Origin of the sequence: Mycolicibacterium novocastrense (assembly GCF_001499835.1) — a bacterium.
Lineage (GTDB): Bacteria > Actinomycetota > Actinomycetes > Mycobacteriales > Mycobacteriaceae > Mycobacterium > Mycobacterium novocastrense.
Genome location: NZ_LQIH01000024.1, coordinates 1 through 55934 on the forward strand (window position 1 = coordinate 1; position 55934 = coordinate 55934).

57 protein-coding genes and 1 tRNA gene (1 of these 58 running past the window's edge) are annotated in these 55934 nt (G+C 66.8%); 25 read left to right on the top strand and 33 right to left on the bottom strand.

Features of this window, described 5'->3' with window-relative positions:
- On the top strand, window positions 1–1179 hold a 1179-nt coding region (locus AU072_RS17905; RefSeq protein WP_064415047.1), incomplete at its 5' end, for an HNH endonuclease signature motif containing protein.
- Between the two features lie 239 nt (window positions 1180–1418).
- A complete protein-coding gene (locus tag AU072_RS17910; protein WP_064415048.1) occupies window positions 1419–2618 on the top strand; it encodes an IS481 family transposase in 1200 nt (399 codons plus the stop codon).
- A gap of 24 nt (window positions 2619–2642) precedes the next feature.
- On the opposite strand, the gene AU072_RS17915 is transcribed toward AU072_RS17910, so the two are convergent.
- The 3 genes from AU072_RS17915 to pgm form a co-directional block, all read right to left on the bottom strand.
- A tRNA-Ala gene (locus AU072_RS17915) sits at window positions 2643–2715 on the bottom strand.
- Between the two features lie 55 nt (window positions 2716–2770).
- The gene (locus tag AU072_RS17920) at window positions 2771–4063 is read right to left on the bottom strand and encodes an MFS transporter (protein ID WP_064415049.1); all 1293 of its coding nucleotides are present in this window, start codon (window positions 4061–4063) and stop codon (window positions 2771–2773) included.
- Window positions 4060–5706: a phosphoglucomutase (alpha-D-glucose-1,6-bisphosphate-dependent) gene (gene pgm / locus AU072_RS17925; RefSeq protein ID WP_064415050.1), complete on the bottom strand. Its 1647-nt coding sequence runs from the start codon at window positions 5704–5706 to the stop codon at window positions 4060–4062. Before pgm ends, AU072_RS17920 begins: the two co-directional genes overlap by 4 nt.
- Before the next feature lie 65 nt (window positions 5707–5771).
- Between pgm and crcB (AU072_RS17930) the strand changes: the two genes are divergently transcribed.
- From crcB (AU072_RS17930) to mbtN, 5 genes are all read left to right on the top strand, one after another.
- Complete coding sequence (gene crcB, locus AU072_RS17930) at window positions 5772–6143, top strand: fluoride efflux transporter CrcB (RefSeq protein ID WP_064348955.1); 372 nt, start codon at window positions 5772–5774, stop codon at window positions 6141–6143.
- Complete coding sequence (gene crcB / locus AU072_RS17935) at window positions 6128–6505, top strand: fluoride efflux transporter CrcB (RefSeq protein ID WP_064415051.1); 378 nt, start codon at window positions 6128–6130, stop codon at window positions 6503–6505. The genes crcB (AU072_RS17930) and crcB (AU072_RS17935) overlap by 16 nt, the downstream gene beginning before the upstream one ends.
- Window positions 6506–6569: 64 nt before the next feature.
- Complete coding sequence (locus AU072_RS17940) at window positions 6570–6839, top strand: mycobactin biosynthesis acyl carrier protein MbtL (RefSeq protein ID WP_082680925.1); 270 nt, start codon at window positions 6570–6572, stop codon at window positions 6837–6839.
- Window positions 6840–6844: 5 nt separating this feature from the next.
- Window positions 6845–8416, top strand: coding sequence for a long-chain-fatty acid--ACP ligase MbtM (gene mbtM, locus AU072_RS17945; RefSeq protein ID WP_082680932.1), 1572 nt, complete (start codon window positions 6845–6847; stop codon window positions 8414–8416).
- Complete coding sequence (gene mbtN, locus AU072_RS17950) at window positions 8413–9588, top strand: mycobactin biosynthesis acyl-ACP dehydrogenase MbtN (protein ID WP_064415052.1); 1176 nt, start codon at window positions 8413–8415, stop codon at window positions 9586–9588. The genes mbtM and mbtN overlap by 4 nt, the downstream gene beginning before the upstream one ends.
- Before the next feature lie 10 nt (window positions 9589–9598).
- Here the strand turns inward: mbtN and AU072_RS17955 are convergent, their stop codons facing one another.
- The 3 genes from AU072_RS17955 to AU072_RS17965 are packed head-to-tail and all read right to left on the bottom strand — an operon-like array spanning window position 9599 to window position 11378.
- Entirely contained in the window at window positions 9599–10222 is a 624-nt protein-coding gene (locus AU072_RS17955) for a GNAT family N-acetyltransferase (RefSeq protein ID WP_064415053.1), read from the bottom strand.
- 59 nt (window positions 10223–10281) lie between these two features.
- A complete protein-coding gene (locus AU072_RS17960) occupies window positions 10282–10977 on the bottom strand; it encodes a proteasome protein (protein WP_064415054.1) in 696 nt (231 codons plus the stop codon).
- A 32-nt stretch (window positions 10978–11009) separates the two neighbouring features.
- Window positions 11010–11378: a DUF488 domain-containing protein gene (locus tag AU072_RS17965; protein ID WP_064415055.1), complete on the bottom strand. Its 369-nt coding sequence runs from the start codon at window positions 11376–11378 to the stop codon at window positions 11010–11012.
- 19 nt (window positions 11379–11397) lie between these two features.
- Between AU072_RS17965 and AU072_RS17970 the strand changes: the two genes are divergently transcribed.
- Complete coding sequence (locus AU072_RS17970; protein ID WP_064348961.1) at window positions 11398–11592, top strand: hypothetical protein; 195 nt, start codon at window positions 11398–11400, stop codon at window positions 11590–11592.
- Between the two features lie 3 nt (window positions 11593–11595).
- Here AU072_RS17970 and AU072_RS17975 read toward each other — a convergent pair whose 3' ends face one another.
- Complete coding sequence (locus tag AU072_RS17975; RefSeq protein WP_064415056.1) at window positions 11596–12129, bottom strand: TetR/AcrR family transcriptional regulator; 534 nt, start codon at window positions 12127–12129, stop codon at window positions 11596–11598.
- Complete coding sequence (locus AU072_RS17980; RefSeq protein ID WP_064415057.1) at window positions 12113–12565, bottom strand: SRPBCC family protein; 453 nt, start codon at window positions 12563–12565, stop codon at window positions 12113–12115. The genes AU072_RS17975 and AU072_RS17980 overlap by 17 nt, the downstream gene beginning before the upstream one ends.
- A 71-nt stretch (window positions 12566–12636) precedes the next feature.
- Between AU072_RS17980 and AU072_RS17985 the strand changes: the two genes are divergently transcribed.
- On the top strand, window positions 12637–13353 hold the full coding sequence (locus AU072_RS17985; RefSeq protein WP_064415058.1) for a TVP38/TMEM64 family protein: 717 nt from the start codon (window positions 12637–12639) through the stop codon (window positions 13351–13353).
- Here the strand turns inward: AU072_RS17985 and AU072_RS17990 are convergent.
- Genes AU072_RS17990 through AU072_RS18010 form a run of 5 tightly spaced genes read right to left on the bottom strand, consistent with a single transcriptional unit; the run spans window position 13350 to window position 17266 of the window.
- Window positions 13350–13952: a carboxymuconolactone decarboxylase family protein gene (locus AU072_RS17990; RefSeq protein ID WP_064415059.1), complete on the bottom strand. Its 603-nt coding sequence runs from the start codon at window positions 13950–13952 to the stop codon at window positions 13350–13352. The genes AU072_RS17985 and AU072_RS17990 overlap by 4 nt on opposite strands.
- 1 nt (window position 13953) lies before the next feature.
- Window positions 13954–14817: a TIGR03619 family F420-dependent LLM class oxidoreductase gene (locus AU072_RS17995; protein ID WP_064415060.1), complete on the bottom strand. Its 864-nt coding sequence runs from the start codon at window positions 14815–14817 to the stop codon at window positions 13954–13956.
- Window positions 14814–15644, bottom strand: coding sequence for a TauD/TfdA dioxygenase family protein (locus AU072_RS18000; protein WP_064415061.1), 831 nt, complete (start codon window positions 15642–15644; stop codon window positions 14814–14816). Before AU072_RS18000 ends, AU072_RS17995 begins: the two co-directional genes overlap by 4 nt.
- Before the next feature lie 6 nt (window positions 15645–15650).
- Window positions 15651–15974, bottom strand: a complete 324-nt coding sequence (locus AU072_RS18005; protein ID WP_064348968.1) for a hypothetical protein — start codon at window positions 15972–15974, stop codon at window positions 15651–15653.
- Window positions 15971–17266: an aromatic ring-hydroxylating oxygenase subunit alpha gene (locus tag AU072_RS18010; RefSeq protein ID WP_064415062.1), complete on the bottom strand. Its 1296-nt coding sequence runs from the start codon at window positions 17264–17266 to the stop codon at window positions 15971–15973. Before AU072_RS18010 ends, AU072_RS18005 begins: the two co-directional genes overlap by 4 nt.
- A gap of 136 nt (window positions 17267–17402) precedes the next feature.
- Here AU072_RS18010 and AU072_RS18015 point away from each other — a divergent pair, with 136 nt between their 5' ends.
- The 4 genes from AU072_RS18015 to AU072_RS18030 all read left to right on the top strand — a co-directional run bounded on the left by AU072_RS18015 (window position 17403) and on the right by AU072_RS18030 (window position 20449).
- The gene (locus AU072_RS18015; RefSeq protein ID WP_064415063.1) at window positions 17403–18320 is read left to right on the top strand and encodes a LysR family transcriptional regulator; all 918 of its coding nucleotides are present in this window, start codon (window positions 17403–17405) and stop codon (window positions 18318–18320) included.
- Window positions 18321–18463: 143 nt separating this feature from the next.
- Window positions 18464–19180: a Crp/Fnr family transcriptional regulator gene (locus AU072_RS18020; protein WP_064415093.1), complete on the top strand. Its 717-nt coding sequence runs from the start codon at window positions 18464–18466 to the stop codon at window positions 19178–19180.
- A gap of 48 nt (window positions 19181–19228) precedes the next feature.
- Window positions 19229–19432, top strand: coding sequence for a hypothetical protein (locus AU072_RS18025; protein ID WP_133147297.1), 204 nt, complete (start codon window positions 19229–19231; stop codon window positions 19430–19432).
- Between the two features lie 153 nt (window positions 19433–19585).
- Entirely contained in the window at window positions 19586–20449 is an 864-nt protein-coding gene (locus AU072_RS18030; protein ID WP_082680933.1) for a SigB/SigF/SigG family RNA polymerase sigma factor, read from the top strand.
- A gap of 6 nt (window positions 20450–20455) precedes the next feature.
- Here the strand turns inward: AU072_RS18030 and AU072_RS18035 are convergent, their stop codons facing one another.
- On the bottom strand, window positions 20456–20851 hold the full coding sequence (locus AU072_RS18035; RefSeq protein WP_064415065.1) for a Zn-ribbon domain-containing OB-fold protein: 396 nt from the start codon (window positions 20849–20851) through the stop codon (window positions 20456–20458).
- 128 nt (window positions 20852–20979) lie between these two features.
- On the opposite strand from AU072_RS18035, the gene AU072_RS18040 reads away from it, so the two are divergent.
- Window positions 20980–22173 (top strand): thiolase family protein, encoded by a 1194-nt coding sequence (locus tag AU072_RS18040; protein WP_064415066.1) that lies wholly within the window; start codon window positions 20980–20982, stop codon window positions 22171–22173.
- A 2-nt stretch (window positions 22174–22175) separates the two neighbouring features.
- Here the strand turns inward: AU072_RS18040 and AU072_RS18045 are convergent, their stop codons facing one another.
- From AU072_RS18045 to AU072_RS18060, 4 genes are all read right to left on the bottom strand, one after another.
- Window positions 22176–22559 carry a DUF4267 domain-containing protein gene (locus AU072_RS18045; protein ID WP_064415067.1) on the bottom strand — a complete coding sequence of 128 codons (384 nt, stop codon included), beginning with the start codon at window positions 22557–22559 and terminating at the stop codon, window positions 22176–22178.
- A gap of 70 nt (window positions 22560–22629) precedes the next feature.
- Window positions 22630–23058, bottom strand: coding sequence for a VOC family protein (locus AU072_RS18050; protein ID WP_064415068.1), 429 nt, complete (start codon window positions 23056–23058; stop codon window positions 22630–22632).
- Window positions 23059–23127: 69 nt separating this feature from the next.
- The gene (locus tag AU072_RS18055; protein ID WP_082680927.1) at window positions 23128–23985 is read right to left on the bottom strand and encodes an extracellular catalytic domain type 1 short-chain-length polyhydroxyalkanoate depolymerase; all 858 of its coding nucleotides are present in this window, start codon (window positions 23983–23985) and stop codon (window positions 23128–23130) included.
- Between the two features lie 354 nt (window positions 23986–24339).
- Entirely contained in the window at window positions 24340–25671 is a 1332-nt protein-coding gene (locus AU072_RS18060; RefSeq protein WP_064415070.1) for an APC family permease, read from the bottom strand.
- Window positions 25672–25899: 228 nt separating this feature from the next.
- Between AU072_RS18060 and AU072_RS18065 the strand changes: the two genes are divergently transcribed.
- The gene (locus tag AU072_RS18065) at window positions 25900–27333 is read left to right on the top strand and encodes a glycoside hydrolase family 183 protein (RefSeq protein ID WP_082680928.1); all 1434 of its coding nucleotides are present in this window, start codon (window positions 25900–25902) and stop codon (window positions 27331–27333) included.
- 15 nt (window positions 27334–27348) lie between these two features.
- Here the strand turns inward: AU072_RS18065 and AU072_RS18070 are convergent, their stop codons facing one another.
- The 6 genes from AU072_RS18070 to AU072_RS28340 all read right to left on the bottom strand — a co-directional run bounded on the left by AU072_RS18070 (window position 27349) and on the right by AU072_RS28340 (window position 36180).
- Window positions 27349–27669 (bottom strand): STAS domain-containing protein, encoded by a 321-nt coding sequence (locus AU072_RS18070; protein ID WP_064415071.1) that lies wholly within the window; start codon window positions 27667–27669, stop codon window positions 27349–27351.
- Entirely contained in the window at window positions 27669–31835 is a 4167-nt protein-coding gene (locus AU072_RS18075) for a SpoIIE family protein phosphatase (protein ID WP_064415072.1), read from the bottom strand. The genes AU072_RS18070 and AU072_RS18075 overlap by 1 nt, the downstream gene beginning before the upstream one ends.
- Window positions 31832–32182: an STAS domain-containing protein gene (locus AU072_RS18080; RefSeq protein WP_064415073.1), complete on the bottom strand. Its 351-nt coding sequence runs from the start codon at window positions 32180–32182 to the stop codon at window positions 31832–31834. Before AU072_RS18080 ends, AU072_RS18075 begins: the two co-directional genes overlap by 4 nt.
- A 112-nt stretch (window positions 32183–32294) precedes the next feature.
- Window positions 32295–32963 carry a PAS and ANTAR domain-containing protein gene (locus AU072_RS18085; protein ID WP_082680929.1) on the bottom strand — a complete coding sequence of 223 codons (669 nt, stop codon included), beginning with the start codon at window positions 32961–32963 and terminating at the stop codon, window positions 32295–32297.
- Window positions 32964–33033: 70 nt separating this feature from the next.
- Window positions 33034–35919: an MMPL/RND family transporter gene (locus tag AU072_RS18090; RefSeq protein ID WP_064415096.1), complete on the bottom strand. Its 2886-nt coding sequence runs from the start codon at window positions 35917–35919 to the stop codon at window positions 33034–33036.
- 108 nt (window positions 35920–36027) lie between these two features.
- Window positions 36028–36180, bottom strand: a complete 153-nt coding sequence (locus tag AU072_RS28340) for a hypothetical protein (RefSeq protein ID WP_165595614.1) — start codon at window positions 36178–36180, stop codon at window positions 36028–36030.
- 380 nt (window positions 36181–36560) lie between these two features.
- Between AU072_RS28340 and AU072_RS18095 the strand changes: the two genes are divergently transcribed.
- On the top strand, window positions 36561–38273 hold the full coding sequence (locus AU072_RS18095; RefSeq protein WP_133147298.1) for a hypothetical protein: 1713 nt from the start codon (window positions 36561–36563) through the stop codon (window positions 38271–38273).
- A gap of 67 nt (window positions 38274–38340) precedes the next feature.
- On the opposite strand, the gene AU072_RS18100 is transcribed toward AU072_RS18095, so the two are convergent.
- Window positions 38341–40101 (bottom strand): N-acyl-D-amino-acid deacylase family protein, encoded by a 1761-nt coding sequence (locus tag AU072_RS18100; RefSeq protein ID WP_064415075.1) that lies wholly within the window; start codon window positions 40099–40101, stop codon window positions 38341–38343.
- A gap of 92 nt (window positions 40102–40193) precedes the next feature.
- Between AU072_RS18100 and AU072_RS18105 the strand changes: the two genes are divergently transcribed.
- Window positions 40194–41534: an aromatic ring-hydroxylating oxygenase subunit alpha gene (locus AU072_RS18105; protein ID WP_064415076.1), complete on the top strand. Its 1341-nt coding sequence runs from the start codon at window positions 40194–40196 to the stop codon at window positions 41532–41534.
- Window positions 41512–42144, top strand: coding sequence for a TetR/AcrR family transcriptional regulator (locus AU072_RS18110; RefSeq protein ID WP_064415097.1), 633 nt, complete (start codon window positions 41512–41514; stop codon window positions 42142–42144). Before AU072_RS18105 ends, AU072_RS18110 begins: the two co-directional genes overlap by 23 nt.
- Window positions 42145–42157: 13 nt before the next feature.
- On the opposite strand, the gene AU072_RS18115 is transcribed toward AU072_RS18110, so the two are convergent.
- The 4 genes from AU072_RS18115 to AU072_RS18130 are packed head-to-tail and all read right to left on the bottom strand — an operon-like array spanning window position 42158 to window position 47023.
- Window positions 42158–42568 (bottom strand): Zn-ribbon domain-containing OB-fold protein, encoded by a 411-nt coding sequence (locus AU072_RS18115; protein ID WP_064415077.1) that lies wholly within the window; start codon window positions 42566–42568, stop codon window positions 42158–42160.
- A gap of 3 nt (window positions 42569–42571) precedes the next feature.
- On the bottom strand, window positions 42572–43780 hold the full coding sequence (locus AU072_RS18120; RefSeq protein ID WP_064415078.1) for a thiolase family protein: 1209 nt from the start codon (window positions 43778–43780) through the stop codon (window positions 42572–42574).
- Window positions 43781–43799: 19 nt separating this feature from the next.
- A complete protein-coding gene (locus tag AU072_RS18125; RefSeq protein ID WP_064415079.1) occupies window positions 43800–46019 on the bottom strand; it encodes an acyl-CoA dehydrogenase family protein in 2220 nt (739 codons plus the stop codon).
- The gene (locus AU072_RS18130; protein WP_064415080.1) at window positions 46016–47023 is read right to left on the bottom strand and encodes an NAD-dependent epimerase/dehydratase family protein; all 1008 of its coding nucleotides are present in this window, start codon (window positions 47021–47023) and stop codon (window positions 46016–46018) included. Before AU072_RS18130 ends, AU072_RS18125 begins: the two co-directional genes overlap by 4 nt.
- 120 nt (window positions 47024–47143) lie before the next feature.
- Here AU072_RS18130 and AU072_RS18135 point away from each other — a divergent pair, with 120 nt between their 5' ends.
- From AU072_RS18135 to AU072_RS18150, 4 genes are all read left to right on the top strand, one after another.
- Window positions 47144–47716 (top strand): TetR/AcrR family transcriptional regulator, encoded by a 573-nt coding sequence (locus AU072_RS18135; protein WP_064415081.1) that lies wholly within the window; start codon window positions 47144–47146, stop codon window positions 47714–47716.
- Between the two features lie 2 nt (window positions 47717–47718).
- Window positions 47719–48579, top strand: coding sequence for an alpha/beta fold hydrolase (locus AU072_RS18140; RefSeq protein WP_064415098.1), 861 nt, complete (start codon window positions 47719–47721; stop codon window positions 48577–48579).
- 61 nt (window positions 48580–48640) lie between these two features.
- Entirely contained in the window at window positions 48641–48856 is a 216-nt protein-coding gene (locus AU072_RS18145) for a three-helix bundle dimerization domain-containing protein (protein WP_064415082.1), read from the top strand.
- 67 nt (window positions 48857–48923) lie between these two features.
- Window positions 48924–49769 carry a mycofactocin-coupled SDR family oxidoreductase gene (locus AU072_RS18150; protein WP_064415083.1) on the top strand — a complete coding sequence of 282 codons (846 nt, stop codon included), beginning with the start codon at window positions 48924–48926 and terminating at the stop codon, window positions 49767–49769.
- Window positions 49770–49781: 12 nt separating this feature from the next.
- Here AU072_RS18150 and AU072_RS18155 read toward each other — a convergent pair whose 3' ends face one another.
- Window positions 49782–50633: an SDR family oxidoreductase gene (locus tag AU072_RS18155; protein ID WP_064415084.1), complete on the bottom strand. Its 852-nt coding sequence runs from the start codon at window positions 50631–50633 to the stop codon at window positions 49782–49784.
- Between the two features lie 350 nt (window positions 50634–50983).
- On the opposite strand from AU072_RS18155, the gene AU072_RS18160 reads away from it, so the two are divergent.
- Window positions 50984–51247: a hypothetical protein gene (locus AU072_RS18160; protein ID WP_064415085.1), complete on the top strand. Its 264-nt coding sequence runs from the start codon at window positions 50984–50986 to the stop codon at window positions 51245–51247.
- Between the two features lie 72 nt (window positions 51248–51319).
- Here the strand turns inward: AU072_RS18160 and AU072_RS18165 are convergent, their stop codons facing one another.
- A complete protein-coding gene (locus tag AU072_RS18165; protein WP_064415086.1) occupies window positions 51320–52549 on the bottom strand; it encodes a TerC family protein in 1230 nt (409 codons plus the stop codon).
- A 164-nt stretch (window positions 52550–52713) separates the two neighbouring features.
- On the opposite strand from AU072_RS18165, the gene AU072_RS18170 reads away from it, so the two are divergent.
- Together AU072_RS18170 and AU072_RS18175 are read left to right on the top strand one after the other, a co-directional pair.
- On the top strand, window positions 52714–53478 hold the full coding sequence (locus tag AU072_RS18170; protein ID WP_064415087.1) for an SDR family NAD(P)-dependent oxidoreductase: 765 nt from the start codon (window positions 52714–52716) through the stop codon (window positions 53476–53478).
- A gap of 120 nt (window positions 53479–53598) precedes the next feature.
- Window positions 53599–53889 (top strand): hypothetical protein, encoded by a 291-nt coding sequence (locus AU072_RS18175; protein WP_064415088.1) that lies wholly within the window; start codon window positions 53599–53601, stop codon window positions 53887–53889.
- Window positions 53890–53913: 24 nt separating this feature from the next.
- Here AU072_RS18175 and AU072_RS18180 read toward each other — a convergent pair whose 3' ends face one another.
- Both AU072_RS18180 and AU072_RS18185 read right to left on the bottom strand, forming a co-directional pair.
- Window positions 53914–54639: a YwaF family protein gene (locus AU072_RS18180; RefSeq protein ID WP_064415089.1), complete on the bottom strand. Its 726-nt coding sequence runs from the start codon at window positions 54637–54639 to the stop codon at window positions 53914–53916.
- An 11-nt stretch (window positions 54640–54650) separates the two neighbouring features.
- On the bottom strand, window positions 54651–55934 hold the 3' portion of the coding sequence (locus tag AU072_RS18185; RefSeq protein WP_064415099.1) for a serine hydrolase domain-containing protein. The gene runs 285 nt beyond the window's last position; only the last 1284 of its 1569 coding nucleotides appear in the window; its start codon lies off the right edge, out of view — the gene reads right to left on this strand; its stop codon occupies window positions 54651–54653.

A 55934-nucleotide genomic window follows, 5' to 3' on the forward strand; every position in this document is an offset into this window, starting at 1 on the left:
GTCGGCCCCAAGGAACTCAAGGACAGCGCCGATCTGACGCTGTTCTTGCTCGATCAGGACGGGCCCGAGCCCGATGAGGTCGAGCGCGCCCGCAAACGCGGGCTCACCAAGGCAAAACAGCGCTCCGATGCGATGATTGGGATTTCTGGGACGCTGACACCCGAAGCGTGGGCGGTGTGGGAGGTGATTTTCGCCAAGTACGCCGCACCGGGGATGTGCAATCTCGACGATCCCCAACCCTGCACATCGGGGACTCCGACGCAGGCCCAGATCGACAACGATCACCGCAGCCTGGCCCAGCGCCAACACGACGCGATGATCGCCGTCGGGCGCATCGCCTTGATGAGCGGTGAGCTCGGTCAGCTCAACGGGCTGCCGGTGTCGCTCATCATTCGCACCACCCTGCGGGAATTGGAATCACGGGCCGGGGTCGGCACCACCGGCGGCGGCACACTCATGCCCATCGCCGATGTGATCCGGCTGGCCGGCCACGCCAACCACTACCTGGCGGTCTTCGACGACGCGACCGGATCAGCCCTGGATCTGTTCCGCGCCAAACGAATCGCCACCCCGGCGCAGCGGATCATGCTCATCGCGCGCGATGGCGGCTGCACCAAACCGTGCTGCACCGTTGGCGCCTACGGCTGCCAAGTGCATCACGTGGAAGCCGACTGGTCCAAAGGCGGAAACACCAACGTCGACGAACTCGGCCTGGCCTGCGGAACCGACAACCGCAGCGTCGACGAAGACGGCGGCTGGACCACCCGGATGAACGAGCGCTGCGAGGTCGAATGGCTGCCCCCACCCGGACTCGACACCGGCCAGGCACGGCTGAACTACTACCACCGACCCGAACGGCTCCTGCGCCCACCCGAAGAACACGAAACCCACAGCCAGACAATCGACGACGACAACGCCGCGTCACGCGAACCCGATGATGGTGGCCGGACAGACGACACCGCCACGTCACCCGATGCTGCTGACGGCAGCCGGATAGTCGACAACGACACCGCTGCGTCGTCCGAACCCGATGACGGTGGCCGGATAGACGACACCGCTGCACCGTCCGAATCTGCTGACGACAGCCAGCCCGGCGAGACCCAATCGAGCGCCGCGCCACCCATCGACGGCGCAAGTGAACCCGGCGGGCCAGCGCCCCCCGGAGATCGGGCGGCCTGACGGCCGGCGCGAGAAAGTGCGGCATGCTCCGCCCATGTTCAGCGGGGTGCGTAAACAGCGTGCCTGCATTGAGCGCCAAGAAACGACGAAACCCGCCCCAACCGATGGTCGACGCGGGCTTTCGATCGAGTGGAGCTAAGGGTGTGTGAAACCACGACATAGGTGACGCATGAGTTGCGTCATGGGTTACACCTGGAACGACGGGTGATGAGTCGCGTCATAGGTGACAGTCGTGGTTCATGTCCAAGGCCCGTGTTGTGGTGTTAGAAGTTGTTTCTGGAAACCTCACGGTCAGCGCCGCTGCCCGTGCGTATGGCCTGTCTCGGCAACACATTCACCGGCTGCTCAGGCGCTATCGAGAAGGCGGTCTGGAAGCCGTGGACCCGCGGTCACGCCGACCGGTCAGCAACCCCCGCGCGGTCGCAGACGAGGTGATCATCGCCATCGTGAGGCTGCGTGAACAGCTCACCGACGACGGTCTGGACGCCGGACCCCTGACCCTGCAGTGGCATCTGGGCCAGCAGGGGCTGCACGTGCCGTCAACCTCGACGATCCGGCGCATCCTGCACCACCACGGACTGATCACCCCACAACCACGCAAGCGCCCCAAAAGTTCCTACCGCCGCTTTGCCGCCTCACAGCCCAACGAATGCTGGCAATCAGACTTCACCCACTGGCAGCTAGCCGACGGCACCGACAGCGAGATCTTGTCCTGGCTCGATGACCACTCCCGCTACCTGTTGACCTGCACCGCCTACCGGCGCATCGCCGGCGGTGATGTCGTGTCCAGCTTCACCTCCACCGCCGCCACCTACGGACTGCCCGCCTCCACATTGACTGACAACGGATCGGTCTACACATCGCGATTCACGCACGGCCACAACGACTTCGAACGACTCCTGGCCAGCCTGGGGGTCACCCAAAAGAACGGCCGCCCGGGCCATCCCCAAACCCAAGGCAAGATCGAACGCTTCCACCGAACCCTCAAACTCTGGCTCCGCGGGCGCCACCGACCCCCGAGCATCGCCGAGCTGCAATCACTGCTCGACACCTTCGCTGCGATCTACAACACCGAACGCCCCCACCGCGCCCACCATCCGCGCGCCACACCACAAACCGCCTACCACGCCCTGCCGAAAGCCACCCCCGACGGCGCCACCGAACACTTCCGCATTCGCCACGACACCGTCGACCAATTCGGCAAGCTCACCTTGCGCCACGGCAGCCGCCTACACCACCTGGGCATCGGCCGCGAACACGCCGCCACCCCCGTGCTGATCCTCGTGGCCACCCAAACTGTCACCGTCATCAGCAAAACCGGCCACCAGCTCATCGCCAGCCACACCATCGACCCCGACCGCAACTACTGGCGCAACCAACAGAAAAACCCCGGCCGATGGCCGGGGCAATCTGTAACCGATGACTCGACTCAGGTGTAACCCATGACGCGACTCATCACAGAGTGGAGCTAAGGGGACTCGAACCCCTGACCCCCACACTGCCAGTGTGGTGCGCTACCAGCTGCGCCATAGCCCCTGAAGTCGTGCCCATCGAAGTTACACCACCTGCCGGAAGCGCTCAAAATCGCTGGTTACGGGACTTCGCCACCGGCTTCCGGCCCGATCGCGCGCGCCGGCGTGTGCGCGGCGGGCCGGCCCCTTGTCTCCGGCGCGAACACCCATCCGAGCGCCGCCACCCCCAGGATCGCCCCACTGACCACGAACGCCCAGGCGTAGGACGTGCGCTCGGCGATCTGGCCCACCACCAGCGACCCGATGATCGAACCCAGGTCGGCCATCATCTGGAAGATCGCGACCGCGGTGCCGCCGCGCGCCTTGTTCCCGACGACGTCGGCCACCGCGGCCTGCTGCGGCGAGACGAAGATGCCCGTCGCCGCACCGGTGACGTACGCGGCGACCAGGAAGATCGGCAGCGACGTCGTGAAGCCGACGAGAATTGTCGCTACCGCGGACACCGTCAGCCCGACGATCAGCAGCGTGCGCCGCCCGATCCGATCGGACAGATAGCCGCTGGGGATCACCACCGAGACGTTGCCGATCGCGAATGTCGCCAGCGCCAGGCCCGCGGCACCCGCCCCGTAGCCGAGCCCCTCGACCACGAACAGCGGCACCAGCGCGATCCGCAACCCGAACGCCGCCCAGCCCGTGCTGAAGTTCGAGAACAACGCCGCCCGGTAGGCCCGGTGGCGCAGCACCTGACGCACCGAAACCGCCGCGCCCTCCGTCTCTTCGGGAGCCGCGAGCGTGCTGCCGCGCAGGCTGACGAACACCACGCCGGCCGCGACCAGCAGCGCCGCCCCGTAGATCACGAACGGCGCCGCCAACCCGAAACCCGCGGTGAGGCTTCCCAACACCGGGCCCCCCACTGAACCGACCAGGAACCCGGTCGAGAACAGGCCCGCCACCCGGCCGCGCGCGTTCTCCGGGGAGATCCGGATCATCAGGCCCAGCGACGACACCGTGAACATCGCCGAGCCCAGCCCGCCGAGCGAGCGGAACGCCAGCAGCTGCCAGTACGTCTGCGCGAACGCGCACGCCGCCGTCGACAGCGCGACGATGATCAGCCCGCTGATGTAGACGCGACGCTCCCCCAGCCGCTGTACCAGCAGCCCGGCGGGCGGCGCGGCGATCAACCGCATCAACGCGAACGCCGTGATGACGAACGTCGCCGCGCTGATGCTCACCCCGAAGTGACGCGCGTACTGCGGCAAAACGGGCGCCACCACGCCGTAGCCGAGCGCCACCACGACGTTGGCACCGACGAGCAGCCAGACCTCGCGCGGGAGCTTCGGCTTGGCTTCCGCCTGGTCGGCCGCCGCCGCGTCGGGCCCCGTCGAGCTGTCGCCCTCCGGTTCAGAACTCACCCGATGACCCTATTGACCACCTCGCGCGCCGCTTCCTGCACCTCGGCCAGGTGCTCGGGCCCCTTGAACGACTCGGCATAGATCTTGTACACGTCCTCGGTGCCCGACGGCCGCGCCGCGAACCACGCGTTCTCCGTCGTCACCTTCAGCCCGCCCAGCGGTGCGCCGTTGCCCGGTGCGGTCGTCAGCTTCGCCGTGATCGGCTCGCCCGCCAGCTCGGTCGCCGAGACCTCCTCCGCCGACAGCTTGGCCAGCCGCGCCTTCTGCTCGCGGCCTGCGGGCGCATCGACGCGGGCATACGTTGGGGCGCCGTACTTCTCGGCCAACTTGGCATAGCGCTGCGACGGCGTCTCACCCGTCACCGCCAAGATCTCCGAGGCCAGCAGCGCGAGGATTATGCCGTCCTTGTCGGTCGTCCACACCGACCCGTCTTGGCGCAGGAACGACGCACCCGCGCTTTCCTCACCGCCGAAACCGATTGTTCCGCTGAGTAATCCGTCAACGAACCACTTGAACCCGACCGGCACCTCAACCAGCTCGCGGCCCAGCCCGGCGACCACCCGGTCGATGATCGACGAACTGACCACCGTCTTGCCGACCGCGGTCGACGCCGGCCACGACGGCCGGTGCGAGAACAGGTAGTCGATCGCAACGGCCAAGTAGTGGTTGGGGTTGAGCAGCCCGCCGTCGGGGGTGACGATCCCATGCCGGTCGGAGTCCGCGTCGTTTCCGGTGGCGATCTGATAAGCGTCGGGGTTGGCACTCATCGTCCGAAGCAGGCCGGCCATTGCGTTCGGCGAGCTGCAGTCCATCCGGATCTTGCCGTCGGTGTCCAACGTCATGAACCGCCACGTCGCGTCGACGAGCGGGTTGACCACCGTGAGATCGAGGTTATGGCGTTCGGCGATCGCGCCCCAGTAGTCGACGCTGGCGCCGCCGAGCGGGTCGGCGCCGATGCGGATCTTCTCGGCGCTGATCGCGTGCAGGTCGACGACGTTGGGTAGATCGGCGACATAGGCGTCGAGGTAGTCGTGGCGGTGCGCGGTCTGGCGCGCCCGGGCCAGCGGCACCCGCTTGACCCCTTTGAGCCCGTCGCGCAACAGTTCGTTGGCCCGTTTGGCGATCGCACCCGTGGCGTCGGTGTCCGCGGGCCCCCCGTTGGGCGGGTTGTACTTGAACCCGCCGTCTCGTGGCGGGTTGTGCGACGGCGTGACGACGATCCCGTCGGCCAGATCGCCCTCCCGACCCCGGTTGAACGTCAGGATCGCGTGACTGATCGCAGGCGTCGGCGTATACCGATCGGCCGAATCAATCATCGCGACAACGTCATTGGCGGCCAGCACCTCCAACGCCGACACCCAGGCCGGCTCGGAGAGCGCATGGGTGTCGCGACCGATGAACAGCGGACCGGTGATGCCCTGAGCGGCGCGGTACTCGACGATCGCCTGCGTGGTGGCCACGATGTGCGCCTCGTTGAACGCCGCGTCGAGGCTGGAACCGCGATGCCCCGAGGTGCCGAACACCACCTGCTGATCGACGTTGTCGGGGTCGGGCTCGCGGGTGTAGTACGCCGTCACCACCGAAGCGATGTCGATGAGATCCTCGGGCTGCGCCGGCTGACCGGCTCGGGGGTTGGGCGCCATGAACCCGATTCTGCTCCTTGCCGTCATGCGGCGTCTCATGAGCCACCCGGGCCATACTGACCCTCGTGCTTGGTTACGACGGCCGCGAGCTGCTTGCCGTGTTCGTCGGCGGCGCGCTGGGCACCCTCGCGCGCGCCGCGATCGAGACACTGGTCGCGCCCGAACCCGGGCACTGGCCGTGGCCGACATTCGCCGTGAACATCGTCGGCGCGTTCGTCTTGGGATACGTCGCCACCCGACTCCCCGACGACAGCTACCGTCGGCCCCTGCTCGGAACGGGGTTCTGCGGCGGGCTGACGACCTTCTCGACGATGCAGGTCGAGATCCTCAGGATGATCGAACGCGAGCATTTCGCGCTGGCGGCCGGATACGCGTCGGCCAGCATCGTCGTCGGCCTCGCGGCCGCCTGGCTGGCATCGGAATGGGCACGGAGATGACGGTCGCGGTGTGGCTGGGTGTCGCGGTCCTCGGCGGAGTCGGGGCGGTGCTGCGCTTCCTCGTCGACCGCACTGTGTCACACCGGCTGAGCGGGGCGTTCCCTTCGGGCATCTTCGTCGTCAACATCTCCGGCGCGCTGGTGCTCGGCCTGCTCGCAGGCCTCGAACTGGGCCCCACCACCGCGCTGCTTGCCGGTGTCGCGCTCCTCGGCGCGTACACGACATTCTCGACGTGGATGCTGCAGACGCTCGAACTCGGCACAGACCGCCGGGTCGGACTCGCGATCGCGAACATCGTCGTCAGCCTGGCCCTCGGCATCGCCGCCGCCGCGTTGGGATGGTGGATCGGAATGCGGCTGTGAGATTGTCCGCGAGCAGCGGGGTAAGCCTAGCCTTACCTGATCCGACGTAGTACCGTCGCGTGCCGTGAACCCGTCTACTCCAGAAGCCGTCAGCCTCGCGCTGGCCGAGATCCTGCGCGACGACATGAACGTCGATGTCCGACGAGTCACCCGCGACTCCCGCTTGATCGACGACGTCGGCCTCGACTCGGTCGCGTTCGCGGTGGGGATGGTGGCCATCGAGGATCGGCTGGGCGTGGCGCTGAGCGAAGAGGACCTGCTCAGCTGCGACACGGTCGGCGACCTGGAAGCGGCCATCCTGGCCAAATCGGCTGCCACATCCACGAACTCGTGACCGAACTGGCCGCAGCCCTGTCGGCGGCGATGTCGGGGGCGCCGACCGAGTTGGCCGTCCTCGACACGGAAACCGGCCAGTGGGCACATCATCCGTGGCCCGAGGTCCACGCGCGGGCCGAAAACGTTGCCGAGCGGATCACCGACGACGAGGCCAACGCCGTCGGCCTGATCGGCGATCCGACCGTTGAGTTCATCGCCGCCATTCCGGGTGCGTTCTTCGCCGGCGCCGGGTTGTCGATCCTGCCCGGACCGATCCGGCGCGCCGATCCCGACCAGTGGGCGCAGACGACGCTGGACCGGCTCGCCTCCATCGGCGTGACGACGGTATTCAGCCACGGCACCGAACTGGCGTTGTTGCGCAAGCACTCCGACGCGATCGCCGTTCACGACCTCCTCGAAGTCGGCCACTCGCGCCGCTCCACAACCTTCCGCGGACCCGACACCGCGGACGTCGCGATTCTGCAGGGCACGGCGGGGTCGACGGGAACGCCTCGTACGGCGCAGATCTCGCCGGCCGCGTCGCTGGCGAATCTGCGGGGGCTCATCGAGCGGGTCAACGTCAACGGCCGCTCCCGACTGCACAGTTGGCTGCCGATCTACCACGACATGGGATTGGCCTTCCTCCTGACCGCCACGCTGGGCCAGGCCGACCTGTGGCAGGCCCCGACTTCGGCATTCGCCGCGTCCCCGTTCAACTGGCTTCAGTGGCTGATGGACAGCAAAGCCACCATGACCGCCGCGCCGAACATGGCCTTCAACCTGATCGGCAAGTACGCGGGCCACCTCGAGGACCTCGACCTCAGCCACCTCGGTTTCACGCTCAACGGCGGAGAACCGGTGGACTGCGCCGGCTATCAGCGCTTCGCCGACGGGATGGCCCGGTTCGGGTTCAACCCGAACTCGCTGGCCCCGTCCTACGGGTTGGCCGAATCCACTTGTGCGGTGAGCGTTCCCGTGCCCTTCACCGGGCTTCGCGTCGACGATGTCCAGGTGATCACCGACGGTAGCGAGACCAACCGCCGCTTTGCCGTGCTCGGCCATGCGATCCCCGGTATGGAGATCCGCATCAACACCGACGCCGAGCACACCACCGAGGTGACCGGTCGCGAGGTCGGTGAGGTCGAGGTCCGCGGCACGTCGCTGATGACCGGATACGTCGGCGAGGCCCCGATCGACCGGAACGCATGGCTGCCCACCGGCGATCTGGGCTATCTCACCGACGACGGACTGGTCGTCTGCGGCCGGGCCAAGGAACTCATCACGGTGGCGGGTCGCAACGTGTTCCCCAATGAGATCGAGCGCATCGCAGGCGAGATCGACGGTGTCCGTGACGGTTGTGTGGTGGCCGTCGGAACCGGCGAGTCCTCGGCGCGGCCCGGGTTGGTGATCGCCGCGGAGTTCAAGGGCGAGGACGAACCCAGCGCCCGGAGCCAGATCGTGGCCCGTGTCGCATCGCACTGCGGCGTGGTGCCCGCCGACGTGGTGTTCCTCAAACCCGGTGCGCTGCCCCGCACCTCGTCGGGCAAGCTGCGCCGGCTCGAAGTCAAGCGCACATTGGAGGGAGCAAGCCGATGACGGCCACTGCCGAAGCGCCGGACGCACCGCCGATCGAGGACTACCGCGACCTGCTCGAGCGGGTGTTCGACGACCGCGTCACCGCCTGGACGGCCGAAGCCGAAGAGACGGAACGATTCCCGCGGAAACTCATCGAGTACCTCGGCGAGTCCGGGGTGTTCGCCGGCAAGTGGCCACCCGGACAACAGCACCCCGACGTCGCGAAGGTCATCGAGCTCGCTCGCAAGCTGGGTGGGCTGGGCTCGGCCGGTATCGGGGTTGGTGTGGGTCTGCACGACTCGGCGATCGCGATCCTGCGCCGCTTCGGCAAGTCGGATTACCTGAAGGAGATCGCGGAGCAGGCGATCCGCGGTGAGACCGTGCTGTGCATCGGCGCCTCCGAGCAGTCCGGCGGATCCGACCTGCAGATCGTGGGCACCGAAGTGCGTTCTGTGCGTGATGGTTTCGCAGTCAAGGGCGTCAAGAAGTTCGTCTCGCTGTCCCCCATCGCCGACCACGTCATGTGCGTGGCCCGCAGCGTCGACCACGATCCGGACAGCAAGCACGGCAGTGTCGTGGTGATCGCCGTCCCGCTCGCGCAGTGTGAGATCCAGACGCCGTACCGCAAGGTCGGCGCAGGCCCCCTCGACACCGCCGCCGTGCACATCGACACCTGGGTGCCCGCCGAGGCTCTGGTCGCGCGCGCGGGCATCGGGCTGGCCGCCATCTCCTGGGGGTTGGCTCAGGAGCGGATGTCGGTGGCCGGCCTGGTGTCGACGTCGGCGCAGCGGGTCATCGGAATCACCCAGGCGCGCATGATGGTTCGCAAGCAGTTCGGTAACAGCCTGTGGGAGCATCAGGCGCTGCGGCTGCGGATGGCCGATTTGCAGGCACGCGTGGACATGCTGCGCTTCGCGCTCGACGGGATCGCCGCGACCGGAAGGCTCGACCTCCGTACCGCCGCCGCGATGAAGGTCAACGCCGCGCGCCTCGGCGAAGAGGTGATGAACGAGTGCATGCACCTCTTCGGCGGGTCCGGCTATCTCGTCGAGGAGACTCCGCTCGGAAGATGGTGGCGCGACATGAAACTGGCCCGGGTCGGCGGGGGCACCGACGAGGTGCTGTGGGAGCTGGTCGCGGCCGGGATGAAGCCCGACCACGACGGTTACGCGGAGTTCAACCAGCTGCCCTGATGGCGCTGGGCTACGGCGCGTCGGCGGGTGTGCGCGGCAGTGCGTACAGCGCCATACGCCGGTTCGACATGTCGTGCTCCCCCAGGAACTCGCAGCCGGCGTGTTCGCAGACGTCGCGCGCGCCCTTGTTCCGGTGGTCCGGGTCGAACATGATGCGGCGGCACTGCGGGTCGAGCTCGAAGATGTTGGCGGTCAACCGCGGCAACAGGATCGGCGCGATACCGCGGTTGACGAAGCGCAACTCCGCGATCGCCGCGTGCATCCCGATGTCATGGGGGTCGGCGTCGTAGCGCGGTGCGATCGAATCCTTGGCGGCCCGGTACAACTCGATGTAGACGAACGGTTGCCCCCGGAAAAAGCCGACGAACGGCCTGGAGTATTCGCCCGCCAACTGCGCGGTCAGGTACCGGTGCCACCGCTGCGGCGGCCAGTCGTATTCCCACGCCTCCACCAGATGCGGGCGGTTCATCCACTCCGAGATCATCTCCGCGTCCGCGTCCGGGTCGGCCAGCCGAATGAGGTATGGCTCGGCGAGCACCGGCGTGGGCGGCGCCGCGACCTCACGTACCGCGTCGGAGATGTCGGTCAGCTCCCGCGGAAGTACGGGCGAGGGTGCATCGTCGATCTCGGTCATCGCCCGCCGAGCCTACCGGACCGACTAAGGCAAGACTTACCTTCCTCTACCTGCGGCACTCAGCGGAACAGGTCGTCGAGGGCCCGCCCTTCGAGTTCGGTCCACCGGTGCACAGTGCGTCGTACCTCGGCGACCGCTTCTTCGTCGAGATGATGGGCGCCGTCGGGGGTGATTCGGCAGATGTCCATGGGCCCACCGACGCTGGGCGACGACGCATCCAGCGCGTCGAGCACCCGCAGCGCGGCCACCACGCCGTAGTCGACGCTGCGTTCACCCATCTCGAAGTGCGCCAGAAGCGCATGGGCCTGTTGGGCCATCGGAGACCCGCTGCCCACCGCGTGGAAGCCGATCTCCTCGTAGTGCCCGATCAGCCCGTGCGGATCGATGTCGACGATGAACGGCTCGCCGTTCGCGTAGCCCGCCGCCAGTACGTAGGTCGCCGGAGTGGCGCCCGGCTTACCCTCCGGCACGTCTTCGATGAAGTTCTCGTAGTGGTGTTTGAGCACGGGCAGCACGCGGCCCTGAAGGGCGTGGCCGATGTCGGGGGCTTCGACGATCGCGTCCGGTTCGTTGGTGAAGATCTGCTCGAGGTCGTAGAGCACCGCGCGCGACCCGCTACCGCCCCACGCGGCGTACTTGCCGAGAGGGTGGAGCTTTTGGGCCGGGTAGCTCAGGCCGCGCTCGGGATCGGTGATCTGCGAATCGGAGGCCATCGCGACGCCGTCGGCGCAGCGGATGGCGAGAACGACGGTCATCGCGACTGTTTCGACGGCATGCGCCGATCGTCTCACGCCGCTCGGGTCAGCAGGTCTCGAAGGACCGCGGCGTGGCTGGCCTCCACGTCGCGGGTGGCGGTCACCAACACCACCGGCCCTTGGGCGAGCAGGCTGCGGAGTTCATCGAGCGCCTGGAGGCCGTCCCCGGTTTCCAGTTCGGCCGTGTAGCGGGCGACGAACTCGTCGAACCGTTCCGGCCGGTGCGAATACCAGCGCCGCAGTTCGGTCGACGGCGCCACCGCCCGCAGCCACCGACCGGCCCGCGGATCGTCCTTGCGGAATCCTCGCGGCCACAGCCGATCCACCAGAACCCGGGTGCCGTCGTCGTCACCGGGCGGGTCATAGACGCGTGCCACCTCGACGCTTGGCCGGCCACCCATGCGGTGAGATGGTAGGGGCATGGCGGAGGACCGGGTGGCGGATCTGCAGCGATGGCAGGATTCGGGCGCCGTCTGGGAGGTCCGGATGCGACGCGAAGGCAGCGTGACCGTCGCGCTGCTGAGCTGCGACGGCGGCGAAGAGGTCGACGTGTTCACCTCCGAGGACCCCCGGCTGCTCGCGTTCATCGGCGAGCGCCGAAGCAGTCAAGACTGAACTTCACCGACGGCGGATCAGGTCGGCGAACGCCGCGGCGGCGGTGTCGACACCGTCAAGGTCCTCCGTGGCGACCAGGTCCAGCAGCAGGCCGCGCGCCACCGCGAGGCCGAGGCGCATCATCGCCGGGTCGGCCGTGCCACTCGGATCGTGCGCCAGCCAGTCCTCGACCGCGGTGGGCAGCATCCGGGCGAACGGTTGCTCACCCTGCACTCCGCGGGCGTAGCACTCGAAGAACAGCCGCTCGAACGGTCGCAGCTCCGGGCGCCGCAGGTTCGCCCACATCGCAGCGACGGCCTCGGCCGGATCCGCGGGCAACTCACTTGCCATCGCCATCTGGCGTTGCTCGACCTCGCCGACGATCGCCAGCAGCAGCTCGTCGCGAGATCCGAAGTGGTGTAGCAGCATGCGATGGCTGGTGCCGACCGCCGCCGCGAGATCGCGCAACGACCGGTCGCCGATGCCGTTGCGCGAGACCTCCGCGACGACCCCGTCCAGCAGTTCCTGGCGACGCTGAAGATCAGGAGGCCGGGCCATCGAGCCGATGCAACTGCTCGCAGCGCGCCTTCAGACCCTCGGCCTCGAGCTCCAGATAGCGCTGGGTCATCGAGCGCATCAGGAGTCCGACCACCGCCCCGACCGGGCCGCGCTGTTCGAGCCGTTGGTGGATCCGAGTCCGCGGCGGCGAAGCGCGCACGGGGGTGACGTCGTGGCGAGCCACCGTGAGCCCGCCGGGTGAGCGCTGCACCCACGTCCACGACGTGGGTGGCGTCACCTCGGTGACCTCCCACACCAACTTCGGCATGCGGGGTTGCTTGATCTCGAACCGGTTGCCCACGACCAGATCTCGATCGTCGAGCGCCACGAGCCGAGTTACCGAGGCGGTCCACTCCGGCCAGCGCTCGACATCGCTGAACACCTCCCACACGGCGGCGGCGGGTGCGTCGATCTCGGCACCACACTCGGTAATCATGTACCAAATGGTACATCCACGTCGCCGGTCGGGGAAGGGGCGTCCAGCGAGTACGGCAAGATTGCCTGGACATGACCCTCAGCGACCGCCCCGTCACCCGCCGGTGGCACATCCTCCGACTCGTGCTGTTCGCGGCGTTCCTGCTCGGGTTGTTCTACCTGGTCGCCGTCACCGGTGTGATCGACGTCGACCACGTCCGCCGCACCGTGGCCTCCACCGGCCCCGTCGCACCGCTGGTCTATGTCGTGGTGTCGGGACTGCTCGGCGCGGTGTTCGTGCCCGGACCGATCCTCGCCGCCGCCAGCGGGGTGCTGTTCGGTCCGGTCGTCGGCACGTTCGCCACCCTCGGCGCGACGGTCACCACCGCGTGCGTCACCAGCCTGCTCGGCAGGCGGGCCGGACGCGACAGCGCGCGGGCACTCCTGGGTGAGGAGCGTGCGACGCGTCTCGACGCTCTCATCGCGCGGGGCGGGCTGTGGGCCGTCGTCGGCCAGCGTTTCGTTCCCGGCATCTCCGATGCGCTCGCGTCCTACGCCTTCGGTGCGTTCGGAGTCCCGTTGTGGCAGATGGCCGTCGGCGCATTCATCGGGTCTGTTCCCCGCGCGTTCGTGTACACGGCGCTGGGGGCCTCGATTTCGGATCTGAATTCGCCGCTGACCTATGTCGCGATCGCAGTGTGGTGTGCCACCGGGATCGTGGGTGCGTTCGCCGCGCACCGGGGTGTGCGCAGCTGGCGCCGGGCCCGGCGCGCTGACAGCGAACCGGCACCCGAAGCCGAGGAGTTCTAGTCCGGAAGCGTCGCGCTGCCGGGCGGCGGGGCGAGCTGCCAGGTGTCGCAGGCCATCGCGAGCATCGCGTAGGTGCCGACGACGAAGATCAGCTCCATCGCCTGGTGGGTGCCGAGTTCGTCGACGAGACGGCGCCACGCGTCGGGTGTGGCCCGGCCGCGGGCGAGCAACTCGTCGGTCGTCTCGAGCACCAGGCGGTCCACTCCGTCGAACTCGGCGTTACCGCGGGCGATCCGGGCTATCTCGTCATCCGAGAGGCCGCCACTCTTGGCGATCTTGACGTGCTCACCCCAGAAGAACGACGAGCGCCGCGCATGCGCGAGCCGCAACACCGCCAGCTCGCGCAGCCGCAGCGGCAGCTCGCCCCGCTGTAGCAGAAACGCGTTGTAGCCGAGGAACTTCTGTGCCATCTTCGGGTGCCGAGCCAGCACCCCGATGATGTCGAAGTTGAGCGGATCCCTGGGCTCCCCCGAGCCGGCCCGTGGAACGTCGTCGCCTGGAACCCCCATCAGCGCGCCGACGGCGCCGTACTCGTCCTCGCCCCATTCGTCGGCGGTCAGCGGCATCAGCAGCGGATGGCCCGCGGTGTCTTGCGTCATGTCACCTCCCGTTGTCTTCGCTGTGCAGTTCCGCGAGTGCGTGGATCTGCTCGAGGTAGTGCTCGAGCGAGCGGTGGACGAATCGCGCGGACACGGTCGTCGTGCCCGCGGCTGCCATCGCGCGCAAGGCTTCCCGCGTCGCCTCGGGGTTGTCGACAGGGTCGAGCGGACGGTCGGCGGCCAGCACGACCTCGAAGCCGGGCGGCACCTCGCGCGCCTTGAGCCAGTCCCCCGCGGTCGCGACCGAGATACCGAACGGCGCCCAACCTTCGGCGAGTGTGAGTGCGCGCCGCAGCGACCGCTTGGTCCGGCCGCCCACCCAGATCGGCATATGGGGCTGCAGTGCGCACGGGTCGACGATCAGGCCGCCGAACGAGTAGTACTCGCCGTCGTAGGAGGGTTCATTGCTGGTCAGCGCGGCACGCAGGGCGCGCAGCGCGTCGTCGGCGCGCGGACCGCGATCTTCGAACGGCGCGCCGAGGAGGTCGAACTCCTCCTTGAGCGAGCCGACGCCAACCCCGAGGATGAGACGGCCGCGACTGACGTGATCCAGTGTCCCGTAACGCTTCACAATGGCCAGCGGATGGTGATATCCGAGCACCAGCGTCATGGTGGCGAGCCGGATCCGTTCGGTGCGGGCCGCCACGTATCCCAACGTGGCAAGCGGATCCCAGTACCTGGCGCCGCGCCGCCCGGCCTCCGATGCCGGGATGCCGATGTGCTCGCTGCAGGTCAGGTGGTGATAGCCGAGCCTGTCGGCGGCTTCGGCGACGCGCCCGATGTCCTCGACTCCCGCGTCGCGCTCCCACGTCAATGCCGCCCCGGCGACGTTGGTGACGACCGGTGTCGCGATGCCCAGCTTCAATTCAGTGGCTCTTCACCCGCCAGGATGGTGCGGTGCATGAGCCGACCACTGTCGGCGGCGTAGGGCAGGGCGCGGTGCATGGTGCCCGTGTTGTCCCAGATCAGCAGGTCGCCGACCGCCCACTCGTGCCGATAGACGTATTGCGGCTGGGTGGCCCAATCACGAAGCCGCGCAAGCAGAGCGCGGCTCTGTTCGACGGGCATGCCGACGACGTAGTCGGCGGTCGCGCCGAGCAGCAGCGACTTGCGGCCGGACTGGTGCGTCCACACGATGGGGCACGCCTTGGTCGGCGACTTCTGCCAGAACGCGATCTCGTCGTAACTCATCTCGGGTGTCACATAGTACTGAGACCGCTCGGCGCTGTGCACGACTCGAAGATCGGCGATGAGGTCCTTGTCGGACTGCGGCAGATCGTCGTACGCGGCGTAGGTGTTGCAGAACTCCGTATCGCCCCCGGTGTCAGAGAGTTTCACCGCTCGCAGCAGCGTGGCCAGGTTCGGATACGGCTGCAGGGAGCCGTCGAAGTGCCAGAACAACGAGCCCTTCAGGTATTTAGCACGCTGGTTGACGTTCTCGTCGAGGGAGATCTTGTAGATCCCGTCCTCGCCCTCATTGGCGACGACGGTACCCAGCGTTGCGGCGATCGCGACCTGCTGCTCGTCGCTGATCTGCAACCCGCGGAAGAACACCACGCCGCGCTGTTCGAGTGTGTCCCTGATCTTCTCGGCGGCGCGCCCGCTCAGCAGAGTCTCGAGGTCGGTTCTGATCTCGCTGCCGATCCGGGGAGTCCGGTCGACGATGTCGAGTTGTGCGGAGGTCAGGCTCACGGTGGCTCAGCTCACCCTCGTCAGAATCGTGTTGGCCGAATGTTTTACTCGCGGTTGGTTCCACAGTTCGACCGCGAGCGAGACGGTGATCAGTGAGTAGAGCAGGTTGCGCAGGTTGGCGACGTCCTCGGGCAGCGGCTCGGCGTAGTCGAACTTGTCGACGTAGGCAAGAGCCTCCTCGGCGTACGGGAAGATTTCGTCGTAGAAGGCCCGAATCTGTTCCATGGAACTGTTGACCCGCTTCACGTAGCGCGCGTGGCCGTCCTCGATGGCCCATTCGGGCACGAGGTGTTCGAGGTGGGAGAATTCCGGTGGCAGAACTGGATTCATCGCGTTGCCTTCCGTTCCTCGCCGGTCTTTACCCCATTCTCTACGTAGTCACCGACGACCTTGTGGAAGTGGCGCAGCAGGATCTCCTCGTCGTTGAACGTGAAGTGGGTGAGTGCGCCGCTGTTCAGCATGGCCTGCAGACCCTCCGACGGGCTGGCGTCCTCGAGGATGATGTCGTTGAGGAACGTGACCGTGAGCTCCTGACCCAGGCGCTCCTTGTGGGTCGTCGGCGGCTGGTAGTACGCCTCCGTCTCGAAGATGTGCGAGTGCGGTCCGGTGGGCCAGTGCGTGTGCACGGTGAATCCGGACGCCCCGAAGATCAGCACGAAATTGGGGAAGAACTGGAACGAGTCGAAACCGTACTTCTCCGACCGTGTCGGGTTGATACCGGTGGGCATCGGCCCGCGGTCGGCCTTCTTTGTCCACGGGCCGGCGGCGCTGGCCTCGAACACGCACTCGATCGGCTTGGAGTACGGGGTCTTGCGCGACGGTTCACCGGAGAACGAGAACATCCGGTGCGGGCCCTTCAGCCGGTAGGCCAGCGCGTCGGTGAACGGATTCGGTTGGTCGAACGCGTCCCTGGCCTCGGCGGTGAGCGCGCCGAACGACGACGCGTGCAGGTACGGCCCGTGGTAGCTCTCGGCGAACCCGTCGAGGAAGATCTTCCAGTTGCATTGCAGTTCGGCCTTGAGCCTGTACACCTGATGGGGTCCGGCGAACGGATATCCCTCGATCTCGTGCGCGAGTTCGCCGAGAAAATCACGCAGCGGCTCGGTGTTGTGCGGGTTGAGGTTGATGAAGATGAAGCCCTCCCACACCTCGCACTGGATGGCGGGCACCCGGCAGCTGTCCGCGTCGAAGTCGAGCAACAGATCCTTGCGGGTCGCCGAGTGCAGTGAACCGTCCAGCTTGTAGCGCCAGCCGTGGAAGCGGCAGTAGAGCAGCGGTGCGCGGCCCTCGACCTCCGCGAAAGGGTCGTCCTCCCACAGCATCTTGTTGCCCCGGTGCGGGCAGACGTTGTGAAAGGCGCGGATGACGGAGTCCTTGCCCCGCACGATGATCACCGACGTGTTGAGGAACGTCAGCTCGCGGGTGAAGTAGCTGCCGGACTTGGGCACGCGCTCGATACGCCCCATGTAGAGCCATGTCTTCTTGAAGACGTGCTCGCGTTCCTTCTCGTAGAACTCCTCGGAAACGCAGTCCTGAAGCGACACGGGGCCACGACCCAGTTCGGGGTAGGCGTCGGTCCAGTGTCCGCTCGCGGGTTTGGTCACCAGGCTGTCGCGACTCAACGGTCTCTCCTCCGTCGGGCTGAAGACGGTAGGCCGAAGGTACCGCCGCCGATATGGCCGAAACAGACCCGCGAGCGCAACACCCTGTTGCATATTTGGAACGCCGCCGGCGATTGAGGAAGGTGCTCGAAAAACAATGGAACAAAACCTGCCCTTCGACGTCGACGCGCTGCTGATCTTCGGCAAGGTGGTGGAGAACCGCAGCTTGTCCAAGGCCGCGGCACTGCTCGGAATGCCGAAGTCCACCGTCAGCCGCAAGCTGACCCGGCTGGAGTCCGACCTGGGCATCAAACTGCTGCGCAAGAACACCCACCAGCTCACCGTCACCGATCTCGGCGAGCAGGTGTACGCCCACGCGGTCAACATCCTGGCCGAAGCCAACGGTGTCCGCGCGCTCGTCGAGGGCAGCAGGCAGGAGCCCCAGGGCGAACTGCGGGTGGCGATCCCGGTCTTCGTCGGCATCGATTACGCCTCCCGCGTCGGTGCGGCGTTTCTGCAGCACTATCCGAATTCAGCGCTGGACATCCGACTGGTCGACCGGGTGGTCGACCCGGTGCGGGACGGTTTCGATGTGGTGTTCTCCACCGGACCGCTACAGGACTCCACGCTGATCGCGCGCAAGGTGTTCGACCTCGAGCTGTTCTTGTGCGCGTCACCTGATTTTCTTGCCCGGCTGCCCGAACCGGTCCGCGAGCCCACGCAGTTGAACACGATTTCGTTCATCGACTTCGGCTTCGGGGGGCCCCGCAAGCTGACGGTCACCGCGGACGCCCGCCAGCACGAGCTGACGCCACCAGTCCGGGCGCGCGCCAACAACTTTCAGGTGTGCAAGCAGTACATCATGCAGGGCCTCGGGATCGGTGCGATGCCCACCCAGATCATCTGCACCAACGAGCTGCGCGAGGGCACCCTCGTTTCGGTGTTACCCGAGTGGCGCCTCGAGTCGCTCGACGTGCACATGATCTATCCGTTCGAGTTGTCCTTCTCCACGCTCATCAGCGCGTTCTACGAGACGGCCCGCGAGATCATCGTCGAGAACTCTGCGCGCCAGTAACCGTGGGTGCCGGCCGCGCTTCGCCACGTGCATGCCCGGCCGTCGCGCGCGGATGCGTAGTCCGATCTCGCCTACGCGGTTAGCGTTTACCCCGGTCACGGCCGGGTAGCCCCGCACCGACGGGGTTGGGAGTGGGCATGCTGATGGTCGCCGGCGCCACGGCCGAAACGGGCGTGAATCGTGACAGTGAAGCCGTGCCGTACCGCTCGGCCATCATGCGGGGGCTGGCGCCCGCCGATATGAGGGCGTTGCTCAACCGATTCGCCTACGCCCGCTTCGGGCCGGGCGAGTGCATATACCCCGAAGGCCAAACCGATGAGCGCCTCTACATCGTCGTCGACGGCAAGGTCAAGATCGGCTGGCGGTCGGCGGAGTTCCCCGAGAAACTGCTCGCCGTCCTCGGCCCCTCGGAGATCTTCGGCGCCGAGTCGATGTTCGATTGCGGGCCCCGGACCGGTTCCGCCACGGCGCTCACCGCGGTGCTCGTCGCGGTCATCGACCGTGATGCGTTGCACGATTGCATCGACGGCAACCCGCACATCACCGAGCAGCTGATGCGCGTGTTGGCGCGCAACCTACAGCGCGCCGAAGACCTGATCACCGACCTCAACTTCACCGACGTTCCCGGCCGGATCGCCAAACAGCTTCTCCACCTCGCGCAGCGTTTCGGTGTCCGACAAGATCGGCAACTGCGCCTCGACCACGGCCTCACCCAAGCCGAAATCGCCCAATTGGTCGGCGCGTCACGGGAATCGGTCAACAAGGTGTTGTCGGAGTTCGTCCAGCGCGGCTGGATCACGGTCTGCGGAAAGAGCCTCATCATCCACCAGACCGAGCTGCTCGCCCGGCGAGCCCGCTGACGCGCGAGCAAACTTTTTCGGCGGCGGCGGGCGTGGTAACGGCCGTCGGTGGGTAACCACGAAGGCATGGACCCCGACACGTTGGTGGCGATGGCAGGTTTGACGGCGCTGGGCGCCGCGGTGTTCACGGGCGCGATCTGGGACAGCCCGTTGGTCTCGGCACCGGCGCGGCTCGGCAGGCAGCAGCGGCCCTATGGCAAACACGCCATGCCCGTCGGCACGACCAGGAAGGCGCGCGAGTTCGCCGGTTGACCACGGCAGCGCCCGGCGACGGCTACCCTGGGACAAGGGTCCCGCCGGGCGATGTTTTGACCACCCGTCCGAGAGGGTAAACCGCAGCAGCCACAGGTTCAGATCCGAGCCGTGTGATCCATACGGCAGGGTCGGGAGTGAGGAGCCTGTGTGGTGTCCGAGGCGAATTCTGAATACGCAGACGTGACCCAGATGTTCCGCCGCCTCAAAGCGCTGGACCAAGGATCACTTCCCTACCGTCGCCAGCGCGAGGCGATCGTCGACCGAACATTGCCACTGGCCGACCATGTCGCTCGCCGCTACCGCAACCGCGGTGAGCCGATCGACGACCTGGTGCAGGCCGCGCGGGTCGGCCTGGTCAACGCGGTCAACCGCTTCGACCCCGACAACGGCGCCGACTTCCTGTCCTTTGCGATCCCGACCATCATGGGCGAAGTACGCCGCCACTTCCGGGACTACGGCTGGGCGGTCAAGGTTCCGCGCAGGCTCAAAGACCTCCAAGGGCAGCTGGTGAAGGCGCGTGCGGAGTTGTCGCAGCAGATCGGGCGCGCGCCGACACCGTCCGAAGTCGCCGGACACCTCGGTATCGAGCGCGAAGCGGTGATGGAAGCGACGATCGCCAGCAGCAATTACTCCACGCTGTCCACCGACGTTCAGGCCTCGGCCGACGACGAGTTCCGGTCGGTCGGTGACACCCTCGGCGACGTCGACCCGAACATCGACAAGGTGGTAGAAATCGAGACAGTACGGCCGCTGATCGCCGCGCTTCCCGAGCGCGAAAGGACCGTGCTGCTCCTGCGGTTCTTCGAGAGCATGACCCAGACCCAGATCGCCGAACGGATGGGTTATTCGCAGATGCACGTGTCGCGTCTGCTCGCGCAGGCCCTTCGCAGACTCCGCGAGCAGGTGCTCGAACCGGGCGCCGACGGTGTGGAGGTCGAGACGCCCGCGCCGCGTCGGCGACGCCGTTCTCCGGCCCCGCCCGCAACGGTGCGTCACCTCAAGCGTGGCGCCTGAATCGCGTCAGCGCGGCGCGAATACGGGTGCGAATGCGATCTCGCCGTCGAGATCCTGACGCTCGAAGCGCACCGCGACCGGAAGACCGACGTGCACCGAATCCGGTTGACAGTCCACGATATTGGCCGCGATGCGCAGGCCGGGCTGCTCATCGAGTTCGACGATCGCAATGACGTACGGCACCGTGACAGCCGGGTTGAACGGCTGGTGGTTGACGGTGTAGGTGAACACCGTGCCGAGTCCCGATACCGGTTGTGGGCGAAGTCGTCCGCCGCATTCGGGACAGTCCCCGGCTGGAGGTGACACCCACAAATGGCAACGCTCACAACGGGTGATCAGCAGTCGGCCATCTCGTCCCCCGGTCCAGAAGGCCCGGTTGTGCTCATCGAGAGCCGGCACCATTCTGGCCGCGGAGGCAGGTGACACGTCGTCGGACACGTCTAGGAAAGTACAGTCTGCAGCGGGCATCATCACAGGGACCTCCGCATGAGGGGAACTCCCGAAGGACACGAAGGCGAGGCGGTGGCCGGTTGAGCACGTTCGAGAAGGACGCGATCATCAGCGGGCTCGGCATCTCCCGCATCGGGCGCCGCACCGGAATCCCCGGGATCGATCTGACGATGGAGGCGGTGCGCGCCGCGGTCGCCGATGCCGGGCTCACGCCGGATGACATCGACGGCATCGTCACCTTCGGGGACACGCCGCTGGTCGAAGTCGTTGCCGCACTGGGTGGTCCGGCTGTCGACCAGGGCTACGGTTTCCCCACCGGCGGCGTGTTGACCCCGGTGATGTCGGCGATGGTGGCGGTCTCCGAGCGGCGCGCGCGGCACGTGCTGGTGTACCGGACCGTGCAGATGCTCGGCGGAACTATGACGCAGGCGCCGCCCACCTCCGGGCCCAACCCGCTGGCTAATCCGCCGATCGAACCCCGCGCCCCCGGGTCCCCGCGCAAGCTCGCGCCGTTCGGCGACATCGACGAACTGCTGGCCGCACACGCCTACTCCGCGGCCAACTGGCTGGCCATGCACTGCCGTCGGCATATGGATCTGTACGGAACGACCAAGGAGCAGTTGGGCTGGCTGGCGATCAACAGCAGACGCAATGCCGGGCTGAATCCCCTTGCCGCCTACCGGGACCCGATGACCATGGCGGACTACTTGGCGGCGCGGCCGGTGTCCACACCGTTCGGGCTGTTTGACTGCGACGTGCCCATCGACGGCTCGGTCGCGTTCGTGATCTCGCAGGCCGAGTACGCACGAGACTGCCCCCAACCACCGGTGGCGGTGGAAGCCGTTGGCGGCGCTTATGGTTCGGGAGGCTGGTTTCACCGCGACGATTTTCCGAAGATGGCGTCGACCGACGCGGCCGCCGAGATGTGGTCGCGCACTGATCTGACGCCATCCGACGTCGACCTCGCCGAGCTCTACGACGGCTTCACCTTTCTGACGTTCGCATGGCTGGAGGCGCTGGGTTTCTGCGCGGACGGCGAGGCGGGTCCGTTCATCGAAGGCGCGACGCGCATCGCGCTCGACGGCGAGTTGCCGCTCAACACCTACGGTGGACAGCTCTCGGCTGGGCGGATGCACGGCTATTGGCTGCTGCACGAAGCGTGCCTTCAGCTGCGCGGGCAGGCCGGTGACCGGCAGGTGTCGCGCCGGCCCGAGGTGGCGGTCGCCGCGGCGGGCGGCGGGCCGATCGCCGGCTGCCTGCTGTTGACCCGCTGAGGTCAGTCCTCCGCACGCTGGGGCCGGCGCAGTGCGCCCCACAACCCGACGCCGATGCCGATGATCGCGCCGCCGAGTCCGATGACCCGCTGGGAGCGTCTCATCTCGTGGTGCACACTCGAGCCGCCCAGCAGATCGGCGGCGTCGGCGCCGCCCGAGGCCAGAAACCATCCTCGGGTGTCGCGGCCCCGCAGTGCCGATGCCAGCAGCAGACCGCCGATGAGCGCGTCGCGGTACCCCATCGAGCGCAGCAGCAGCTGCGTCGTCGGCGCCGGCTCATCCGGATCGCCCCACAGCCGGTTGGCCCGAAGGGGGTCGACCAGAAACGACACACCGGACGCGAATCGGATGCTGCCCGCGACGAGCGCGGCGCGGTCGTATGACATGGCCGCAGCCTAGGCCGCAGTCGTGTGCGACGAGCGACTTTCCCGGCCGAGCCTGCTCAGCCGAGCCTGCTCAGCCGAGCGTGAACAGCTCGAGCTGAATGTTGTCGGGGTCGCGGAACACCACGGTCGCAAAGGGAAACGGCTCGTCGGCCGCGCGGACACCGGAGTGTTCGATGCCGAGTTCGTCGAGCCGTCGCGTCCACGCGTCCAATTCGTCTCGTGACGCCACGTTCAACGCGACGTGGTCCAAACCGGTTCGGGCTTCGTCGAATCGGTTTCCGTCGTTGCCGATGTTGGTGTGCAATCCGATCACGACACCGGAGCGCGGGTCGATCAGCAGCTCACCGTATCCGGTGTCCTCCCGTTCGTAGTGGGGGAACTTCATCGGCAACCGATCCGCCCCGAGCAGCCGTTGATACCACGCAAGGCTGGCCTCGAGATCGGTCACCGTGATGGAGATGTGGTGGATGCCGGTGATACCCGGGACGTCGTCGCTCATTGCGATCTCCTGTTCGTTTCGCGCCGGCTCCAGTGTGCCGTCACACCCACCGTAGGCAGAAGCGGCGGCTCACCTACCGTGGGTCGCGAAGAACTGCCCACTGGACTGGGAGGCGTCGAACGGGGCGAACAAACCGCCGGGCCAGACGTGACCTCCGCCGTCGATCTGGACGAACACCACCTCGGTTCCGCCGGCACACCCGGCGGCCACGAACCGGTGGACGCCGCCCTGCACCTCCTCGACCGGTGCCGGGCAGCCGTCGAGCTCACGCCAGCGCTGCGCCATCACCGCGGGCGCGACGATGTCGCTGGGCCCGCCGCGGCCGACCATCGGGCCACCGGCGAACGGCACCACCGGATCGGCCGTTCCGTGCACCGCCAACACCGACACCGGCTGCGACGGTGCGCAGGGGAAACCCGACGCGAGGGTGCCCGCGATCGGTGCCGCGGCGGCGAAGACGTCGGCACGGTCACATGCCAGCCGCGAGGCCATGAAGCCGCCCGCCGATGTCCCGGTCACGAAGACGTGGCCGGGGTCGACGCCGTACTCCTCGCGCAGCCGCTCGGCGAGCGCGACCAGGAACCCGACGTCGTCGACGCCCTGGCGGTCCGGCAGTGCGGCGCCGCGGCCGTCGGCCCAGCTCATATCGACCCCGTCGGGATACGCGACGACGAACCCGTACTGATCGGCGATCGCGTTGTAGTTGGTTGCTCCGGCCTGCGCCGGTCCGGTCATCCCGGCGCCGTGCAGGTTGAGGACGAGCCCGGCGGGGCGGTCGAGGCCGGGCGGGGAATGCACCGTGTAGGTGCGGTTCAGCCCGCCGATCGTCAAGGCGCCGGCCGCATCGCCTCCCGGGAACGCCGCAGCCTGTCCCCCGCCGAAGCCGAACAGCACACACACCGCCGCCAGTACGACCGACGATCGCATGATCGCTTTGGCCGCGGGCCCCGTGCGACGGGCGCCTCTGAGATGAGCCGATAGCCCGACCATTGTTCGTCCCCCCTTTCGAACTGCAATCACCGGCGCGAACGTAAACCACCGTCGCATGCCGCGTTCACCTTTTATCCCGGGTCGGCCGTATTCATGCATCCGACCGCAAAGGCGCCGGGCATCGCGTGCGGAACCTTCCCCACCGAATGCCCATCGACGATTGGATCGCTCGCGGCCCAGCGGTGGCCGGAGTGGATCGCGCGGGCGGGCCGAGGCCGCCGCCATCCTCATCGACGAAACCCAAAGCGCCAAAAGCCAATTCCTGCGGGACACCGTGCACAAGCGCTGACGTCAGCGACGCGTCGCTGCCCGGGCCGCCAGATACAGCACCGCGCCCACCGCGATCAGTATCGCGGCGAAGAGCCAGACCTTCGCGGTCTGCTGGGTCAGCAACAGCACACAGGACGCCACCCCCAGCACCGGCACGCCCGTCCAGACTCGGAAATGCGGGTGATCGACCGGGTCGCGGCGCAGCACCAGCACCGCGATGTTCGTCGAGATGAACACGACCAACAGCAGCAGCACCACCGTCTCGGCGAGCGTCGACAGATCGCCGAGCAGGCTCAGCACCATGGCGACCGCGGTTGTCGCGATGATCGCCGTCCACGGTGTGCGCCTTTTCGGAAGTACGCGGCCGAGCACGCTGGGCAGCAGGCCGTGCTCGGCCATGCCGTATGTGAGCCTGCTGGCCATGATCATCGTCAGCAGCGCGCCGTTGGCGACGGCGACGAGCGCGATCGCGCTGAAGACCCAGTCAGGAATCCCGACGTCGGCCGCCGCGACCACGTCGAGCAACGGACCGGAGGACTTCGCGAGGTCCTCGGCGGGCAGGGCGACCGCGCTCGCCACCCCCACAAGCGCGTAGAGCACGCCCGCGGTGATGAGGGCGCCGAACAGCGCCGTGGGATACACCTTGCTCGGATTGCGGATCTCCTCGGCCACGTTCGCCGATGTCTCGAAGCCGACGAACGAGTAGTACGCGACGATCGCTCCGCTGAGGATGGCCAGCGCGGGCGTGGCGCCCTCGGGGAACTCGGTGACGCGGCCCAGATCGCCGCGGCCGTCGCCGACCATCAGCGACACCGCGATGACCACGATCAGCAGACCGGTCAGCTCGATCACCGTCATCACGACGTTGCTCTTGACCGACTCGCTGATGCCCCGCGCGTTGAGGCACCCGATCAGCGCCAGGAAAACGATGGCCGCCGGTATGGCCGGAACATCGATGAACGTCGTGAGATAGTCACCGGCGAAGGCGAGAGACAGACCCGCCGCGCTGGTCACCCCCGCGGCGAGCATGCAGAAGCCCACCAGGAACGACACCACCGGTCGACCGAACGCCCGCTCGGCGAATACCGCCGCGCCGCCCGCCTTCGGATACTTGGTCACCAGTTCGGCGTAGGAGCCGGCGGTGAGCAGCGCCAGCAGCAGAGCCAGCAGAAGCGGTGCCCACAGCGCACCGCCCACGTCGCCCGCAAGCACGCCCATCAGCGCGTAGATACCGGCGCCGAGCACGTCGCCGAGGATGAACAGGAACAGCAGCGGCCCGGTGATCTTGCGTTTGAGCTTGCCGCCGGTCATCTCGTCGGGCTCGCCGGTTTGCGCTTTGGCCGGGGAGGTCATGCCGGTTTTGATACCCCGGCACCGAGAATCGACACACCGCGACTTGTGAGTGAAAACGATCGGCTGGCGAACGCAATCACTCACAAATCAGTTGGGTTGACGAGGTTGCGACACGGTCACAGGTGAATACCTATCCGTGCATCAAGATCACATGAGTCACTTTCGTCACTAATGTCACATCCGCCATCGATGACGCCTCGTCGGGCGTCCGCCTCCGAAAGGTGTGACATGTCGCCGCCTCCGCGCATCGCCTCGTTGTCGGTGGCGTCCGCAACCGTGATCGCACTGAGCGCCGTACTCGGCGTCGCCCCCGCGGCCTGGGCCGAACCGTGCACCGGCGCCGCGGCGGCCGCACAACCGCCCGCTGCTCCGAACTCCGAAGCGACGCCGGCGCTGCCGGGCGGCCCGCCGGTCGGCCACCGGCCTCGCAACACCAACGACGAGGCCCCGCTGCCGCGCCTCGGCCGACTGCCCGCCGAAATCCTCCAGTCGCTTACGCCGCAGTCGGCGACCGTGGACCAACAGGCCGCCGCACGCTCCACGCCACCCCAACCCTCAGCGGACCAGCCTGTCGCACAACAGGTTCCCGCTGCCGCTCCCGAGCCGCCTCCCCCACCCGCGCCGCCGGGCACGACGTTGGTCGGGTGGGTCACCGGGCCCGAGAGCCCGAACAACACCATCGGGCGGTTCGCGATCACCGGCACCGACCTCGGGATCATGTGGGACAACGGCGATCCCGGTAATCGCCAGGTTCTGATGGCGTTCGGCGACACGTACGGCTACTGCAGCGTGCGCGGAAAGCAGTGGCGCTACAACGCGCTGTTGCGCACGCAGGACGGAGCGCTGTCGAAGACGGTCGCCGTGCCCGACGGCGCCCTCGCCAACCGTTACTCCGGTTCCCCGCTGTGGGCGCCCGGCCTGTCCAAGCAGATCATCAACAGCACCAAGTGGGCGCCGAATGAGAAAGGCATCATTCCCACCGCCGGTGTCGCCGTGGGCGGCAATCAGTTCGTGAACTTCATGTCGATCAAGAGCTGGGATGCCGACGGGCGCTGGACGACCAACTTCTCGGCGGTCGCGGTCTCCCCGGACAACGGTGAGCACTGGGGCGTCTACCCCGGCACGGTGCGCGCCGCGCGCGAAGGCGACGTCCCCGATGCGCGGTACGTGCGCGGCAACGAGAACTTCCAGCAAGGTGCGTTCCTGAAGCCGGGTCCTGGCGATCCGTACCTGTATACGTTCGGCACGCCGGCGGGCCGAGGGGGCGCGGCGTACATCGCGCGCATCCCGCAGGGCGCGGTGCCCGATCTCAACCGCTACGAGTACTGGAACGTCGATCAGAACGCCTGGGTGCCAAAGGATCCGGGAGCGGCGACGGTGGTGATCCCCGGCCCGGTCGGCGAAATGTCGGCCCAGTACAACACCTACCTCAAGCAGTACGTGGTGCTGTACTGCAACGGCGCCAACGACGTGGTGGCCAGGATGGCGCCGGCCCCCCAGGGACCGTATGGCCCCGAGCAGTTGTTGGTGCGGTCCTGGGATGTCCCCGGCGGCATCTACGCGCCGTTCCTGCATCCGTGGTCGACCGGCAAAGAGCTGTACTTCAACCTGTCGCTGTGGTCGGCCTACAACGTCATGTTGATGCGCACGGTGCTGCCGTGAGACCGGCTGGCCCGTTCAGTCACCCTCTGCCGCTTGCACTTCGGCAACCGATGTCAGCCCGCTGATCGTCAGTACCGGCATCAGGATCGGATTGGCGACGATCGTGCGAATCTGCGGGGCGTGCTCGAACAGCGCGTTGATCGCCCCGCTGTCGAGGTATTCGACCGCGGACAAATCGATGGTCAGTCGCGCCGTCTCCTGGCTTCGCCTGCCGACGGTGGCGGCGATGGCGTCGGTGAACGCGTCGATGTTGCTCAGGTCGAGTTCGCCGGCTGCGCTCAGCACCATGGTGCCGTCGACCCGGCGGTCGGTGCGCACGGTGAGCGGTGTGGGCATCACGCGATCCTGGCGTGCAGGTCGATCGTCGTACCAGAATCGCCTGTCTCGATCGTGACGTCGTGCATCAACGCCCGCATCAGCGCGATTCCGCGCCCGCGATGAGACGCGGGATCGACGTGGGGCACTTTCCACACCCCGGTATCGGCGATGGTCAGGTGAAGTCGGTTCGCCAGCACGGTCGCGCGCAGACGTACCGTCCCCCCGGGACGGTCACGGTGTCCGTGCTCGATCGCATTGGCAAGCGCCTCCCCCGTGGCGATCAGCACGTCGAGCGTCTGGCTCGGATCCACGCCCGCCCGCACCAACCACTTCCGCAGCGCGCTGCGTGTACCGGCCAACTCAGCGGGGTCGGCGCTGAATTCGATCTCCAGCGGCGCCGGTTGGCGGTACAGCATGAGCGCGACGTCGTCCTGGTATCCCTGGATGGGCGCCAACTGCGTCATGATCTCGTCTGCCAGGTCGTCGAGCCCTGTCGCGGAGTGGCTTTCGAGCACGTCGACGGCCCGGCCGATTCCCTTGTCCAAGGACTCGCGCCGACGCTCCACCAGGCCGTCGGTGTAGAGCAACAGCGTCGCGCGCGCCGGCATGACCTGCCTGCCCTCGGGGCGGATGTGATCGAAGGGCAAGCCGAGCGGGGTGACCGAGGCATCGTCGAGCAAGCGGCTCGCGCCGTCGGGAAGCACCATGACCGGAGGCGGGTGGCCGGCACTGGAGTACAGCAACTCACCGGTGTCCGGATTGAGCACGGCGCAGAACGCCGTCGTGCAGCGCGCGCCCGGCAGCCTGGCGGCGAACCGGTCGAGGGCTGTCAGCGCAGCGGCCGGTCCGGGGTGTTCGAGAAGCAGTGCCCGACAGGCGCTTCGCAGCTGTCCCATCACCGTGGCTGCGGTCAATCCATGCCCGACGCAATCGCCGACGATCAACGCGATACGGCCGTCGTCGAGGTCGACGACGTCGTACCAGTCACCACCGACCTGCAGCGGGCGGGCGGCCGGCTGGTACCGCACGGCGAACCCACTCGAGACCGTGGGACCGAGAATCGCGTGCTGTAGCGCTAGTGCGGTTTCGCGCTGCTGGTCCAGTAGGTGAACGCGCTGCAGCCCCTGGCCGAGCCGTCCGGCCAAGACCGCCAACAGCGTCTTGTCTTCGGGCGTGAACGGTCGGCGCTCGGGCAGTTCGAGGTAGACGACCAGAACCCCGCGAGGATGCTGCAGTGCGATGCTCGCGGATCCGGTGTCCGACGCGTCGGCGACGAGTGAGTCTGCGGTGCGCAGCGAGGTGATGGCCAGTCTTGTCGCCGCGGGCAGGTCGTGCCACTGGACCGGCTCGCCGGAACAGACCAGGGCTGACGGATCGATCGTCGTGGTGCCGTCGTCGACGGGAAACGTGACGGCCAGGACGCGGTGCGCGCACCACACCTGGCGCAGGACTTCGGCCGTGGTGCGCACCGCATCGTCGAGCGTGTCCGCCTGCGCCAGTTGCTGATTGAGCGCTGCCAGGGCGGCCTCCCGCTGCACTGTGTAGTGCTCAGCGGTGACGTCGCGGAAGGTGCCGACCATCACGAGCCTGCCAGTGTCGATCTCCTCGATCCGGTTGTAGGTGAGAGTCACCCACAGTCGGTGCCCATCTCGGTGTGTGACCGGAACCGTGTGCCTGCCATGCGGTTCACGCAGTATCTGCGCCAACATCTCGCTGGCCTGACGGTGCGCATCGGGATCCGACTCCGCCGTCGGCCACCACGGCTGCACGGACTCGTACGGCAACCCATCTACGCCGTACCCCAGGATGTCGGTGAACGCCGCATTGATCTCGATCACCGTGCCGCGCTCGTCGGCCACGAAGAACGCTTCCTGCAGCGAGTCGATCAGCGCGGTTCGCCAGCGGGCGTGATGATTGCGGATCCTGGCGAGTTTGACGTTCGCGCGCACGCGCGCCAGCAGTTCGGCTGCGGCGAACGGCTTGACGAGGTAGTCGTCGGCACCGGCCTGCAAACCCTCGATGGCGGCTTCCTGTCCGGCGCGGGCCGACAACAGCAGCACCGGTATGGCCGCGGTGCGCGGATCCGACCGCAATGCGCTGACGAGTTGGAGGCCGTCCAGAAGCGGCATCATGACGTCGCTGATCACCACGTCGGGCAGCTCGGTACGGACCGCGTCGAGCGCTTGCTGGCCGTCGGTGACGGCGTCGACGAGGTATCCGTCGTTGCGCAGCATCCGGGCGACGTACTCACGCATGTCGGCGTTGTCGTCGGCGATGAGCACCCGCGGTGTGGAGCCCGGAGCGAGAGGAGACGATGTTGGGCCGCCCACCCCCGACGGCACATCGGGGACCGGGCCCTCTCCGTCGGTCGGCAGCCACCGCAGCGCCTCTTGAAGATAGGGTTCGGCGCCCGGGTCCGTTGTCCGCCCGTCGGGTGTCGAGGCGAGCGCGTCGGCCGGAACGTGTGCGGCGCCGATCGGCACGCGGATCGTGAAGGTGGTACCGACACCCTCGGCACTGTCGGCGGTGATGCTGCCGCTGTGGAGTTCGACCAGCTCCTTGACCAGGGCCAGACCGATTCCGCTGCCCTCGTTCGACCGCGCGCGCACGTTCTCGATCCGGTGGAATCGTTCGAACAGTCGGGGTATTTCGGCGGCGGCGACCCCAGCACCGGTGTCGGAGACTCTGACCACGGCTTCGTCGCCGTCGCGGGACACGGTGACCGAGATGCCCCCGGTGAACGTGAATTTCAGCGCGTTGGACAGGAGATTGAAGATCACCTTCTCCCACATGTCGCGGTCGATGTAGACGGTGTCGCCGAGGGAAGGACAGTCCACGGTGAAGGTGAGGCCGGCACGCTCGATCGCCGACCGGAAGACGCTGGCGAGTTCGGCGGTCACGCCGCCGAGGTCGACCGGCGCGAAGTTCGCCCGCATGCGGCCGGCCTCGATCCGCGAGAAGTCGAGCAGCGTGTTGACCAGCTTCGCGAGCCGTAATCCGTTGCGCCACACGATGTCCAATTCGTCACGCGCCAGCTCGTCGAAGTCGGCGCCGCGCGTACGTAATTCGGCGACCGGGTCGAGGATCAACGTCAGCGGGGTTCGGAACTCGTGGCTGATGTTGGAGAAGAACGCCGTCTTGGCGCGGTCCAGCTCGGCGAGTTCCTCGGCGCGCTGCTGCTGTGCCTGGTAGTTGCGCGCACTGCCGATGCCCGCGGCGACGTGCCCTGCCACGAGTGTCACGAAGCCGCGATAGGTGTCGTCGAGCGGGCGGTAACGGTTGAGCGCGGCGACCAGGAAGCCGATCGGGGAACCGCCCTGCTGCTGTAGCGGGACGATCAGCGCGTGTTGCGGTGGATCCCGCCAGTCCCCGGTCGGCAGGTCCGCGTACCGGTCGCCGGCCAGCGCGACCACCGTCGTCTCACCGCGCGCGGGTTCCTCCAGCGGCCAACTGCCGTCGTGGCCGGCGCCCACATGCGCCCACGCGATCGGATGCTCGGCGATGCCGCCGGTGGATCCGGCGAGGCGGGCACCGCCGTCGGCATCGAACAGGTAGGTCAACGTGAACGGGAGATCGCGCAGGTTCTGACCGAGCTGGCGTTCGGCGAACGCCATGATCTCTTCTTCGGTGCGCACGACGCTCGGGTCCGATCCGAGGTCACGCAGGGTCGCCATCTGGCGCTCACTGATCACCTGCTGGGTGTCCTCGCTGACCACGCACAGCATGCCCACGACCAGCCCGTCGTCGTCACGCAGTGGGCTGTACGAAAAGGTGTGGTACGTCTCCTCCTGATAGCCGGAGCGCTCGAGGAAGAGCAGCAGCGCCGAATCCCAAGTCGCCTCTCCGGTGGAGAGCACGTGGTCGATTCGCGGGCCGATATCGGGCCAGATCTCGACCCACACCTCGCGCGCCGGCCGGCCGAGCGCCCAGGGATACTTGCGGCCCAACGTGTCCCGCCGATAGGCGGCGTTGCAGAAGAACGTCAGATCGGGCCCCCACGCCATCCACATCGGGAATCGCGAGGACAGCAGGATGCTGACCGCGGTTCGCAGGCTCTGCGGCCAGCCGTCCGGTGCCCCCAACGGCGTGGCGGCCCACCGAACTCCGGCCATATCGGGCCCGACCTCGCCGTCTGCATCGAAAACCGTGGTCAGTCGGTTCTGCTGCCCGGTCGGGTCACTCATCCGTCGACCGCATCGGCCACGGATCCGTACGGTCGCAGAACCTTGTCGAGCTTGGTGACCTCGATGGGACGGACCACCTCGGGGTTGGCGGCCACCAACCGCACCGCGACTCCGGCGGCCAATCCTTTCTCGTAACACTCGAGTACGGCGTTGAGTCCCGCACTACCGAAGTACCCGACCCTGGACAGTTCGACGATCAGCAACTTGGCCGGATGCCCATCGGCGGCCTCGACCGCGCGGTCGAAATGGGGTTGCAGAGCTCCGACGCTGTTCGAGTCGATCTCGCCGGCTACCGACACCACCACCGCGGTGTCGCGCACATCCAGGCTCACCTCTATCTGCGCCACGTCATCTCACCCGTCAGCGGCCAAGCGGTTTGCGCGTCTGTCTTGTCATGCCCTGGTGATACCCCGGCTGGGACGACTTCAGTTACGACGCGCATCCACGGCCCTCGATCACCTACCGGGCGCGGGTGTGCGCGGTGAGAAGCAGGTGGTCGAACTGCCTTCGCAGGTCGTCACGCTGGGGATCGATCGTGCCGAGTTCGGCGACGATCTGCGCCGCGAGCGCGCGCAATTTCGTGTTGGTGTGCTGTGAGCGCCACATCAGCAATTCGAACGCGGCCTCGGCGTCGATGCGGTAGACGAGCATCAGGGCGCCCTTGGCTTGCTCGATGGCCGCTCGGGCGTTGAACAACTCGGGCAGCGACTCGCTCAGCGCCTGGCGGCGGGTATGGGCGAACGTGTCGGTCAGGTCGATGTAGTAGCCCTCGGTGCCGACCACCGCACCCTGGTCGTCGAGCATCCGGTCGCCGATCACGATGACGGTGTGCAACCTGCCCGCGGTGTCGATGAACCGGTGGCGGCTGGAGAACGAGCCACCCAAGTGCAGGGCGTGGTCCAGTAGGTCCTGGACGTGCTGTCGGTCGTCGGGATGCTTGTGCGACAGCAGCAGCTCGGTCGTCGGCACGACGGCGCCGGGCTCATAGCCGTGCATCCGGGCTACTTCGTCCGACCACTCCCAACGCTGCCCGACAAACCAGAACCGGAACGTGCCGACGTTGCGGTCGGCGATCGCCCAGTCCGAGGCGGACGGCAGAGGGCTGTCTGCGACGTCCGGGTTCGTCATCTGCCCATCATGGCACCACAGGCGCACGAGAAGGAGCGCGTTGGGAAAGCTCCGTAACTCCGGTCCGGCCTCAGTGGCCACCGCTGGTCGGCGCGGCTGCCCGGTCAGGGAACACTGCGGCCATCCTGCGCCGTGACGCGGGCGTGGGCACCCTTTGCGGCCACCAGAACCATCGGCCCAGCAGCGCCGCGATGGACGGTGTCATGAACGCACGCACGATCAGGGTGTCGAACAGCAGACCCAACGCGATCGTGGTGCCGACCTGGGCGATGCTGCGCAGATCACCGACCACGAACGAGGCCATCGTCGCGGCGAACACCAGACCCGCCGAGGTGACCACTTTGCCCGAGCCGGCCATCGCACGGATGATCGCGACCTTGAACCCGTGGTGCAATTCCTCCTTGAACCGGGACACCAGCAGCAGGTTGTAGTCCGAGCCGACCGCCAGCAGCAGGATCACCGACATCACCAGCACGATCCAGTGCAGGCGGATGCCAAGCAGGTGCTGCCACACGAGCACAGACAGTCCGAACGACGTGCCCAGCGAGAGCAGCACCGTTCCGACGATCACCGCGGCGGCCACGACCGCCCGCGTGATGATCAGCATGATGATGAAAATCAATGCCGCGGCGGATAATCCGGCGATCATCAAGTCGTAGTTGGAGCCGTCGCGCATGTCCTTGTACGTGGCGGCGGTCCCTCCGAGGTAGATGGTGGAGCCCTCCAGGGGTGTGCCCTTGATGGCTTCTTTGGCCGCGAGCTTGATCGCATCGATGTGGTCGATGCCCTCGGGGGTGGCCGGATCGCCCTCATGCTCGATGATGAACCGCACCGACTTGCCGTCGGGCGAGATGAAGTTGTCCATACCGCGCTGAAAGTCTTTGTTCGCGAACGCCTCTGGCGGCAGGTAGAACGAGTCGTCGTTCATGGATGCGTCGAACGCGTCACCCATCGCATGCGAGTTCTCCTGCATCGCGGCTATCTGATCCTGCAACCCCTTCTGCGAGGAGTGCATGGTCAGCATCATGGTCTTCATCGTCTTCATCGTCTCGATCTGCTGAGGCAGCAGCAGAATCAGCTGGGGCATCAGGCTGTCGAGGCGTTCGAGGTCGGGCACGAGGCGCTGGATGTCATCGGTCAGCGTGTCGATGCCGTCGAGGGTGTCGAATATTGAGCGCAGCGACCAGCAGATCGGGATGTTGTAACAGTGCGGTTCCCAGTAGAAGTAGTTGCGGACAGGCCGGAAGAAGTCGTCGAAATCGGCGATGTGGTCGCGCAGTTCGGCGATGTGGATCGTCGTGTTCTTGGTCTTCTCGACCATGCTGTGGGTGGTGTCGGCCATCTGCTGCATCAGGCTGGCCATCTTTTCCATCTGGTCGATGGTCGACTGCATTTCCTCGGCCTGGACCAGCATGTCGGCCATCCGGTCCTGCAGATACTTCTGGTTGAGCTGGTTCGTGGTGCCCTGCATGCTGAGCAGGAACGGGATCGTCGTGTGCTCGATCGGCTTACCCTGCGGGCGGGTGATGGTCTGCACGCGGGCGATGCCGGGTACGCGGAAGATCCCCTTGGCGATCTTGTCGATCACCAGGAAGTCGGCGGAATTGCGCAAGTCGTGGTCGCTTTCGACCATCAGCAGTTCAGGGTTCATCCGGGCGGCGTCGAAATGTCGTTCGGCGACGTCGTATCCGATGTTGGCCGGGGTGTCTGCGGGAAGGAAGTGCCGCCCGTCATAGTCGACCTTGTATCCGGTGAGTGCGAGCAACCCGACCAGTGACAACGCACAGGTCGCCACGAGCACCGGCCCTGGCCACCGCACGACCACGACGCCGACCCGTCGCCAAGCGCGCGAGTTGATGGGCCGCTTCGGTTCGAAGAGTCCGAACCGACCGCCGACGACGGTGACGGCCGGACCGAGTGTCAAGGCGGCGATCACCGCGACGAGTACGCCCACCGCACACGGCACCGCCATGGTCTGGAACCACGGCAGCCTCGTGAACTTCAGGCACAGCAGCGCTCCGGCGATGGTGAGCCCCGAAGCCAGCACGACGTGGGCCGTGCCGTGAAACATGGTGTAGTACGCGGTTTCGGGGTCCTCGCCGGCCTGGCGGGCCTCTTGGTACCGGCCGACGAGGAAGATCGCGTAGTCGGTGCCCGCGGCGATGGCGATCAGGGTGAGCAGGCTGGTGGCGAACGTCGAGAGCCCGATGAATCCGGTGTCGCCGAGGAAGGCGACGATGCCGCGCGAGGCGCCGAGTTCGACGAACACGATGAACAGGATCAGCACCATGGTGGTGATCGAGCGGTAGACGAACAGCAGCATCACCGCGATGACGATCAGCGTGGCGACGGTCGCCTTGACGGCCCCCTTGTCGCCGGCGACGCGTTGGTCGGCGTTCAGCGCCGCTCCTCCGGTCACGTATGCCGTGACCCCTTGCGGTGCAGGCGTTTGCGCGATGATGTCGCGAACCGATTGGATCGATTCGTTGGCGATCGTCTCGCCCATGTTCCCGCGCAGATAGATCTGCACATACGCGGACTTGCCGTCTGCGCTCTGCGCCCCCGCGGCGGTCAGCGGGTCGCTCCAGAAATCGGCGACGTGCTCGACGTGTTCCGGGTCGGCGCGGAGCCTGGAGATCAAGTCGTCGTAGTAGCGGTGCGCTTCAGGGCCGAGCGCTTTGTCGCCCTCCAAGATGACCATCGCGTTGCTGTCGGAGTCGAACTCCTTGAAGTTCGCGCCCACGCGCTGCATCGCGATGAAGGCCGGTGCGTCGTGGGCGTTCATCGAGACGGTGTTGGCCTCGCCGACCTTCTCCAACGACGGGACGAACACATTTGTGGCCGCGGTCAGCACCAGCCAACCGATGATGATCGGTACCGAGAGCACTCGGATGGCATGCGCAATGCGCGAACGTTCGGCCTGCGTTCCGGGTGGAGTGCGGGCTGGTCGAATCATGCTCATCCCATGACCCTTCGGTGGCGCGCGCGTGTCGCACGCCGACCGCGTCCCCATGACCCCGTCCACCGTGCGTGTCGTATATCTAGCCTGTCGAATTATCTGCTGTCAATCGGTAAAGGGCAGCTCGTAGCGGGTTCGTGTGGCCGCGATGCCACGAGGCTGGTCTTGCGGCTCGGCGGCGGTGAAATCGTCGCTCGGCGCGCGATCGTGCGAGCTGCCGACCCATGCTGCTGACTTCACTTTGCCCAATATGGTCACTTGCGCGTGAGGATGTCGCGCGGGCGAAGTCTTCACGCCGCGGTCGCGAGAAACTCCGGCGACGTCGTGGCCGACGCCCCAGCAACTCCGCGGTCGGTGATCAGCAGACGGAAGCACGACGTGGCGCACATCACGGCGCGGCGGATGGGGTAGGCCTGGACGACGAGCGCCTCTCGTGTAGGTTTCCCTGAGATCGCTGCGTGAATCGGCAAGTACCGTGCCTCAGCTGCGATATGCCGAGTTATGACGCCATCGCGACATCATCAAGCCGGCTAGCGTAACCCACGCTATTTAGTGGGACGAATCACTTGCCTCTTAGGATAGGCTCAGCTAATCTTCAGCTGCCATTTGGCAAATTCACAGGCACAACAGGAGAAAACGTGCAACTAGCAGTTCAGGCCGGTCCGCCGGTTCAGGACCTCCCACCCAGTTACTCGCCGTCGAGCCGACGCAACTCCAAGCTGTTGGTTGCTGGCGTCGCGATGGCAAGTGCGGGTGTGATCGCGGTCAGCCCGGTGGCCCCCCCGATGCCCACCGTTCAGGATGTCCAGGAGCGCGTGGCGCACGCCGCGGTCCAGCTCACGGCGGCCAGCAATCCGCTCCTCGTGTGGGGGCAGGCCATCGCCAACACATTCGGAAGCCTGGAGACGCTGACCGGCGACGCGACCAACGCGAACCTCAACCTTCTGCGGGAGTTGAGCACCGGCTACATCTTCCGGGAGGCAGCGAATGTCCTGATTCTCAACACCCTCAACCCGGGTCCTCTGCTCGATCAGGTCCTCAATTTCAACTCGAACTTCGGACCCGTGATCACCTCGGCCCTGGAGGGCACCTTCGAGGGGCTGAGGTTGGCGGCCGAGCAGTTCCCCGGCGTGATCACCGAGTCGTTGAACCACCTGTCGAAGGGCGAGTTCTTCGAAGCGTTCTCCAAGGTCAATGGCTGGTTCGTGCTCCGGGTGCTCGGTGGCGTACGGCCGCTGATCGACGTCTTCTCCATCCCCGCCGACTTTGTGGGAGCCCTTCCCGGCGCGGAGAAGTTGCCCGCGCTGCTCGATGTGATCTCCGAGTTCGCGGTCACCAAGGCGATTTTCGAACCGATCATCGGCTCGATCGTCCAGTCGACGGAGATCTTTGATGCCACGCGCGAGGCTTTGGCCGCGGGCAACATCACGGATGCGATCACCAACCTGGTGAACCTGCCGGTGCTGGCGCTCAACGCTCTGGTCAACGGGTTCACGCCGGCCACCTCCCCCTCGGAGTGGCAGGGTCTGCTCGACCGTGGTCTGTTCACCTACCTCGCGGTCACGCTGCCCAACCAGATTGCCAATGCGATCGCGCCTCCGGCCCCGTCGAGCCTCAGTGCCCTGGGCGGCCCGGGCGAGTTCCGCTTCGGTGGTGACCTCGTTCCGGTCAGCCTCGCCGACAAGGGTGAGGGTGAGGACGAAGGCGCCGGCGAAGGCGAAGGCGAAGGTTCGGCCGCTGGCGAAGGTGTCGGCGAAGGCGCCGCTGAAGGCACCGGCGAGGACGTCACCGCAGGCGCCGGCGAAGAGTCGGGCGAAGGCGCTGGCGAAGAGTCGGGCGAAGGCGCCGGCGAGGACGTCAACGCAGGCACCGGCGAAGAGTCGGGCGAAGGCGCCGGTGAGGACGTCAACGCAGGCGCTGGCGAAGAGTCGGGCGCAGGCACCGGCGAGGAGTCGGGTGAGACCTCGGGCGAAGAGTCGGGCGAAGGCACCGGCGCGACACCGAGCGAAGGCACCGGCACGGGCGGCAGCACCAACACCGGCAGCAACACCTCGGGCATCAGCACCAGCCGGGGTGAAGGCACCGGCACGGGCACGACCGGCAGCACCGGTTCGACCGGCGGCTCCGGCACGACCGGCAGCAACGGCAGCACCGGCTCGGGCACGACCGGCAGCACCGGTTCCACCGGTGGCTCCGGCACGGGCAGCAGCACCGGCTCCAACACGAGCACCGGCACGACCGGCAGCACCGGCTCGACCAGTGGCGCCGACTCGAGCAGCACCGGTTCCGCTTCCGGCAGCACCGGTTCGGGCTCGGGCAGCAGCGGTTCGGGCTCGGGCAGCAGCAACTAAGTAAGTACGACGGTGACGGCCCCCTCGGCAACGAGGGGGCCGTCTCTCGTCTGCGGTGATTGCGAGGTCAGCGAGCGCCGCGCACAAGCCGGCCCGGCCGGGCGCCGGTGTCGGCGCCGTCGCGCCGCGTCACCACGCCGCTGACGATCGTCGCGGTGTAACCGGAGGCGCCCTGCACCAGCCGCTGACCCCCGGCGGGCAGGTCGTAGGCCATCCGCGCGGGATGCAGAGTCAGCGCGTCCATGTCGATGACATTGACGTCGGCCTTCTTTCCCACCTCGATGACGCCGCGATCGCTCAGCCCGAACAGCTGCGCGGTGTCGTGGGATTGCTTGCGCACCACGTACTCCAGCGGAAGTTTGTCACCGCGGTGGCGGTCGCGCGCCCAATGCGTGAGCAAGAAGGTGGGATACGACGCGTCGCAGATCATTCCGCAATGCGCGCCGCCGTCGGACAACCCGACCACACCCGCCGGATGCAGCAGCATCTCCCGGATCGCGTCGTGGTTACCGTAGAAATAGTTGTAGAACGGCAGCATCAGCATCGCCGTCGCGTCGTCCTCCAGCATCAGGTCGTACAACGTGGCCAGCGGATCCTCCCCACGATCGCTGGCGATCTTCTCCACGGTGCGTTCGACGGTCGGTTCGTAGTCGGGTGGATCGCCCAGCGAATAGATGCGGCCGAGCGAATACTGCACCAGGGCAAACATGTTGTCGAACAACACATTCGGGTCCGGCGGTAGGTCTTCCTCGGCCAGGATCGCGGCCTTGACCGCCGGATCCGCCAGGCGTGCGCCCAATTCCTCGCGGCTGCTTTCGGCCTTCAGTTTGCGGAAGGTCGGCCGGTGCGTGAAGGCGTGGTGGCCTGGGAAGCCGAACAGCATCCCGAACGGACGCGCGGCGATCTGCGGATAGAGCTCGCTGCCTGCCGCATGTGCCTGCGCCGAGATGTCGAGCTGTTCGCGCCACAGGTCGGGAGCCGCATCGACCTGGATCATTCCGAACGAGATCGGACGGTCGATCTCGGCGGCGAGACGCTTCATCCATTCGAGTTCCTTTTTGGGCGCGATGATGTCCTCGCCGGCGACCCCCTGCGGCGCCAGCTCGAACACCGCCCGCCCACCGGCGGCCATGGCCCGGCCGAGACCGAACAGTTCGTCCTCGGCGGCGAAGGTGCCCGGGACCGGTTCGCCGTCGATGGCCCGGTGCCCCAACGTGCGCGATGTCGAGAAACCCAGCGCGCCGGCCTCGATGCCTTGCTGCACGAGGCGGGCCATCGCCGTGATGTCCTCCGGTGACGCGGGCTCGTTGCGGGCTCCGCGCTCCCCCATCGCATATGCGCGCACCGCGCCGTGGGCGATCTGGCTGCCCACATCGATGGCGAAGTCCTGCTTTTCGACGACATCGAGGTATTCGGGGTAACTCTCCCACCCCCACGAGATGCCCTCGGTGAGCGCGGTTCCCGGGATGTCCTCGACGCCCTCCATCAACCCGATCAGCCATTCCTCGTTTCCCGGCCGCACGGGTGCGAACCCGACCCCGCAATTGCCGGTCACCACGGTGGTCACCCCGTGGCCGCTGGAGGGCTCGAGCAAGCTGTCCCAGCTGACCTGCCCGTCGTAGTGCGTGTGGATGTCGACGAAGCCGGGCGCGACGACTTTCCCGGTCGCGTCGATCGTCTCCGCGGCCTCGCCCTCGAGCGGAGCGTCGCCAGGTCCACGACGACGGACTTCGACGATCTTGCCGTCCCTGATGCCGATGTCCGCGCCGAACCGGTCCGCTCCTGTGCCGTCGACGACGGTTCCGCCGGTGATCTTCAGGTCGAACACGATAAGCCCTCCGCATCCGGATTTCAGCCGCTAGTGTCGGGCACTGTAACACCGTTACAGAGGCTTCGCGGCGACTTCGGAAAGGACCGTTCGTGACGCACACAGCGCGACAAGTCCGACGCGAAGATGCGATCGGCGCCCCACCCGCGCGGCCCACGCTGGTGCCCGCCGAGCGGTACTACTCCGCCGGATTCGCTGCGCTCGAGAACGAACGCATGTGGCCCAGGGTGTGGCAGCTGGCCTGCACGCTCGACCACGTCGCCGAGCCCGGCGACTACTTCGAATATCGGTGCGGCCCATACTCCGTGCTGATCGTCTGCGGGGACGACGGCGTTCTGCGGGCGTTTCAGAACGTATGCCGGCACCGCGGCAACTCACTGTGCTCCGGCGCCGGCTCGGGCCTGCGCGAACTGCGGTGCGGGTATCACGGCTGGACCTGGGACCTCGGCGGGTCACTGCGGCGGGTGCCGAATCGCAAAGGGTTCGGCGCGTTGCAGATGTCCGAGCTCCCGCTTCTCCCGGCCGCCGTCGACACCTGGGAGCGGCTGGTCTTCGTCAATCTGGATGTCGACGCGATGCCGCTGCTCGACTACCTCGAGGAGATGCCCGCCGACGCGAAGTGGTGCGAGCTCGCCGACTTCCGCTGCTATGCCACGATGACGATCGACGTCGACGCCAACTGGAAGACGATCGCCGACGGATACAGCGAGACCTACCACATCCAGACCCTGCACCCCGAGCTGCACCGGTGTATGGACGATGTCTACGCCCCACAGAAGATCTGGGGGCACACGGGCAAATCCGAACAGCTGTACGGGATTCCGAGCCCGCATCTGAAGCAGCCTCTCAGCGACGACGAGGTGTGGGATGCGTACGTGTGCACGCAGGGCGCGTTGATGGGCGTGGAGGAGGGCACCCCGCTGCCCGACGACCGCGAACCGGGCGCATCGGTGGCCGACGTCATCGCCGCCCGCACGCGCGCGTTCGCCGCCTCCCGCGGCGTCGACCTGCAATGGGCCGACACCGAGCAGATCATGCGGCTGCACCAGTACAACGTTTTCCCGAACATGACGCTGCTGATGAACGCCGACCATCTGACGGTGATGACGTCACATCCGGGATCGGATCCGGACCACGGCGAACTGGTGATGCTGCTGTGGACACGGATGACGCCCGGCGCGCCCCGGGCCACGCCCGTCGACGTGCGCATGACGGCCGACGAGGCGCATCCGGGACTGGTTCTCACCCAAGACATCTCGGTGTTGGCCGGTTTGCAACGAGGCCTGCACCAGCCGGGCTTGACGCACCTGACGCTGTCCAACGAGGAGCGCCGCGTGATCAACATGCACCGCAACCTCGAGCGCTACCTGGACCTGCCCGAGTCGGAACGGATGACCGGAGGTGAGCCCGGTGACATCACGGCGGGCCGCTAGGGCACAGGAGGCCATCAGCGCAGAGGTCATCCTCGACGCCGCCGCCAGAATGATCGAACTGCACGGGGTGGACGGCTTCACCATGCGCGGGCTGGCAGAACAGCTCGGTGTGGCGGTGACGTCGATCTACTGGCACGTCGGCGGCCGCGACAAGCTGTTCGACAGCCTCGTGGACCGGCTGCTCGACGAGATGGCACATCTGCCCACCGACGGCAACAACGCGGTCGCCCGCATCGCCTCCCTCGCGCATGCTCAACGGCGGGCACTCATCAACAGACAACATCTGCTCGCGATCGCCCACGAACGTGACCAGACACCTCGCTTGTTCCTGCCGGTTCAACAGGCGTTGGCGGCCCAACTCGCCGAGCTCGGGGTGACGGGCCAGGATGCGGCCCTGGTGCTGCGCGCGGTGCAGGTGCATGTCATTTCGTCTGCGGTGATGCAGTTTTCGGCCGTGCGCGGTGAAAAGCACGACGAGGAGGACCCGTCGCTGTGGACCGACGACTGGCCCGACCGTGCCCTCGTCGAAGCGCTGCAGTCACCCACCGACTACGACGCGGTGTTCGCCTACGGCCTTGAAGCGTTGCTGACCCCGCTGCGGCGAAGGTAACCGTTTGAGCCGACTACGCGGGTGTGTAGCGCAGCATCGTCACGTCGTGTTCGGGGTAGTCGAAGAACACGGGTTTGACCCGCATCCCGACTTTCAGCTCGCTGGGTTCGACGTCGACCAGCTCGGTGGAAAACCGCGGCCCCTCATCCCATTCGACGATCGCCAGCAGTTGCGGCACCGCATCGGCGAAGTGCGGCCCGACGGGTCGCCGTGCCACGGTGTAGGAGTACAGCGTGCCCATCCCGGAAATCTCACGCCACTCGAGGTCATCGGCGAGAGTCCGCGGGGCCCGCACCCTCGGATAGAACACGTACGCATTCGATGACGGCGAGTACTGGATCATGATGCGGTGCTGGGCCAGTGCATCCCAAAAGGGTGCGGTGGTCGGGGTTTTCACCGGCATGGGCCGCTCGAAGGTGGTCACGGATCAGTCTCCTTGGAGGATCAGGGCGGTCTGCTCGGACAGGATTCCGCCGTTACCGGAGACGAACGCACGGTTGCAGTCGGGCACCTGTGCGGACTCGGCCCTGCCCATGATCTGGCGGGTCGCATCGCAGACGTGATGCATCCCGCCGGCGAGACCGGCCTGGCCGAAACCGAGTTGACCCCCGGCGGTGTTGAGCGGGAAGTCACCGCGGAACGTGAGGTCGTGGTCGGCGACGAACTGCATGCCCTTGCCCTTCTCACAGAACCCCGCGTCCTCCAGCGAGAGCAGCACGGTGATCGTGTAGCAGTCGTAGATCGAGACCATGTCCATATCGGCGCGGGTCAGATCGGTCATGCCGAACGCGGTTGCGGCGGCCTCCGCCATCGGGGTGTGCAGGAGATCGGCCGCGTACGTGGGCGTCTTGAACGGGACGTGCTCGCCGAAACCCTTGATCCACACCGGCCTGTTGCGCGTCCGTTTGGCGATGTCCGCGTTCGCGACGACCACCGCGGCGCCGCCCACACACGGCATCACGATCTCGAGCATGTGCAGCGGGTCGGCGATGACCGGGCTGCCCAGCACGTCGTCGATGGTGAGTGGTTTGTCCTTCCAGATCGCGCCTTCGGTGTGGTTGGCGTTGACGCGCTGATCGACGACGATCTTGGCCATCGCCCGCTCGTCGTAGCCGTAGACCGCGCCGTAACGGGTGGCCACCTGACCGTACGGCCCGTTCTGCCCCAGGTTGCCGTAGGGGATCTCGAATTCCGCCTGCGGCGAGCCGTACTGGTTGCTCGACGAACCGAAGAACACGGCGTCCACCAACGGCTTCGGCTTCTTCTCCGACATCGGCGTGATGTAGCGCGCGGGCAGCGCGCACAGCACCACGTCGCACAAACCCAGTTCGACGGCCGCGGCCGCCCGCCACACCATCGCCGCTGCGCTCGCCCCGCCGAGGTCGACGAGCTCGGCGAAGTTGGCTCGCACGCCCAGGTATTCGGCGATCGTGGACGGTACGAAGATCTCCGACTCGGCCAGGTGCGAGGTGACGATGCCGTTGACGAGTTCCGCCGACAGGCCGGCGTCCTGTAGCGCCGCCGACGCCAACTCCGCCCACTGCTCAAGGGTGAACGGCGCGGGGGTGGCCTTGTTCAGCCGCTCCGGCGGGAGTTCGACATAGCCGACGATCGCGGCTTCACCACGTAGTCCCATGGGTGTCCTTCTCGGTTGATTACTTGCGGGGAAGCCCGAGGATCATCTGGGCGATGATGTTGAGCTGAATCTCCTTGGTGCCGCCGCCGATCAGTTCGGCGGGCACTCGCAGATACGGCGTGACGACGTCGGAATCGGCGGCCATCGCCGATCGACCCGCCGAGCCGAGCGTCGCCGGGAATGTGCGTCGCAGAAGCACGTTCATCGCCACCTTGGCGATGCTGGAGGCCGCGCCCGAGGCCTGCCCGTCGAGCAACCGGATGGTCTCGCGCACGCCGAGCGCCTTGATCGCGTTGGCGTAGGCGTCGAGTTCGCCGAGTTCGCGCAGCGCGTCATCGCATGCGCCCTCGGGCGCCGCGGCGATTCGACGCAATGGTGCGGCCCTGTCGTACTGCACGTAACCGCTGATGGCGGAACGCTCCTCGGCCATCGTGGCGATCGCCAGGGCCCATCCTCCGGTCGGTTCACCGAGAAGCATCTCGTCGGGCACGAAGACGTCGTCGAGGAAGACCTCGTTGAACTCTTCTTCCCCGCTGGCCTGCTTGATCGGCTGAATCTCGATTCCGGGTGAGCGCATGTCGATGATGAAGTAACCGATCCCACGGTGTTTGGGGGCGGCCGGATCGGTCCGGGCCAGTAGCGCCCCATAGTCGGCCCGGTGCGCCGACGAGGTCCAGATCTTGTGTCCGTGGATGCGCCATCCGCCGTCGACCTTGGTCGCGCGCGTGGCCAACGCGGCGAGATCGGACCCTGCGCCCGGCTCGCTGAACAACTGGCACCATGCCAGCTCACCGCGCTGGGTGGACGGGATGAGTTTGTGCTGCAGCTCTTCCGAACCGGCCTTGATCAGCGAGGGCAGGATCCATTCGGCGATTCCCAGCGACGGCCGTACCACGGCGGGCCGTTTGCCGAATTCCTCGTCGATGATCAGTTGGTGCAGCGGGCTGGCGTCGATCCCCCAGGGCGGCGGCCAATGGGGTGCGATCAAGCCCGCATCCGCGATGGCGCTGCGCTGAGGGCCCGTGGCGAAGTGTTCGTAGTCGCCTTGACGGCCCGGGCCGTCGTTGCGCAGCGCCGCGGCCTTGTCGAGGGTCTCGGCAATGCGAGAACGGAACGCGGCTTCGGCGTCACCGAGGTCGACCGAGAAGTCGCGTTCGCCGGTGGCGGTCAGTTCCCCCAGCCGTTTGGCCCAGCGATTCCTGTCGCCGATCGACGCCGACAGGCTGGTGGCCCGGCGCCAGTAGAGGTGCAGGTCGTGTTCCCAGGTGAAGCCGATGGCGCCGAACATCGTCAGCGTGTCCAGGGCAAGGTCCGGGCACGGCGCGACGGCCATCAGGGCGGCACCGGCCGCGGCCATCGCGTGTTGGTCGATCGGTTCGGAAGCCGCGCGCACCGCGTCCCAGGTCGCCGCGCCGGCCAACTCGCTGTTGACCAGAAGCATTGCGGCGCTGTGCTGCAGCGCTTGGAATGTACCGATGAGCTTGCCGAACTGTTCGCGTGTACGCAGATGTGCGGTGGCGGCTTCCACACACCACTGAGTGATACCGGCGGCCACGCTCGCCGTCAGCGCGGTGGTGAGGCACTCGGCCCGCTCGGCGTCGATACCGTTGAGAACGTCGGTCTTCTCGACCGGATAGTCGGCCAGACGCAACCTGCCGAGGTCGGTCAGCAGGTCGGTGCCGCGCACGGATTCGACTGCCGCCGAGGGGTGTGCCGTATCGGCGGCGAGCCAGACCCGATCCCCGCGGTCGGTGACGGCGCAGACCAAAGCGGTTGTCGCCGTGCAGATTCCCGCGAGCAGATCCGAGTCGCCGCCGATCAACCAGCGCTGACCGTCGTCGCGAGCGGTGAACGTCGAGTGGCCGGGCAACGCCACCGCGGCCGCCGCACCCTCGGCGAGGCGGGTCAGGACCGCTTCGGCCGCCGGGGTCGGTTCGGCCAGCAGCGCGACCGCGCCGGTGGTCACGGTCGGCAGCAGCGGCCCGGGAAGCGATGTCCTGCCCGCCGCCTCGAGCACACAGGCTGCGTCGAGCAGGCCGCCACCCTGGCCGCCGTATCGCTCGGGCAGGTGCACGGCATGAAAGCCGTTGGCGACGAACTCCTCCCACCATGACGGCAGATGACCCTGCGCAAGCACGTCGAATGACTCGCGAGTGGCCGATACCGGGGCACGCCGCGCGGCGAACTGTGCCACCGCTTCGCTGAGTTCGCGTTGCTCAGGGCTCAGCGCCAGGCTCATGCGGAATCCCTTCCCGACCGGCGTGAGGCTCGGAAGAACTGCGCGGCGGCCGCGATCGCGTCGGGCGTCGGCGACGGCTGCCAGCCCAACTCGTGTACCGCCTTCGAGTGGTCCATCTCAGACATGATGTTCATCATCCGGATGTTCAGCGGCGTCAACATGGTGTCACGGCCGCGGAGCCGGGCGATCCAGCTGCTCGGATAGCTGGCGGCAGCCATCAACTTGATCGGGACGCCGCGCCGTGGAGGTTCGACTCCTACTGCGGCACAACCGACTTCGAAGATCTCCCGCGCGCTCATCCACCGTTCGGAGACGATGTAGCGCTCGCCGACCCGGCCGCGTTCACCGGCAAGGATCATCGCTCGCGCGGCGTCCTCGATGCCGACGGTCTCGCTCTCGAAACCGTCGATGTAGAACGGCAGCTTGCCCCGCACCGCCGCCGACAGCAGGCCCCCGTGCGGGGTCGGCAGCCAATCTCCCGGCCCGTAGGTGTTCGAGACGCACATCGCGACCGCGGGAAGGCCCTTCTCGGCGCTGTAGCGCAGCACCATCTGCTCGGCCTGCACCCGACTGCGGACGTAGTCACCGCCGATGTCGAGCCAGTTGTGGGCGGTGGTCTCGTCGGCGGGGCCGTCGCTGGAACGGCCGATGGTGGCGATCGAACTGGTGAACACGAAGCGGTGCAGTCCCGCGTCGACGGCGACGTCGAGCACGGCTCGCAGCCCCTCGACGTTGGTGCGCCACATTGGCGCGGGGTCGAGCAGCCACGGACGGGCGTCGACGACGCAGTAGTACACGACATCGCATCCCCGCATCGCGGAGCGCACACCGTCGGCGTCGAAGATGTCCCCGCGCCGGATGTCGACGGGCAGACCGTCGATGCCGCGCGTGGAACTGGTCGGCCGGATCAACACCCGCACGTCATCGCCGCGGGCGGCCAACTGCTTGGTGACATGCGAACCCAGGAAACCGCTGGCGCCGATGACGAGCTTGCTGGGCCTCACCGGTGGCCGGCCAATCGCGTTCCTCTCCACGTTCACGAGACGCAACGTCTCGTCTTGCCAAGATTATGCAGTGCTGTCACCATCTGTAAAGCCGCCCCCCGTCAGATGCGGAGTCAACCGATGGTCACCGAGGCCAGAGCGCCCCGCCGCCGCAGCGAGCGGTCCCGAACGGCGATCATCTCGGCCACCAAGGAACTACTGCTGCAGCGCGGGTTCGACGGGCTGAGCATCGAAGCGGTCGCCGCGCGCGCCGGTGTCGGGAAGCAGACGATCTACCGGTGGTGGCCGAGCCGCCCGGCCCTCGTCGCCGATGTGCTGCTCGAGGATGCCGACAAGATCCTGCGGCCCGTCGGGCACACCGACGACCTCGTGGCGGACCTGAGCCGATGGTCGGCCAGCCTCGCGGCGACGCTCACGGGCGAGCGCGGCAACGCGATGCTGCGCATCCTCACCGTCGCGGGAATGGAACACGAAGACGTCAAGACGCGCATGCAGGCGGGTTTCAGCGCCCCTCTGCACGAGGGCGTGAGAGCCCGGTTGTCGGCTGACGGAATCGACGATGCGACATCGCAGGCGGCGGCCGACGCCATCGTCGGCGGAATCGTCTACGCGATCCTCACCGAAGGACGCTCGTTCCGCCGGAGCCGGGCCGAGGCGATCGCCCGGACCGTCATTGCCGGGGCATGCCGATGACCATGTCTCCCAGAGTGTTTCGTGTGGTCGGTGACGGCGGCGTGACGATCGTCGCAGACCGAATCGGCGATGCGACCGCACCGGCGGTGGTGTTCCTGCACGGCGGCGGACAGACCCGTCGGTCATGGGGCCGGGCCGCGGCCGCGGTTGCCGAACGGGGATGGCAGGCCGTCACCGTCGACTTCCGCGGGCACGGCGAGTCCGACTGGTCGGCCGACGGCGACTACCGCGTCACCACGTTCGCCGGAGACGTGCTCGAAGTGCTTCGGGAACTTCCCGACAAGCCCGTCATCGTCGGCGCCTCTCTTGGTGGTATCACCGCGATGCTCCTTGCCGGGGAACTCGCGCCCGGTGCGGTGCGCGCGATCGTCCTCGTCGACATCGTGCCGGACATGAACCCTTCCGGCGCGTCGCGCATTCACGAATTCATGGCCGAGAAGATGACGTCGGGCTTCGCATCGCTCGACGAGGTCGCCGACATGATCCAGCAGTACAACCCCCACCGGCCGAGGCCCGCCGACCTCAACGGCTTGAAGACGAACCTGCGCCAGCGCGACGGTCGCTGGTACTGGCACTGGGACCCGAAGTTCATCGACGGCACCGCCGCGCTGCCGCCGATCGAAGTGACCGAGGTGGACCGGATGCACGCAGCGGTCGAGACGATCCTGCGCAACGGCATCCCGATGCTGCTGGTGCGGGGGCAGATGAGCGACCTCGTGACCGAAGAATGCGCCCGCGAGTTCCTCGGCCGGTTCCCCGACGTCGAATTCGTCGATGTCGGCGGCGCCGGACATATGGTGGCCGGGGATCGCAACGACGCCTTCGCCGAGGCCGTGGCGAAATTCGTCATCCGGCACACTTAGGGTCGAGATTTCATCCGGTCGCCCCTTGACCGGTTAGCCCTTCTAAGAGCAAGCTTCGCTGGTGATCGAGTTGAGTGAACAGCAGATCCTGGATCAGATCGCCGACCGCCTTTCGGTCTCCTACCCGAGCGTCCCGGCGGATGCGGTGACGAGCCTGGTCCGCGAACACCACGCCCGCTTCGAGGGCCGCCCGATCCGCGACTTCATCCCGCTGTTCGTCGAGCGGGAGGCGCGTGCCGAGCTCGAGCGGCTCGAACGCCCCGCCGCCCGGGTCTGATCTTCGGGACCGCCTCGGGGAAGCGTCGGCCCAAAGTGACCGCCCCTTCCGCATGCGAAAGGCTGCAATGACAGAGAACAGGGTCGGCCGGGTTGCCGGCAAGGTCGCGTTCATCACGGGCGCTGCACGCGGTCAGGGACGGGAACACGCGGTTCGACTCGCCGAAGAGGGCGCCGACATCATCGCCGTCGACGTGTGCGACGACATCGACGCCGCCAAATACCCCGGTCCCACGGAAGCGGACCTCGCCGACACCGCGACGCTGGTCGAGAAGTCGGGCCGCCGCATCGTGACCGCCAAGGCGGATGTGCGTGACCTAGCGAGCCTTCAGACCGCTCTCGAGCGTGGAGTCGCTGAACTCGGTCCGCTCGACATCGTCGTCGCCAACGCCGGTATCAGCGCCGACCCGGCGCCGGCCGCGATGATCGGAGAATCCGCGTGGCAGACGATGCTCGACATCAACGTGACCGGCGTCTGGCACACCGTGAAAGCCGCACTGCCGCACATGACCAACGGCGGCGGTTCGATCGTCCTGGTCAGCTCGATGTTGGGACTTCGTGGCGGCGGCTACATGGCCCACTACGCCTCAGCCAAGCACGCTGTCGTCGGGTTGATGGACTCCCTGGCCAATGAACTTGCGCCACAATGGATCAGGGTCAACTCGATTCACCCCGGCAACATCCTGACCCCGATGATCGACAACGATCACTTCCGTCGCACGGTCCGGCCCGACCTCGCCGATCCGACGATGGAAGACGCCACGCAGGTCATCGGGCACTTCCACCTGCTGCCGAAACCCGTGATCGAGGCCCGCGCCGTGAGCAACGCCGTGTTGTTCCTCGCCTCCGACGAATCGCAGTACATCACCGGAGCGGCGTTGCCCGTCGATGCCGGCGCCGTGGCGAAGTTCTGATTTTCGCGGGAACTACCTGGTGGCGCCGAACCTTCCGAACCGCCACAGATAGGACGGCAACCGCCGAGCAGGCACAGACTTCGGCCAGTCTCGCGCCCGGAAGTAAGCATCGGATCCGCCGTCGACGAAAATGATGCTGCCGCAGAGGAAATCGGCGGAGTCCGACAGCATGAACAACATCCAGTCGGCCAGCTGAGCGGGGTCACCGAAACCGCCAATAGGCACCGGGAAAGCCTTGACCGCCTTGGCCTCACGCGGTGTGGCCAGCTGCTTCTCCAGCAGCGGCGTCATGATGGCACCGGGCGCCAGGGCGTTGAGCCGGATGCCCTCACCGGCCCACTGCCTGCTCACCGCGGTGCGCCGGACCCAATGGGAGACCGCGATTTTGGAGGCGGCATACCCCAGCGACGGCGCGACGGGCCCGAACAGCTTCAGTGAGCGCACCGCCTTGTCGGTGTCGCCGGCCAACAGCGCACGCACCGTGCGCCTGGGTACCGCTGGGGTGGTAGTCGTCGAATTGCTGCCTATCACCACAACTTTGGCTCGGTCAGCGGCGGCCAACGCAGGGCGCCATGCCTGCAGCAGGTCGACCACGCCGCGATAGTTGACCTCGAATATCAGCCGGGCGCTGTCCTTGCCGGGTGTCGGCCCGATTCCGGCGGCCAACACGGCACCGTCGAGTCGGTCCGACCGGGCCAGCACCTGATCAGCGGCGGCCTGCCGTCCCTCGGCGGTCGACAGGTCGGCCACGATGTCGCCTTCTTTGACGTCGACGGCGATGACGGTGTGCCCCTGTGCCCTCAGTTTGGTGGCGGCTTGCTGCCCCATGCCGGAGGCGGCCCCGGTGACCACGTACACGCCCATTTCGACTCTCGCTTCTCGTTTCACCCAATGTCGACGGGCAGCGTATCGGTGAGCAGGGACCTTCCTGCTCAGCGGTCACCCCCCTGAGCTTTCCGAGGCCGCTTCGAAGGCGAGGTTTGCACCGGCTCCCTTCGGGCACAGATGTGCCATGAGCCATGATCCGTATGCATCCACCGACCGAATCAGCTCGGCGATTTGGGTGGGCATCGCGATCGGGATGTCCGCGTTTGTGTTGCTGTCGGCGATCCTCGCCGCGGGCTGAACTTGTTGGGATCGGTAGGCCCGGTCCCCGGCTGTACTTCAGTCACAACGAAGCCACCCCGGCAACCTGATGACGAAGAGGAACAGCAATGAACATCGTCCCCGCCCGCATCGAAGAGCAGGTCAGCCGCGTCGACCGGACGTACAGCCTGGTGATCGGAATCTCCGCGGGGCTGACTGCGCTCTGGTCGCTCTACCGCGTGCTCTGGCTCTTCTACACGGCGGCGACGTTCTCCAGCGTCGGATGGTCACCGGTTTCCTTGGTGCTGCCGCTCGTGCTGTGGCTCGTGATCGGTGTCGCCGCTGGCTACGTTGCCGCCGCGTTCCTGATCCGGTACGCCAAACAACCCTGACCGTGACCGGAGGGGGCCGCAGCGGATGCGGCTCTTTTCGGCGTGTGTGGCTTCCGCGGCGGTCGCGAGCAGTTATCGCGCCGTGAGCCCCTTCGGGGTGAACGGTGCGGCCTCGCCACGCTCGACTGCCTCATCGTGCTTGGCGGCTGCGCGATCGAGCAGTTCGATGAGGGCGTCTTCGTCGCGAACCAACTGCCGGTACTTGGGCCCGAGCGCGAGGATCTGATCACGTTCGCGAAGAAGCGACGTGAAGATGCGTTCACGCTCCTCGGCGCTCTTGGTGTACTCGGAGTCGAGATAGGCCCGAGCGTGCCGGCGAGCGTTGGCGATCGCCGTCTGGGCCACCCCCTTCTTGCTGAACAGCGATGCGACGACGGTGACGACGAGGACCCCGACGATCACCGAGAGGGACAGGCCGGTGCCGACCTCCACGACCTTGACGGGTTCTCCGTCGTTGATGAACGGCACGTTGTTCTCGTGCAGCGCATGCAGAATCAGCTTCACCCCGATGAACGCCAAGATCGCCGCCAGACCGTACGAAAGGTAGATCAGCCGGTCGAGCAGGCCGTCGATCAGGAAGTACAGCTGCCGAAGGCCCAGTAGCGAGAACGCCGTCGCGGTGAAGACGATGTAGACGTTCTGGGTCAGACCGAAGATCGCCGGGATCGAGTCCAGGGCGAAAAGAATGTCGGTGCCGCCGATGGCGACCATCACCAGAAGCATCGGCGTCATCGCGCGCTTTCCGTCCACCGTGGTGAACAGCTTGTCGCCGTCGTAGTGGTCGGTGGTGTGGAAGACCTTCCTCGCGAGCCGAATGATGAAGTTGTCGGCGGTCTCAGAGTCGCTGCTGTCTGGCGCCAGCATGTTTCCCGCGGTGAGCAGAAGGATCAATCCGAACGCGTAGAAGACCCAGGCGAAGGTGTTGATCAGCGCTGCGCCGAGAAAGATGAAGCCGGTACGCGCGATCAACGAGAACACGATGCCGAACAGCAGCACCTTCTGCTGGTCCTCGCGCGGTACGCGGAAGCTGCTGATGATGATCAAGAAGACGAACAGGTTGTCGACCGACAGCGCCTTCTCGGTGATATACCCCGCAAAATACTCGCCGCCAGGGCCAACGCCCCCGAAGACCAGGACGCCGACCCCGAACAGCACCGCGATCCCGACGTAGGCCGCCGACCAGATCGCCGCCTCTTTGAGGGTCGGGACGTGGGCCTTCCGTACGTGGAAGAAGAAGTCGAAAGCCAGGAGTGCGACGATTGCGGCGATCGTCAGTGCCCACACCCATCCGGGAACCACCATGCGCTACTCGCTATCTCTCACCGGAACCGACTGCCCCTAGTGGTGCCCGCAATGGACCGTTCGAATCCTCGACCGGGTCGACGCACCGCCCGGCCGATACCCCGAACCCCACGCATTACGGTTGGTCGAGCACAGCTACCACGATAGACAGGAGAACGTCGGAGATGACGATTCTGGACCGCTTCCGACTCGACGACAAGGTCGTCGTCATCACCGGCGCATCGTCCGGGCTTGGAGTGTCGTTCGCCGAGGCGGTTGCACAAGCCGGCGCGGACGTGGTGCTGGCCGCCCGACGTGTCGAAAAGCTCGAGGCCACAGCTGAACTCGTCAGGGCCGCCGGCAGGCGTGCTCTCAACGTCCAAACCGATGTCGCAGAGCCCGATCAGTGCACGGCGCTCGTCGACGCGGCAATGCAGGAGTTCGGCCGCGTCGACGTGCTGGTGAACAACGCCGGAGTGGGCACCGCCGTGCCCGCCACTCGGGAAACACCCGAGGAGTTCCGCAAGGTCGTCGACGTCAACCTCAACGGGTCGTACTGGACCGCCCAAGCGTGTGGGCGGGTGATGCAGCCGGGTAGTTCGATCATCAACATCGCCAGCGTGTTGGGATTGACCACCGCGGCGCTGCCCCAGGCCGCCTACAGCGCCAGCAAGGCCGCGATCGTCGGCCTCACCCGCGACCTCGCCCAACAGTGGGGAGAGCGCAAGGGGATCCGGGTCAACGCCCTGGCGCCGGGATTCTTCAAGTCCGAGATGACCGACGAGTACAAGCCGGGCTATCTGGACCGCACCCTGGCCAGCCGCGTGGTTTTCAAACGCTTGGGTGAGCCGCACGAGTTGTCGGCCGCCGTCGTCTGGCTCGCGTCCGAGGCCGGTGGCTACGTCACGGGCCAGACCATCGTGGTGGACGGCGGCGTGACGATCACGTAGGCGTCCTGCAACGCTTCGCGTTCGCTTCGGTCACGAAACGCGTACAGGACTGACGGCACCGCCGTCACGGTGATTCCATGGACCCCGGCGGCTCGCGGATGACGGGCCGAAAGGTTGCCTATGGGTTCGCTCGTGCCGTATTGGGTGGGTCTGCTGGTGGTGGTCGCGATCCTCAGCGCGATGGGCGGATTCGTCGCTTCGACGGCCATGCGGCGGAACAAGCGACATACGCGGCGCATCTTTGCGCTCGGCGCCTTCTGTGGATTCCTGGCCGGCGCGACGGTGGCCGGGCGGCACAGCGCTGCCGCCAGAACCCGAGCGGTCCTGCGGCGCAGCGGGATTCGGTCGTTGACCAGGCTCGCCCTTGCTTCGCGACCGGCCCGGCGGCGCTGGCTCTCGACAGGACGCTAGACCGACCGGCACCGGCGGTTCGATTCAAACCGCCCCGGCGGTTCGCCGTTTCCGCTCCCATGGCCACGTCATGAGGGCCCAGGCGGCGACGATGATCGCCACTTCGACGGCCACATACATCGGCCACGGTCCGAACACGTCCAACAACGACGCGGTCGGTGGCTTCCTGTTCAAATAGCCGTAATTCGTGCCGACGATCGCGTTGAAGGTATAGGTCGCCGCTGCCCATATCAGGGTTACGACGACGGTGAAACGGTAGCTGCGCCACCGCGGACGCATCCCGCGTCCCCAGGTGAGATAGATGGCCGCCCATACCGCGAAAACGTGGAGCACGAAGAACGTGAGGAAAAGGTGATGTGGAAAATCCGGTGCACCGTCTCGAGGTGTTCCCACATCGGGCGTCAGCAGCGCCTGCGAACTCAGGAGCAGACACCAGTAGTACGTCAGCGCGAAAGCCCAATGCCGTTGCGACCACAGCGCATAAGCGGCGGTGAGTTCGGCGATGTCACACAGTTGTATCGGCACGGATGTTTGAATGTCGGGCCGGATCACCTTGTAGACCAATGCCACCACGAACGCCGCGACGATCAGCAATGCGAACACGCGCGAGAACACCCGCGCCTGGGCCTCGGTCTGGCGACGCCCCAACCAGATCAGCAATACCGCGCCGACCACGAAGATGGCCAGCACCACCAGGTGCGACGGCCCGTATGCCTCGAACTGCCCTTGTGCGTAGTACAACTCGGTCATCTCGTGCTCGCTCAGCGAGGTTTGGGGGCCGGCTGCGTGTCGGTGTAGAGGTCCAGTGTTCGGGCGGTCACCGTGGCGAGTTCTCCTTGTAAGTTCGACAGTGGTCTGCTGCCGCGGATGTGTATGACGTTCGTCAGCAGGATCACATACGTCTCAGAAGCCGGGTCTATCCACATCGACGTCCCCGTGAAACCGGTGTGCCCGAAGCTGCCGACGGGAAAGAGCAGTCCGCGCGGCCTGGAGTGGCCCGTGTCGATGTCCCAACCCAACCCGCGCAGGTCTTGACCATCGATCGCCGGATAGTTCGGGGCCAGTGGCGGATTCGAGTTCGGCGCCGCGGCGATGGCCTCTCGAACGGCATCGTTGGCCGCCTCGATCTGTCCGGGTGAGTGTCCCGGTTGTTGGGGCGTGGTCATCAGCCGCAGAGTCTCCTGCGTCAATGGGAATGTGCTGGGGCGGCCGGCCAGTCGGTCCAGCAGGGCTTGGGCGAAGACGCTGATGTCACGCGCGGTCGAGAACACCCCGGCATGCCCGGCGACGCCACCCATGCGGCGTGCTGTCGGATCATGGACCGTGCCTCGCAACGGGTAGTCGAGGTCAGGATTGCTGCCCGGCTGGGCTCTGCCTTCCTCGTCGAGGGCTGTCGGGGCGACTCGGGGCAAAATGTCTGTGTCCCAGGCACCTTCAGGACAGGTGGTCGGTGCGGGTGGCTCCGACGTGGACGCCCAGGCGATCGCGGCTCCTCTGATCTTGTGCGGGCCGCACGCCTTGCCCGCGGACAGGTAGCGGGTGTCCGCCATGCCCAGGGGCGTGAACACGTTCTGCTCGACGTAGACGTCCTCGGACTCGCCGGTGATCTCCTCGATCAGCGCTCCGAGCAGGATGAAGTTGATGTCGGAGTAACGAAACACTTCACCCGGCTCGAATTGCAGCGGCGTGGCAAGCGCGCGACGGATCCCTTCCGCGCTGTTGGGTGCCGCCAGACCCCACGGGTCCCGCAGGTCGATATCGCCCGCGATACCGGAAGTGTGGGTGAGCAACATGCGCAGCGTCACCTGCGACCGCTGCGGATCGCGCGCACCGTTGAAGGCGGGCAGATAGGTCTGCACCGGTTCGTCGAGTCCGACCTTGTCCTGTTCGTAAAGCTGCATGACGGCGGTCGCCGTGGCAAGGCTCTTGGTCAACGACGCAACGTCGAAGATCGTGTCCTCGGTCATCGGCTCGGCAGGCGCCGGGGCCCCGTCGAGGCCGGGTTCGCCCGCCAGTTTGCGCGAGCCGTACGCATGGTGAACGAC

Bases quoted from the DNA above. Each gene is read 5' to 3' on its own strand.
- AU072_RS17910 (WP_064415048.1), top strand. From the start codon at position 1,419: ATGTCCAAGGCCCGTGTTGTGGTGTTAGAAGTTGTTTCTGGAAACCTC.
- pgm (WP_064415050.1), bottom strand. From the start codon at position 5,706: ATGGCGCCCAACCCCCGAGCCGGTCAGCCGGCGCAGCCCGAGGATCTC.
- crcB (WP_064415051.1), top strand. From the start codon at position 6,128: ATGGGCACGGAGATGACGGTCGCGGTGTGGCTGGGTGTCGCGGTCCTC.
- mbtN (WP_064415052.1), top strand. From the start codon at position 8,413: ATGACGGCCACTGCCGAAGCGCCGGACGCACCGCCGATCGAGGACTAC.
- AU072_RS17955 (WP_064415053.1), bottom strand. From the start codon at position 10,222: ATGACCGAGATCGACGATGCACCCTCGCCCGTACTTCCGCGGGAGCTG.
- AU072_RS17960 (WP_064415054.1), bottom strand. From the start codon at position 10,977: ATGACCGTCGTTCTCGCCATCCGCTGCGCCGACGGCGTCGCGATGGCC.
- AU072_RS17965 (WP_064415055.1), bottom strand. From the start codon at position 11,378: ATGGGTGGCCGGCCAAGCGTCGAGGTGGCACGCGTCTATGACCCGCCC.
- AU072_RS17970 (WP_064348961.1), top strand. From the start codon at position 11,398: ATGGCGGAGGACCGGGTGGCGGATCTGCAGCGATGGCAGGATTCGGGC.
- AU072_RS17975 (WP_064415056.1), bottom strand. From the start codon at position 12,129: ATGGCCCGGCCTCCTGATCTTCAGCGTCGCCAGGAACTGCTGGACGGG.
- AU072_RS17980 (WP_064415057.1), bottom strand. From the start codon at position 12,565: ATGATTACCGAGTGTGGTGCCGAGATCGACGCACCCGCCGCCGCCGTG.
- AU072_RS17985 (WP_064415058.1), top strand. From the start codon at position 12,637: ATGACCCTCAGCGACCGCCCCGTCACCCGCCGGTGGCACATCCTCCGA.
- AU072_RS17990 (WP_064415059.1), bottom strand. From the start codon at position 13,952: ATGACGCAAGACACCGCGGGCCATCCGCTGCTGATGCCGCTGACCGCC.
- AU072_RS18005 (WP_064348968.1), bottom strand. From the start codon at position 15,974: ATGAATCCAGTTCTGCCACCGGAATTCTCCCACCTCGAACACCTCGTG.
- AU072_RS18015 (WP_064415063.1), top strand. From the start codon at position 17,403: ATGGAACAAAACCTGCCCTTCGACGTCGACGCGCTGCTGATCTTCGGC.
- AU072_RS18020 (WP_064415093.1), top strand. From the start codon at position 18,464: ATGGTCGCCGGCGCCACGGCCGAAACGGGCGTGAATCGTGACAGTGAA.
- AU072_RS18035 (WP_064415065.1), bottom strand. From the start codon at position 20,851: ATGGTGCCGGCTCTCGATGAGCACAACCGGGCCTTCTGGACCGGGGGA.
- AU072_RS18045 (WP_064415067.1), bottom strand. From the start codon at position 22,559: ATGTCATACGACCGCGCCGCGCTCGTCGCGGGCAGCATCCGATTCGCG.
- AU072_RS18050 (WP_064415068.1), bottom strand. From the start codon at position 23,058: ATGAGCGACGACGTCCCGGGTATCACCGGCATCCACCACATCTCCATC.
- AU072_RS18055 (WP_082680927.1), bottom strand. From the start codon at position 23,985: ATGCGATCGTCGGTCGTACTGGCGGCGGTGTGTGTGCTGTTCGGCTTC.
- AU072_RS18060 (WP_064415070.1), bottom strand. From the start codon at position 25,671: ATGACCTCCCCGGCCAAAGCGCAAACCGGCGAGCCCGACGAGATGACC.
- AU072_RS18065 (WP_082680928.1), top strand. From the start codon at position 25,900: ATGTCGCCGCCTCCGCGCATCGCCTCGTTGTCGGTGGCGTCCGCAACC.
- AU072_RS18070 (WP_064415071.1), bottom strand. From the start codon at position 27,669: ATGCCCACACCGCTCACCGTGCGCACCGACCGCCGGGTCGACGGCACC.
- AU072_RS18075 (WP_064415072.1), bottom strand. From the start codon at position 31,835: ATGAGTGACCCGACCGGGCAGCAGAACCGACTGACCACGGTTTTCGAT.
- AU072_RS18085 (WP_082680929.1), bottom strand. From the start codon at position 32,963: ATGACGAACCCGGACGTCGCAGACAGCCCTCTGCCGTCCGCCTCGGAC.
- AU072_RS18090 (WP_064415096.1), bottom strand. From the start codon at position 35,919: ATGATTCGACCAGCCCGCACTCCACCCGGAACGCAGGCCGAACGTTCG.
- AU072_RS18120 (WP_064415078.1), bottom strand. From the start codon at position 43,780: ATGGGACTACGTGGTGAAGCCGCGATCGTCGGCTATGTCGAACTCCCG.
- AU072_RS18125 (WP_064415079.1), bottom strand. From the start codon at position 46,019: ATGAGCCTGGCGCTGAGCCCTGAGCAACGCGAACTCAGCGAAGCGGTG.
- AU072_RS18135 (WP_064415081.1), top strand. From the start codon at position 47,144: ATGGTCACCGAGGCCAGAGCGCCCCGCCGCCGCAGCGAGCGGTCCCGA.
- AU072_RS18140 (WP_064415098.1), top strand. From the start codon at position 47,719: ATGTCTCCCAGAGTGTTTCGTGTGGTCGGTGACGGCGGCGTGACGATC.
- AU072_RS18150 (WP_064415083.1), top strand. From the start codon at position 48,924: ATGACAGAGAACAGGGTCGGCCGGGTTGCCGGCAAGGTCGCGTTCATC.
- AU072_RS18155 (WP_064415084.1), bottom strand. From the start codon at position 50,633: ATGGGCGTGTACGTGGTCACCGGGGCCGCCTCCGGCATGGGGCAGCAA.
- AU072_RS18160 (WP_064415085.1), top strand. From the start codon at position 50,984: ATGAACATCGTCCCCGCCCGCATCGAAGAGCAGGTCAGCCGCGTCGAC.
- AU072_RS18165 (WP_064415086.1), bottom strand. From the start codon at position 52,549: ATGGTGGTTCCCGGATGGGTGTGGGCACTGACGATCGCCGCAATCGTC.
- AU072_RS18170 (WP_064415087.1), top strand. From the start codon at position 52,714: ATGACGATTCTGGACCGCTTCCGACTCGACGACAAGGTCGTCGTCATC.
- AU072_RS18175 (WP_064415088.1), top strand. From the start codon at position 53,599: ATGGGTTCGCTCGTGCCGTATTGGGTGGGTCTGCTGGTGGTGGTCGCG.
- AU072_RS18180 (WP_064415089.1), bottom strand. From the start codon at position 54,639: ATGACCGAGTTGTACTACGCACAAGGGCAGTTCGAGGCATACGGGCCG.